The organism is Lutibacter maritimus (assembly GCF_900116115.1).
GTDB lineage: Bacteria > Bacteroidota > Bacteroidia > Flavobacteriales > Flavobacteriaceae > Lutibacter > Lutibacter maritimus.
In genome coordinates, this window is sequence record NZ_FOZP01000003.1 from 57,672 (window position 1) to 115,342 (window position 57,671).

Annotated in this window: 50 protein-coding genes and 1 tRNA gene (2 of these 51 cut by a window edge); 23 read left to right on the forward strand and 28 right to left on the reverse strand. The window is 29.2% G+C overall.

The genetic code is table 11. The features are described 5' to 3' along the window. The 5 genes in view from BM335_RS05740 to BM335_RS05760 are tightly spaced (at most 2 nt apart) and all read right to left on the reverse strand, a layout consistent with a single transcriptional unit that may run on beyond the window. Positions 1–15: the beginning of an RnfABCDGE type electron transport complex subunit G gene (locus BM335_RS05740; RefSeq protein WP_090224170.1), read on the reverse strand. It extends 582 nt beyond the left edge of the window; 15 of the gene's 597 nt are visible here — the first part of the coding sequence; its start codon is at positions 13–15; its stop codon lies off the left edge, out of view. A gap of 2 nt (positions 16–17) precedes the next feature. After that, positions 18–1,025 carry an RnfABCDGE type electron transport complex subunit D gene (locus tag BM335_RS05745; RefSeq protein ID WP_090224820.1) on the reverse strand — a complete coding sequence of 336 codons (1,008 nt, stop codon included), beginning with the start codon at positions 1,023–1,025 and terminating at the stop codon, positions 18–20. Between the two features lies 1 nt (position 1,026). Further along, positions 1,027–2,355, reverse strand: coding sequence for an electron transport complex subunit RsxC (gene rsxC / locus BM335_RS05750; protein WP_090224172.1), 1,329 nt, complete (start codon positions 2,353–2,355; stop codon positions 1,027–1,029). Beyond that, positions 2,348–3,274 (reverse strand): Fe-S cluster domain-containing protein, encoded by a 927-nt coding sequence (locus BM335_RS05755; RefSeq protein ID WP_090224174.1) that lies wholly within the window; start codon positions 3,272–3,274, stop codon positions 2,348–2,350. The genes rsxC and BM335_RS05755 overlap by 8 nt, the downstream gene beginning before the upstream one ends. 2 nt (positions 3,275–3,276) lie before the next feature. Continuing rightward, positions 3,277–3,726 carry a SoxR reducing system RseC family protein gene (locus BM335_RS05760; RefSeq protein ID WP_090224176.1) on the reverse strand — a complete coding sequence of 150 codons (450 nt, stop codon included), beginning with the start codon at positions 3,724–3,726 and terminating at the stop codon, positions 3,277–3,279. Positions 3,727–3,989: 263 nt separating this feature from the next. Here BM335_RS05760 and dnaE point away from each other — a divergent pair, with 263 nt between their 5' ends. The 4 genes from dnaE to BM335_RS05780 are packed head-to-tail and all read left to right on the forward strand — an operon-like array spanning position 3,990 to position 11,334. Then, positions 3,990–8,348, forward strand: a complete 4,359-nt coding sequence (dnaE, locus tag BM335_RS05765; protein ID WP_090224178.1) for a DNA polymerase III subunit alpha — start codon at positions 3,990–3,992, stop codon at positions 8,346–8,348. A gap of 15 nt (positions 8,349–8,363) precedes the next feature. After that, entirely contained in the window at positions 8,364–9,464 is a 1,101-nt protein-coding gene (locus BM335_RS05770) for an acyloxyacyl hydrolase (RefSeq protein ID WP_090224181.1), read from the forward strand. Between the two features lie 9 nt (positions 9,465–9,473). Then, a complete protein-coding gene (locus BM335_RS05775; RefSeq protein WP_090224183.1) occupies positions 9,474–10,580 on the forward strand; it encodes an acyloxyacyl hydrolase in 1,107 nt (368 codons plus the stop codon). Between the two features lie 10 nt (positions 10,581–10,590). Further along, on the forward strand, positions 10,591–11,334 hold the full coding sequence (locus BM335_RS05780) for a head GIN domain-containing protein (RefSeq protein ID WP_245780618.1): 744 nt from the start codon (positions 10,591–10,593) through the stop codon (positions 11,332–11,334). Here BM335_RS05780 and gldA read toward each other — a convergent pair. Continuing rightward, positions 11,327–12,220 carry a gliding motility-associated ABC transporter ATP-binding subunit GldA gene (gene gldA / locus BM335_RS05785; RefSeq protein ID WP_090224185.1) on the reverse strand — a complete coding sequence of 298 codons (894 nt, stop codon included), beginning with the start codon at positions 12,218–12,220 and terminating at the stop codon, positions 11,327–11,329. The genes BM335_RS05780 and gldA overlap by 8 nt on opposite strands. A gap of 102 nt (positions 12,221–12,322) precedes the next feature. Here gldA and BM335_RS05790 point away from each other — a divergent pair, with 102 nt between their 5' ends. Together BM335_RS05790 and lipB are read left to right on the forward strand one after the other, a co-directional pair. After that, positions 12,323–12,481 carry a YqaE/Pmp3 family membrane protein gene (locus tag BM335_RS05790; RefSeq protein WP_090224187.1) on the forward strand — a complete coding sequence of 53 codons (159 nt, stop codon included), beginning with the start codon at positions 12,323–12,325 and terminating at the stop codon, positions 12,479–12,481. Then, on the forward strand, positions 12,481–13,176 hold the full coding sequence (gene lipB / locus BM335_RS05795) for a lipoyl(octanoyl) transferase LipB (protein WP_090224190.1): 696 nt from the start codon (positions 12,481–12,483) through the stop codon (positions 13,174–13,176). The genes BM335_RS05790 and lipB overlap by 1 nt, the downstream gene beginning before the upstream one ends. Positions 13,177–13,181: 5 nt before the next feature. Here lipB and BM335_RS05800 read toward each other — a convergent pair whose 3' ends face one another. Together BM335_RS05800 and BM335_RS05805 are read right to left on the reverse strand one after the other, a co-directional pair. Continuing rightward, entirely contained in the window at positions 13,182–14,234 is a 1,053-nt protein-coding gene (locus BM335_RS05800) for a nucleoid-associated protein (RefSeq protein ID WP_090224192.1), read from the reverse strand. Between the two features lie 56 nt (positions 14,235–14,290). Then, positions 14,291–14,893: a ribonuclease HII gene (locus BM335_RS05805; protein ID WP_090224195.1), complete on the reverse strand. Its 603-nt coding sequence runs from the start codon at positions 14,891–14,893 to the stop codon at positions 14,291–14,293. A 120-nt stretch (positions 14,894–15,013) separates the two neighbouring features. On the opposite strand from BM335_RS05805, the gene BM335_RS05810 reads away from it, so the two are divergent. Further along, positions 15,014–17,191 carry a putative porin gene (locus tag BM335_RS05810; protein ID WP_090224197.1) on the forward strand — a complete coding sequence of 726 codons (2,178 nt, stop codon included), beginning with the start codon at positions 15,014–15,016 and terminating at the stop codon, positions 17,189–17,191. 4 nt (positions 17,192–17,195) lie between these two features. Here BM335_RS05810 and nhaC read toward each other — a convergent pair whose 3' ends face one another. Next, positions 17,196–18,665, reverse strand: coding sequence for a Na+/H+ antiporter NhaC (gene nhaC, locus BM335_RS05815; RefSeq protein ID WP_090224200.1), 1,470 nt, complete (start codon positions 18,663–18,665; stop codon positions 17,196–17,198). 118 nt (positions 18,666–18,783) lie between these two features. Further along, positions 18,784–19,983, reverse strand: a complete 1,200-nt coding sequence (locus BM335_RS05820) for an aminotransferase class I/II-fold pyridoxal phosphate-dependent enzyme (RefSeq protein WP_090224202.1) — start codon at positions 19,981–19,983, stop codon at positions 18,784–18,786. 154 nt (positions 19,984–20,137) lie between these two features. Between BM335_RS05820 and BM335_RS05825 the strand changes: the two genes are divergently transcribed. Continuing rightward, positions 20,138–20,605: an Lrp/AsnC family transcriptional regulator gene (locus BM335_RS05825; protein ID WP_090224204.1), complete on the forward strand. Its 468-nt coding sequence runs from the start codon at positions 20,138–20,140 to the stop codon at positions 20,603–20,605. Positions 20,606–20,663: 58 nt separating this feature from the next. Here BM335_RS05825 and BM335_RS05830 read toward each other — a convergent pair whose 3' ends face one another. The 6 genes from BM335_RS05830 to BM335_RS05855 all read right to left on the reverse strand — a co-directional run bounded on the left by BM335_RS05830 (position 20,664) and on the right by BM335_RS05855 (position 26,948). Further along, positions 20,664–21,305, reverse strand: a complete 642-nt coding sequence (locus BM335_RS05830) for a YceI family protein (protein ID WP_090224206.1) — start codon at positions 21,303–21,305, stop codon at positions 20,664–20,666. A 98-nt stretch (positions 21,306–21,403) separates the two neighbouring features. Continuing rightward, the gene (locus BM335_RS05835) at positions 21,404–23,401 is read right to left on the reverse strand and encodes a DUF3857 domain-containing protein (protein ID WP_090224209.1); all 1,998 of its coding nucleotides are present in this window, start codon (positions 23,399–23,401) and stop codon (positions 21,404–21,406) included. A 2-nt stretch (positions 23,402–23,403) separates the two neighbouring features. After that, entirely contained in the window at positions 23,404–25,314 is a 1,911-nt protein-coding gene (locus BM335_RS05840; protein ID WP_090224211.1) for a DUF3857 domain-containing protein, read from the reverse strand. A 68-nt stretch (positions 25,315–25,382) separates the two neighbouring features. After that, complete coding sequence (gene dtd / locus BM335_RS05845; protein WP_090224214.1) at positions 25,383–25,835, reverse strand: D-aminoacyl-tRNA deacylase; 453 nt, start codon at positions 25,833–25,835, stop codon at positions 25,383–25,385. Between the two features lie 5 nt (positions 25,836–25,840). Further along, the gene (gene rsgA / locus BM335_RS05850; protein WP_090224216.1) at positions 25,841–26,779 is read right to left on the reverse strand and encodes a ribosome small subunit-dependent GTPase A; all 939 of its coding nucleotides are present in this window, start codon (positions 26,777–26,779) and stop codon (positions 25,841–25,843) included. Between the two features lie 98 nt (positions 26,780–26,877). After that, a tRNA-Gln gene (locus BM335_RS05855) sits at positions 26,878–26,948 on the reverse strand. 172 nt (positions 26,949–27,120) lie between these two features. Between BM335_RS05855 and BM335_RS05860 the strand changes: the two genes are divergently transcribed. Then, a complete protein-coding gene (locus BM335_RS05860) occupies positions 27,121–30,207 on the forward strand; it encodes a glycosyltransferase family 117 protein (protein ID WP_090224219.1) in 3,087 nt (1,028 codons plus the stop codon). Further along, positions 30,207–30,836: a polysaccharide deacetylase family protein gene (locus tag BM335_RS05865; RefSeq protein WP_090224221.1), complete on the forward strand. Its 630-nt coding sequence runs from the start codon at positions 30,207–30,209 to the stop codon at positions 30,834–30,836. Before BM335_RS05860 ends, BM335_RS05865 begins: the two co-directional genes overlap by 1 nt. 4 nt (positions 30,837–30,840) lie before the next feature. Here BM335_RS05865 and BM335_RS05870 read toward each other — a convergent pair whose 3' ends face one another. The 4 genes from BM335_RS05870 to BM335_RS05885 form a co-directional block, all read right to left on the reverse strand. Further along, entirely contained in the window at positions 30,841–31,140 is a 300-nt protein-coding gene (locus BM335_RS05870) for a thioredoxin family protein (protein ID WP_090224224.1), read from the reverse strand. An 81-nt stretch (positions 31,141–31,221) separates the two neighbouring features. Further along, on the reverse strand, positions 31,222–32,436 hold the full coding sequence (locus BM335_RS05875; RefSeq protein ID WP_090224226.1) for a metallophosphoesterase: 1,215 nt from the start codon (positions 32,434–32,436) through the stop codon (positions 31,222–31,224). A gap of 74 nt (positions 32,437–32,510) precedes the next feature. Beyond that, a complete protein-coding gene (locus BM335_RS05880) occupies positions 32,511–33,581 on the reverse strand; it encodes a hypothetical protein (RefSeq protein ID WP_090224228.1) in 1,071 nt (356 codons plus the stop codon). Positions 33,582–33,586: 5 nt separating this feature from the next. Continuing rightward, positions 33,587–35,545 carry a T9SS type A sorting domain-containing protein gene (locus tag BM335_RS05885; protein WP_090224230.1) on the reverse strand — a complete coding sequence of 653 codons (1,959 nt, stop codon included), beginning with the start codon at positions 35,543–35,545 and terminating at the stop codon, positions 33,587–33,589. Between the two features lie 125 nt (positions 35,546–35,670). Here BM335_RS05885 and polA point away from each other — a divergent pair, with 125 nt between their 5' ends. From polA to BM335_RS15560, 12 genes are all read left to right on the forward strand, one after another. Further along, positions 35,671–38,502, forward strand: a complete 2,832-nt coding sequence (gene polA / locus BM335_RS05890; protein WP_090224231.1) for a DNA polymerase I — start codon at positions 35,671–35,673, stop codon at positions 38,500–38,502. A gap of 177 nt (positions 38,503–38,679) precedes the next feature. Further along, a complete protein-coding gene (gene rplM, locus BM335_RS05895) occupies positions 38,680–39,135 on the forward strand; it encodes a 50S ribosomal protein L13 (protein ID WP_090224826.1) in 456 nt (151 codons plus the stop codon). Further along, complete coding sequence (gene rpsI, locus BM335_RS05900; protein WP_090224233.1) at positions 39,135–39,521, forward strand: 30S ribosomal protein S9; 387 nt, start codon at positions 39,135–39,137, stop codon at positions 39,519–39,521. Before rplM ends, rpsI begins: the two co-directional genes overlap by 1 nt. Positions 39,522–39,696: 175 nt before the next feature. After that, on the forward strand, positions 39,697–40,425 hold the full coding sequence (gene rpsB / locus BM335_RS05905) for a 30S ribosomal protein S2 (RefSeq protein ID WP_090224235.1): 729 nt from the start codon (positions 39,697–39,699) through the stop codon (positions 40,423–40,425). Positions 40,426–40,468: 43 nt separating this feature from the next. Beyond that, the gene (gene tsf, locus BM335_RS05910) at positions 40,469–41,437 is read left to right on the forward strand and encodes a translation elongation factor Ts (RefSeq protein WP_090224237.1); all 969 of its coding nucleotides are present in this window, start codon (positions 40,469–40,471) and stop codon (positions 41,435–41,437) included. A gap of 147 nt (positions 41,438–41,584) precedes the next feature. Then, positions 41,585–42,292, forward strand: coding sequence for a UMP kinase (gene pyrH / locus BM335_RS05915; protein WP_090224240.1), 708 nt, complete (start codon positions 41,585–41,587; stop codon positions 42,290–42,292). Positions 42,293–42,317: 25 nt separating this feature from the next. Further along, positions 42,318–42,872, forward strand: coding sequence for a ribosome recycling factor (gene frr / locus BM335_RS05920; protein ID WP_090224242.1), 555 nt, complete (start codon positions 42,318–42,320; stop codon positions 42,870–42,872). A gap of 97 nt (positions 42,873–42,969) precedes the next feature. Then, positions 42,970–45,480 (forward strand): DUF5686 and carboxypeptidase-like regulatory domain-containing protein, encoded by a 2,511-nt coding sequence (locus BM335_RS05925; protein ID WP_090224244.1) that lies wholly within the window; start codon positions 42,970–42,972, stop codon positions 45,478–45,480. Between the two features lie 55 nt (positions 45,481–45,535). Continuing rightward, on the forward strand, positions 45,536–47,914 hold the full coding sequence (locus BM335_RS05930) for an efflux RND transporter permease subunit (RefSeq protein WP_090224246.1): 2,379 nt from the start codon (positions 45,536–45,538) through the stop codon (positions 47,912–47,914). 97 nt (positions 47,915–48,011) lie between these two features. Next, positions 48,012–49,445 carry an asparagine--tRNA ligase gene (gene asnS / locus BM335_RS05935; protein WP_090224248.1) on the forward strand — a complete coding sequence of 478 codons (1,434 nt, stop codon included), beginning with the start codon at positions 48,012–48,014 and terminating at the stop codon, positions 49,443–49,445. Positions 49,446–49,522: 77 nt separating this feature from the next. Next, the gene (rpoN, locus tag BM335_RS05940; protein WP_090224250.1) at positions 49,523–50,980 is read left to right on the forward strand and encodes an RNA polymerase factor sigma-54; all 1,458 of its coding nucleotides are present in this window, start codon (positions 49,523–49,525) and stop codon (positions 50,978–50,980) included. 228 nt (positions 50,981–51,208) lie between these two features. After that, a complete protein-coding gene (locus BM335_RS15560; protein ID WP_143102386.1) occupies positions 51,209–51,610 on the forward strand; it encodes a hypothetical protein in 402 nt (133 codons plus the stop codon). Here BM335_RS15560 and BM335_RS05950 read toward each other — a convergent pair. From BM335_RS05950 to BM335_RS05975, 6 genes are all read right to left on the reverse strand, one after another. Further along, a complete protein-coding gene (locus BM335_RS05950) occupies positions 51,603–52,277 on the reverse strand; it encodes a porin family protein (RefSeq protein WP_090224256.1) in 675 nt (224 codons plus the stop codon). The genes BM335_RS15560 and BM335_RS05950 overlap by 8 nt on opposite strands. A 79-nt stretch (positions 52,278–52,356) precedes the next feature. Further along, positions 52,357–52,830, reverse strand: coding sequence for an ExbD/TolR family protein (locus BM335_RS05955; protein WP_090224258.1), 474 nt, complete (start codon positions 52,828–52,830; stop codon positions 52,357–52,359). 9 nt (positions 52,831–52,839) lie between these two features. Beyond that, complete coding sequence (locus BM335_RS05960; RefSeq protein ID WP_090224261.1) at positions 52,840–53,463, reverse strand: ExbD/TolR family protein; 624 nt, start codon at positions 53,461–53,463, stop codon at positions 52,840–52,842. 7 nt (positions 53,464–53,470) lie between these two features. Continuing rightward, a complete protein-coding gene (locus tag BM335_RS05965) occupies positions 53,471–53,932 on the reverse strand; it encodes a hypothetical protein (protein WP_090224263.1) in 462 nt (153 codons plus the stop codon). 9 nt (positions 53,933–53,941) lie between these two features. Continuing rightward, a complete protein-coding gene (locus tag BM335_RS05970; RefSeq protein WP_090224265.1) occupies positions 53,942–54,688 on the reverse strand; it encodes a MotA/TolQ/ExbB proton channel family protein in 747 nt (248 codons plus the stop codon). A gap of 281 nt (positions 54,689–54,969) precedes the next feature. Further along, positions 54,970–56,007 (reverse strand): asparaginase, encoded by a 1,038-nt coding sequence (locus tag BM335_RS05975; RefSeq protein WP_090224267.1) that lies wholly within the window; start codon positions 56,005–56,007, stop codon positions 54,970–54,972. A gap of 78 nt (positions 56,008–56,085) precedes the next feature. Here BM335_RS05975 and BM335_RS05980 point away from each other — a divergent pair, with 78 nt between their 5' ends. Then, entirely contained in the window at positions 56,086–56,781 is a 696-nt protein-coding gene (locus BM335_RS05980) for a zinc metallopeptidase (protein WP_090224269.1), read from the forward strand. A 47-nt stretch (positions 56,782–56,828) separates the two neighbouring features. Here BM335_RS05980 and BM335_RS05985 read toward each other — a convergent pair whose 3' ends face one another. Next, complete coding sequence (locus BM335_RS05985) at positions 56,829–57,293, reverse strand: Lrp/AsnC ligand binding domain-containing protein (RefSeq protein WP_090224271.1); 465 nt, start codon at positions 57,291–57,293, stop codon at positions 56,829–56,831. Positions 57,294–57,369: 76 nt separating this feature from the next. After that, a protein-coding gene (accC, locus tag BM335_RS05990; protein ID WP_090224273.1) for an acetyl-CoA carboxylase biotin carboxylase subunit crosses the window boundary here: on the reverse strand, positions 57,370–57,671 show its 3' end. It continues 1,048 nt past the right edge of the window; only the last 302 of its 1,350 coding nucleotides appear in the window; the start codon falls outside the window, past its right edge — the gene reads right to left on this strand; the stop codon is at positions 57,370–57,372.

A 57,671-nucleotide genomic window follows, 5' to 3' on the forward strand; every position in this document is an offset into this window, starting at 1 on the left:
TTTCTTTTTACTCATAATTACACAATTTTAGATTTGATTTTTGCACCAAATCGGCGAGGTTTAAAATACGTGTTTATCAACGGTACAAATGCGTTCATAATTAAAATAGCAAATGAAACGCCTTCAGGATATGCTCCAAATAATCTAATTACCACAGTAATTACACCAATTCCAACAGCAAAAATTATCATTCCTTTTTTAGTCATTGGGCTGGTAACTAAATCGGTTGCCATAAAAAAGGCTCCTAATAAAGCTCCACCTGAAAGTATATGAATTAATGGACTTGCATATTGTTCTGGATTTATCACCCAAAAAATACCGGTCATAACTGCCATAGTAACCAACATTATTACTGGAATATGCCAAGAAATAACTTTTCTAACTAGTAAATAAATTCCACCAATTAACAATGCAATTGCCGACATTTCACCAATAGAACCACCAGTTATTCCTAATAACAAATCAATAGTTGAAGGAATTTTAGTTGAAATCTCGGTCATTGTTTCACCAAACATTAATCCCTCTTTTATCATTCCTAAAGTTGTAGCTCCGGTAACTCCATCTGCAATTGATAAATTATTTTCAACGGCTGTTGGCCACATTGTCATTTGAACTGGAAATGAAACCAACAAGAAAACCCTACCAACTAGCGCTGGATTAAAAATATTAAATCCTAAACCACCAAACGATAATTTTGCAATTCCAATAGCTACTAAACTACCCACAACAATCATCCAAATTGGCAAACCACTTGGCAAATTAAAGGCTAATAAAATACCTGTAATAAGTGCTGAACCATCTCCAATGGTAATTTCAGTTTTTAATAAATACTTTTGAATTAAATACTCAAATGCTAAACAAGAAATTATTGCAACCGCAGTTACAATAAATGCGTTAATACCAAAAACATATAGTGAAACTAAAAATGCCGGAATTAAAGCGATAACCACATCGTACATTATTTTTTTTGATGTTCTATCTGAATGTACGTGCGGTGAGGCCGATATAATAATAGGTTGACTCATTTTAATTTTTAGAGGTTTGTAATTTTTTAACAATGCTTTTTCCGAAACGGATATAATCTAATAACGGGCGATCTGACGGACATACATAACTGCAAGATCCACACTCAATACACGTCATAATATCTTCATTAGAAGCTCTTTCAAACAATCCTTTTTCAGATAAATTCATTAACAAATGTGGTTCTAATCCCATTGGACATACATATACACATTCTCCACAACGAATACAATTTTTAGGTTCTCCTCTACTCGCTTCATCTTCTGCAATTACCAAAATTCCTGAAGTTCCCTTTGTAACCGGAACATCGGTATTTTTTATTGCTTTTCCCATCATAGGTCCACCATTTACAATTTTTCTAGTTCCTTCTGGCAAGCCTCCAACTTCAGCAATTAAATCACTAATTGGAGTTCCTATTTTTACCCAAAAGTTTGATGCGTTTTCCATTTTTTTACCAGTAACGGTAACTACTCTTTCTATTAAAGGTTTGTTGAATTGAACAGCTTCATAAATAGCGAAAATAGTTCCAACATTATGTACAATTACACCAACATCTAACGGTAAACCGTTTTTAGGAACTTCTCTATTTAACAGAGCTCTAACCAACTGTTTTTCTCCACCTTGAGGATATTTAACCTGCAAAGCAGCTACTTGAATTTTTGAATTATTTTTGGTCGCTTTTTTAAATAAATCAATAGCATCTTTTTTATTATTTTCAATGCCAATAATAGCTTTGTTAATATTTAAAGCTTTCATTAAAATTTCAATACCAACAATTATTTCTTCCGATTTCTCGAGCATTAATCGGTGATCTGCTGTTAAATAAGGCTCACATTCTACACCATTAATTATTAAGCAATCTAACTTTGTACCTTCCTTTACATTTAATTTTACATGTGATGGAAATGTTGCTCCACCTAAACCAACAATACCAAAATCGTTAATACGCTGTAAAATTTCTTTTGATGATAATGTTATTTCTTGTAGTAAAGGATATTCTTTTTCTTCAAAATTAGATTCATCCTTAACATCTGTTCTAATTACAATACATTGTTTTTTGTAACCGCTAGAATCTATAATTTTATCTAGTTTAGTTACAGTTCCTGCAACTGGAGAATGTATATTTGAAGAAACAAAACCACCCGATTTCGCAATTACCTGACCAATTTTTACTTTATCTTTTACTGCAACGACAATTTCTGCAGGGATTCCAATATGTTGTGCAATTGGCACATTCATCATTTTTGGAACCGCTAACCTCTTAATTATTTTTGATGAAGTTAATTTATTTTCTGGAGGATGAATTCCTCCTTTAGGAAACGTCTTAAGCATCCGTTTTATCATTTACAGGTTCAACAATAGGCTCTTTTACAACTGCAACTTTTTCTTTCTTTTCAACCACAACTTTCTCTTCAACTTTCTTCACTTTTTTTGGAGGAAAATTTGTTTCAATTATAGAATGTGTTGGACAAACATCGACACATTTTCTGCATAATGTACAATACGCAGGATCTATATAAGCTAGGTTATTTACAATTGTTACAGCCTCTTTTGGGCAAATGTCTAAACATTTAGAACAACCAATACAAGCAACTGCACAAGATTTTTTTGCAATACCACCTTTATCTTCGTTTAAACAACCAACAAAAACTTTTAAATCTTTTTTGTTTCTTGGGCGCATTTCAATAATATCTCTTGGACATTCTTCAACACAAGCACCACAACTGGTACATTTATCTGTAATAATAACTGGCAATCCTGTAGTTTCATCCATATACATGGCATCAAACTTACAGACCTTTACACAATCTCCATCACCTAAACAACCATATTGGCAATCGGTTTCACCACTATAAATCATTGCAGAAATAGCACAGGTTCTTGGACCTTGAAACTCGGTAGTTTTTGGACGAACATCACAGCTTCCTTGGCAACGTAAAACTGCTACTGTTGGATCTTTTTCCGCAACTTCTTTCCCTAATTTAGCAGCAACTAATTTCATTACATCATTTCCTCCAACCGGACAAAATAAGTTTGAAATATCTTCTGTATTTACCAATTTTTCAGCAAAAGATCTACATCCTGGAGAACCACAACCTGCGCAATTTGCACCTGGTAATAATTCATCAACTTCACCAATTAATGGGTTTTCATACACATAAAATTTCTTGGAAACTAAATACAGCACAACTGCTGCAATAACTCCCAAAGAAACCAATAACAAAACGCTATATAAAACTGAATCTGTCATTCTTAATTATATTTTAAAATTGAAAGTTTAAATGCTTTTTTAAATGAATTATTAAAAACAAAAAGCATTAAATAATATGGACCAAGTACAAGCAAGGAAAGAATTCCTGCAAACCATTCGGTAAAAAATAAAGATGCAATAACCAGCGTAATCATCATTAAAATAAAAGGAAAAATATATGCCCAAAAAACAGCTTTTAACCCAAGCTCTTTTTTTAAGGATACTGTAACTGGTTCATTTAAACTAAAAACTTGATTTGATTCAAAAATCTCAATTTCTTTATCATTTGACTCCGAAACTCCACAAGCCGCTTTGGCTTTACACCCTTCACAATTAATATTTCCTTTTAAAGAAATTGTGTAACTGCTAAAATTAATTTTTGAAATAACACCTTCGTGCTTAATTGATTTTACTCTAAATTCACTTTCATTAATTTCGTCTGTATTTTCCATAATTATACGTGCATAGTAACTTGGAACGGTAAAATTATAACTTATAATAAGTTTAAAATATGACGAATATTAGGTTTTTAGCTATTTTAATATTTTTATATAGATTTAACATTTTTATTAGTTTTTGTTAAAATTTTAAATTGATCAACCAACTCAATCTCTGTAATTTTTTGATTGTTAATAAAAAAAACGCAATTACGAAACCTAAAAATATTAAAATTCATACTTTTAAAAATTCATATTTTCAAGCAACTATTTAGCACATGTTTTTAATTTTCGACACAGAAACCACTGGTTTACCAAAAAGCTGGAATGCACCAATTACCGATACTGATAATTGGCCTAGATGTGTACAAATTGCATGGCAAATACATAATGAATACGGTGAATTAATTGAAAATCAGGATTTTCTAATCAAACCTGAAGGCTTTAATATACCTTATGATGCTGAACAAATTCACGGTATTTCTACACAATTAGCAGAAGAAAAGGGTGAAGATTTAGAAAAAGTTTTATACTTATTTAATGAAGCACTTTCTAAATCTAAATTTGTAGTTGGTCAAAATGTAAATTTTGACCTTAATATTATGGGATGCGAATATGTGAGATTGGGCATAGATACTTCATTAAATAAATTACCAGTTTTAGATACTTGTACAGAAGTTACAGCAACTTTATGCCAAATACCAGGTGGTAGAGGCGGCAAATTTAAATTACCAACATTAACAGAACTACATCAACATTTATTTAATGCCCCTTTTAACGAAGCCCATAACGCAACTGCTGATGTTGAGGCAACTACACGTTGTTTTTTAGAATTAATTAGACAACGTATTTTTACAAAAGAGGAATTAGATGTTCCTGCAGATTATTTCCAAAAATTTGATGCTAAAAATCCAACTACAATCAATGTAATTGGATTAAAACATTTAAATTTAAAAAAGGAAAGTGAAAAATTAGCCAAAAAAACAGAACCAAAAACCGAAGCTCCTATAATTCATTCGGAAGAAGTTGTAGACGAATTTCAAAATGCCAGATTTGCACATTTACATTGTCATTCACAATTTTCAATACTGCAATCAACATCAAGTGTTAGCAATTTAATAAATGCTGCTATAAAAGACAATATGCCTGCGGTTGCCCTAACAGATTCTGGTAATATGATGGGTGCTTTTTATTTTATAAAAGAAATACTATCGCACAATGCAATCATCGAAAAACAAAATAAAGGTTTATCCACTGAAGAACAACCAAAAGAGTTTTTAAAACCAATTTTAGGTTGTGAATTTAATGTTTGTGAAGATCATACAAATAAAGATCAAAAAGATAATGGCTACCAAATTGTAATTTTAGCAAAAAACAAAAATGGCTATCACAATTTGGCAAAAATGTCATCACTTTCACACACTGAAGGTTTTTACTATGTACCAAGAATTGACAAGAAAATAATTTCAGAATTTAAAGAAGACTTAATTGTTCTTTCAGGAAATTTATATGGTGAAATACCCAGCAAAATTTTAAACGTTGGAGAAAATCAGGCAGAAGAAGCATTAATTTGGTGGAAAGAGGAATTTGGAGATGATTTTTATTTAGAATTAATGCGTCACAATCAAGAAAACGAAAATCACGTAAATGATGTGCTTATTGAGTTTTCAAAAAAACACAACGTAAAATTAGTTGCTACAAACAATACTTTTTATACAACTGAAGTTGAAGCCGATGCACACGATATTTTATTATGTGTTAAAGATGGTGAAAAAATAGCAACTCCAAAAGGTAGAGGACGCGGCTACAGATACGGTTTACCAAACAACGAATATTACTTTAAATCTCAAGAACAAATGAAAAGTTTGTTCAAAGATATTCCTGAAGCCATCACAAATATTCAAGAAATAGTTGATAAAATTGAAATTTATACACTAGCTAGAGATGTATTATTACCTAAATTTAATATTCCTCAAGAATTTATTCATCCACAAGACGCTATTGATGGTGGCGTAAGAGGTGAAAACGCTTATTTAAAACATTTAACTTTTGAAGGTGCAAAAAAAAGATATGGAGCTGTTTTAGACAAAGAAACTCAAGAACGATTGGATTTTGAGCTTTCAATTATTGAAAAAACAGGTTATCCAGGTTACTTTTTAATTGTTTGGGATTTTATTTTAGAAGCCCGAAAAATGGGAGTTTCTGTTGGTCCAGGTCGTGGCTCTGCAGCAGGCTCTGCGGTTGCCTATTGCTTGTGGATTACAAATATTGACCCCATTAAGTACGATTTACTTTTTGAGCGTTTCTTAAATCCAGATCGTGTGTCATTACCCGATATTGATATTGATTTTGATGATGAAGGTAGACAAAAAGTAATAGATTTTGTAATTCAAAAATATGGTGCCAGTCAGGTTGCACAAATTATTACTTATGGAACAATGGCTGCAAAGTCCTCTATTAGAGATACTGCTCGTGTATTAGATTTACCTTTAATGGATGCCGACAGAATTGCCAAGTTAATTCCAGGGGTTAAACTTCAAAATATTTTTGGTGAAGATCAAAAAAGTAAAGATAAAATAAAAGGCTTAAAAACTGAAGATTTAGAAAATGTTGAAGAATTAAGAAAAATTGCCGATGGTAATGATTTAGCTGCTCAAACAATCATTCAGGCAAGAGCTTTAGAAGGTTCAGTAAGAAATACAGGAACACATGCGTGTGGTGTAATTATTACTCCAGAAAAAATTACAAACTTAATTCCTGTTGCAACTGCAAAAGATTCTGATATGTATGTAACGCAGTTCGACAACAATGTTGTTGAAAGTGCAGGCTTACTTAAAATGGATTTTTTAGGTTTAAAAACTTTAACCTTAATAAAAGATACGGTAAAAATTGTAAAAGCCATCCACGGAAAAACTTTAATTCCTGACGATTTTCCTTTGGATGACGAAAAAACATACGAACTTTTCCAGAAAGGAGAAACCATCGGTGTTTTCCAGTACGAATCTCCTGGAATGCAAAAGCATATGAAATCGTTAAAACCAACTACTTTTGCCGATTTAATTGCTATGAATGCACTATACCGACCAGGTCCAATGGAATATATTCCGCTGTTTATTATGCGTAAACACGGAGAAGAAGCCATTGAATATGATTTGCCAGAAATGGAAGAGCATTTGAAAGAAACTTATGGCATTACAGTATATCAGGAGCAAGTAATGCTATTGTCACAAAAACTAGCTGGCTTTAGTAAAGGTGATGCAGATATGCTAAGAAAAGCAATGGGTAAAAAGATTTTTGCATTGCTAGAAACCTTAAAACCAAAATTTATAGAAGGCGGAAAAGCCAACAATCATCCTGAAGAAATATTAGAAAAAATTTGGAAAGACTGGGAAGCGTTTGCAGCCTACGCATTTAACAAATCACATTCTACTTGTTATGCTTATATTGCTTACCAAACTGCCTTTTTAAAAGCACATTATCCGGCAGAATTTATGGCTGCTGTACTTTCAAATAATATGAATGATATTAAGCAGGTTACATTTTTTATGGAAGAATGTAAACGTGCTGGAATTGCAGTTTTAGGCCCTGATATTAATGAATCTTATTACAAATTTGCAGTAAATAAAGAAGGTGCGGTTCGTTTTGGAATGGGCGCAATAAAAGGTGTTGGCGCTGGCGCTGTTGAAGCTATTGTTGAAGAACGTAAAAAAAATGGCCCTTTTACTTCTATTTTTGATGTTACAAAACGTGTAGATTTACGTGCTTGTAATAAAAAAGCTTTTGATGGTTTAGTAATGGCGGGCGGGTTAGATTCATTTAAAAATGTACACCGCGCTCAATATTATCAATTAGATGAAAAGGGCGTTACTTTTATTGAAAGAGCTATTAGGTACGGAAATAAATACCAAGAAAATAAAAATTCCGCTCAAGTATCACTTTTTGGAGAAGCTTCTGAAATTCAATTTCCTGAACCTGAAATTCCTGAAGCTGAAAAATGGGGAATGATGGAAGAATTATCAAAAGAAAAAGAATTGGTTGGAATTTACATTTCAGGTCATCCATTAGATGATTTTAAAACTGAAATCAATTATTTTTGTAATACGCCAGTATCGTCATTTCAAAATCAAGATGATTTATTAAATCGAGATGCTTCAATAGGAGGAATAGTTACAAATGTTGAGCATAGAACATCAAAAAATGGAAAAGGTTGGGCGGCTTTTACTTTTGAAGATTATTCGGGTCCTTTTGAATTTCGAATTTTTGGAGAAGAATATTTAAAATTCAAGCATTTTTTAATACCAAACTCATTTTTATACATAAAAATATATGGTAAAAAAGGTTGGAATAATGATGTGCGAATTTCATTTACCAACATTCAATTATTACATGATGTTTTAGAAGAATTTTCAAAAAAAATAACGTTGCAATTATCAATCAATGAAATTTCAAAAAATTCTATTGAAAAATTAAACAATATTTTAAACGATTTTAAAGGTAAAAAAACGCTTAATTTCTTTATTGTAGATAATGATGAAAATTTAACGCTTAATTTACCAAGCAGAAGTTACAAAATTGATATTTCTAATGAATTATTAGAAAAATTAAAAAACGAACAAATTAACTTTAAACTAAATTAGTATTTAAACTGTTTTATGAAGAAACTACTTTTTAACTTATTAATTATCATTAGTTTAAATTGCTTTGGACAATCAAATTCATCGTATTTACAAGCCGATACTTTTTATGGAAATGTGCTTCGTCAAAACCCCGATGCTCACGTTTTAATTCAAGGTCATCCAACAGGTTTCTTTTTAAGTTATAATAAAAGATCTTTTGGAGAAGAAGCTTGGCAAGACCATTATAATTATCCAGATTTTGGTTACTCAATTGGTTATCAAGATTATAAATCTGATATTGTAGGGAAATTATATTCCATTTATGGACATTACAATTTTTATTTTTTTAATAGAGAAAACAAAAATCAATTAATATTTAGAGCAGGAATTGGGTTGGCTTACAATACAAATCCTTATGATAAAGAAACGAATAATAAAAATACTGCTTTTGGAACCAGTTTAAATTCTAGTACTTATTTTAAGTTATATTATCAAAGAGAAAATATCATTGAAAATATTGGTGTGAATGCTGGATTAACTTTTATTCATGCTTCAAATTCAAATATAAAATCTCCAAATTCTGGAATGAATGTTTGGGCTGCAACAGTTGGTTTAAATTATAATTTAGATAATGAAATTGAATTAAAAACCTATATTCAATCTTCAGAATCAAGCTATTTTAAACAACCAATTAAATATAATGTTGCTTTTAGAACAGGAATAAATGAATCTGAAATTATTGGTAGTGGTGTAAAACCTTTTTTTGTTTTTTCTGCTTATGCTGATAAAAGATTGAACAGAAAATCTGCCATTCAATTTGGTGCAGATTTATATATTTCTCCCATTCTAAAAGATTATTACGAGTTAAACTTAACAATTCCACACACCCATTTAAAAGAAACCAACGATTTTTCTAGAATTGGTTTGTTTGTGGGGCACGAGTTATTTATAAATAAATTATCTATAGAAACTCAAATTGGTTATTATGTAAAATATCCTTTTGAATACCAAGGTTTGGTGTATGAAACCTTAGGATTAAAACGCTATATAAATGAAAAATGGTTTGCCTCTTTACGCTTAAAAGCACACGCCGCAGATGCTGAAACTGTTGAATTTGGTATAGGAATAAGACTTTAATTTTTATAAATGAAAAAATATTTCATCCTTTTATTTTTTACAGTTTTAGCTTCAATTCAGTTGTTTTCTCAAAACAATCAACAAATATTTAACAGTTTTCAAACAGATTTTTTTATTGGAAAACCTATTGAACACGATAAAAAACTAAACCATGCAATTCAGGGAAATTCATTCGGAATTTTAGTAAGTTGGAATAAAATAGCAACAAATTCATCAACATTTAACAAACTTTACAATTATCCAGAAAAAGGATTTTCATTTGTGTATCAAGATTTTAACTCCACTATTTTAGGAGAAGCTTTTGGTGTTTATCGACATTACACATACAATTTAATTCCTAAAAATAATCATCCACTTAAATTAACTACAGGTTTTGGTTTAGGTTATTTAACAAAAAAATACAATGCAATAACTAACCCTGAAAATTTAGCTATCGGATCAAACTTAAATGTTTCAGCATATATTAAATTGCAATATTTTCAGTTCTTAGTTCAAAATAAACTGAGTATTAACACAGGTTTAAGTTTGTTACACTTTTCTAATGTTAGTATAAAAAACCCAAATTTGGGTATAAATACCGTTTCTTTACACATTGGTGTAAATTATAAGTTTGGTGATGAAAAAAATATACCAAAAAAAGATATTGATACTATTGAAATAAACCCTAAACCAATTAATTACAACTTAGTTTTAAGAGGTGGATTTAATGAATCTTTAATTATTGATAGTGGTATTTATCCATTTTATACACTTTCATTTTATGCAAACAAACAATTAAATAATTATTCAGCTTTAACAGCTGGAGTTGATTTTTTTGATTCGAAATTTTTAAAAGATCACATTGAATATATAAATACAACGGAAAATAAGTTGTATAATAAAAATGATTATAGAAGAGCAGGTATTTTTGTTGGACATGAGTTAACTCAAAATAAATTTTCTTTTATATCACAAATTGGTTACACATTTTACACACATTACACATACGTTAGTAAGGTTTATGAACGTTTTGGATTTAAACATCAATTAAATAATCATTTATTTTCAGAAATTTCCTTAAAAGTAAATCTATTTAGAGCTGAAGCCTTAGAGTTTGGAATTGGCTATAAATTTTAATTAATTTTTTATGAAAAATGTATATTACTTACTATTTACTTTATTTATAATTAGCTGCAATAGCGAAAATGCAAGCGATTGTTTTCAAACTGCTGGAAAAATTGTGCAACATGAAGTTGAAGTTGCAAATTTTGATAAAATTGTAGTAAATAAAAAAATTGCCCTTTTTATTACTGAAGGACCTGTTCAAAAAGTTGTTATTGAATCTGGTGAAAATCTATTAAATGATATTACTGCTGAAGTTGTTGCCAATGAATTAATATTAACAAATTACAACAATTGTAACTTTTTTAGAGATTACGGAATTACAAAAGTTTACGTAACCTCACCTAATATAAACACTATTAGAAATGCTTCAGAACTTGATGTAACATCCATTGGGACTTTAACTTATCCATCACTTTATTTACGCTCTTCTGGAGAGAAAAGTACGTATTTAGCTGTGGGAGATTGGCATTTAACAATTGAAAATAACGCAGTTACTATTTGGAGTAATGGAATATCAACCTATTATTTAAAAGGAACTTCCAACAACTTAGATGTTGGATTTTCTGATGGAGATACCCGTTTTGAAGGAAAAGACTTTATTGTAAAAAATATTACCGTTAGAAATGTAAGTTCTAACGATGTTTTAATTTATCCAACCGAAAAACTTACAGGATCAATCCATTCAACCGGAAATGTAATTTCATATAACAAACCTCCAATTGTTGATGTTGATGTGCAAAGTGTAGGAAAACTAATTTTTAAGTAGTTAACTCTCTAAATAAGCTTTCTAAATTTTTATTTTTAGTAGTCAAGTTTAATGTTTTTAAGCCATTGTCATGAGCAAAATCAAACACAGCAGGTCGCATATCTTTTGTAGTTTCAAAAGTTAATTCCCAAATAGTATCGTGTACATTATTTGCGTATTTTAAGTGAGGAATTTGATCAATAAATTGTTTTTCAATTTTTAAATCGAATTCAACTTCAATAATTTGATCTTGATTCCCTTTTAAATCTGTCAACTTTTTGTCAGCAACAATTACACCTTTATTTATTAAAATTACACGATCGCAAATTGCTTCAACTTCTTGCATAATATGTGTAGAGAAAAGTACGGTTTTATCTTTACCAACTTCTTTAATTAAGTTTCTAATTTCTACTAATTGATTTGGATCTAAACCCGTTGTTGGTTCATCTAAAATTAATACTTCTGGGCTATGCAATAAAGCAGCAGCCAAACCAACCCGTTGTCTGTAACCTTTAGAAAGTTGTCCAATTTTTTTATGTGCTTCAGGCATTAAACCTACTTTATCAATACATTTTTCAACTTCAATTTTAGCAACTTTATGAATACTTGCATGAAACTGCAAATATTCTTTCACATACATATCTAAATACAGTGGATTGTGTTCTGGTAAATATCCAATATTTTTTTGAGCTTCAATTTTATGACTTTTTAAAGAAAATTCATTCACAAAAACCTCACCTTCTGTGGCAGCAATATAACCTGTTAAAATTTTCATTAACGTAGATTTTCCAGCACCATTTGGACCCAAAAACCCAACAATTTCTCCTTTAGAAATTTTAAAACTTACCGAGTTTAATGCTTTTTGAGCATCGTATAATTTTGAAACATCTTTGACTTCAATAGACATGTAAAAACAATTTTAACAAAAATACATTTTAATTATAATTTAACTAATACTAATAACGTTGTATGCTTAAATTATTTTTAAGACATTTGTTAAAAATTAAAAATGGGCTGTTTTAGAGTTTTACTTTGCATAATTTTTCCACCATTAGCAGTAATTGACAAAGGTTGTGGATCTATAATAATTGTATTTATTTTAACCTGTTTAGGTTGGATTCCTGGAGTAATTGCTGCCTTAATAATTAACAATAACCCAAACAGATAATGCATAATAAAATTGAACTAATAGATTTAGGCGAGAAAGATTATAAAGATACTTGGGATTACCAAGAAAAATTATTTCAAGGTATTGTTGATATAAAAATAGAAAATAGAAAAAATAATACTGAAATAGTTACGCCTAATTATTTTTTATTTGTTGAACATCCGCACGTTTACACATTAGGAAAAAGTGGTGATATCAGTAATTTATTGTTAAACGAAGAACAACTTGCTCAAAAAGGAGCGACTTTTTATAAAATTAATAGAGGTGGCGATATTACCTATCACGGGCCTGGACAAATTGTTGGCTACCCAATTTTAGATTTAGATAATTTTTTTACAGATATTCATAAATACTTACGTTTTTTAGAAGAAGTAATTATAAAAACGTTGGAAGAATATGGTGTAAATTCTACAAGAAGTGAAGGTGAAACTGGAGTTTGGCTAGATGTTGGAACGCCATTTGCCCGTAAAATTTGTGCATTGGGTGTTAGAACAAGTCGTTGGGTAACTATGCACGGTTTTGCATTAAATGTAAATGCTAATTTGGGTTATTTTGATAATATTATTCCTTGTGGAATAAAAGGAAAAGCCGTTACTTCTTTAGAAGCTGAACTTAATAGAAAAGTGCCTTTAGAAGAAGTAAAATCAAAAATTTTAAAACATTTCGCTAAACTTTTTGAAGCTGAATTTGTTTAATTAACTTAATCTTCTTCGTTGTAAAAAACTTTGTAAAACTTCATTTTACGATCTTCATCATAACCTTGTTCTATATATTCTGCTGAAGCATCTGGTGCATCAATATCCAATTTAATTTGAATATTAGTATCTAACTTTATTTCAGTTTTAATTTTTTGTTTTTGTTTTTTCAAAACAATATCAGAAACAGCAAATTGATTTCTAACTAATACTTCGTTTTCAGTTTCAAATTGCTTTTTATAATCATCAAAACGCGTTTTTTTAACTTCATCTTCTTCAAAAATATAATCTTTAAAATCGTGAATATTTACTTGCTCGTTTTCTTTAAAAAAGTCGACGGTTTTAGCTAAAAATTTACTTTTTTCGTGTACACCAAAATCTTCTTTTATTACTTCTTCAGAAAAATCTTTACACATTTCAATATAGTTTTGTGTGTGCTGATTGTTATCATCGGCATATTTTACACTTAAAAAGTTTTTAATCCAATATTGCGCATCGTAATTATTAGTATCAACACTTAATACAACTCTACCTTCAGCATCAGACGAGTTAATGATTAAACAACCTTTATCTAGTTTTTTGGTGCTAATTCCTTGTTGAACAACAACATCTAAACTTTCTTTTTCCATAAAAGTTTGGAAAAACTCTACTTTATTTTCAATTTTAAAAATCCCTAAAGCTTGCGTTATAACTTCCTTATATTCAATATCTTCAAACAAAGCGACAATCACATCTCCGGTTTTAATTTGTGCTGAATTAGATTGTTCAAACAAATGATTTACAATATGTTTAGAAACATCAACAAAAGTGGAAGGATCTGCAAAAACTTGTGCAGAATAATTGTTAATTTCGTTCAATTCTATATTTGAGTGATGGTTAAATCGGTAGCTTTCAACAACATTTCCAAAAGGTTTTAGCAAAAAAGGTTTCATTAATTCATAACTTTCTTCATCAAAAGTGACTACATCTTCTGAAAAAATATTGGTAGCGCTATTAAATTTATTTCCTACTTTATGAATTATAAATTTTGAAATGGCAACTCTGTTTCTTTTAATCATCTTTTACTTTTTTAACGAAAGCAAATGTAAAATTTTAAAGCAGAAAAACGATTGAATTACAAATCTAATTTTAATTGTTCTGGCAATAATCTAAATGATTTTCTGTGATATTTTGTTACGCCAAAATTTCTAATAGCATTTCTGTGCTGGATGGTTGGATATCCTTTATTTTTTTGCCATTGATAATCAGGAAATTCTACTGCAATTTTCTCCATATACGAATCTCTATATGTTTTTGCTAAAACTGATGCAGCTGCAATACTCATAAATTTAGCATCACCTTTTACAATGGTTGTATGTGGAATTTGTTTGTAGGATTTAAATTTATTTCCATCAACAATAATATGTTGTGGAACCGTTTTCAGCTTTTCTAAAGCCAAATGCATTGCTAAAATTGACGATTGTAAAATATTTATTTCATCAATAGTTTCTTCAAAAACATACGAAACGCCAAAAGAGATTGCAGATTCTTCAATTATTGGTCGTAATAAATCTCGTTGTTTTTCAGAAAGTTGTTTAGAATCATTTAATAGTGGATGCGAAAAATTATCAGGCAAAATAACTGCTGCGGCAACTACTGGCCCACATAAACAACCTCTTCCTGCCTCATCTGTTCCAGCTTCAACAATATTAGGTATGTAAAAATTTTTTAACGGCATTTGCAATTATTTTTTTCAAAAATAACTCAATTTTATGAAGTTCTATTTTAAATTTATGGATTGCAATTTACTATTATTTTTTTCGTTCAAATATTTTACCTTTGCCACTCAATTAGTTTTATGAAAAAATTTCTTATAGTTTTATTTTTAGGGTTTTGTTTCTTTTATTCAAACGCACAAATTGTTGAAAGAGATTTAGGTGGAAATATGTTTAAAAATGATAGTACCACTTTTAAAAATGAAGTTAAAATAAAACTAGATGGAAAAACTAAATATACAGACTATAAAGTGTTTACCATTTCTAATGATACCACATATATAGATACTACATTGTCCTTAAAAAAAGATGTAAAATTTAATTATTTAAGAAAAGATGATTTTGAGCTACTTCCGTTTCATAACATGGGACAAACATATTCTAAATTAGGTTATTCTTTTGAAAACACTGCTATTTTTCCATTGATTGGGATGAATGCAAAACAATATAATTATGATAAAGTAGAAGAAATAAGGTACTATTATGTTCCAACTCCTACTTCTGAAGTAATGTATAAAACTGGATTTGAGCAAGGACAAGTTTTAGAAGCTTTGGTAACAATGAATACTTCTAGAAAATTCAATATTTCATTAAAATACAAAGGATTACGATCTTTAGGAAAGTACCGATATTCTTTAGCAAGCACCGGAAATTTTATTTCTACATTTAATTATCACAATACCAATAGAACCTATGAATTAAAAGGTCATTTTGCTTCATTCGACTTTTTTAACAATGAAAACGGCGGCTTAACAGAAGATGCTATTAGCTACTTTGAAACCAACGATCCAAATTATACAGATAGAGGAAGATTAGATGTAAATTTAGCTAACGCCGAAAATATGTTTGAAGGGAAACGTTACTTTACTGAACAAACATTATCAATCTATTCCAAACAAAACGCGCAAGAAAGAAAAAACAAACAAAAATTAGAAGCACTAAAAATTAAAGCAACAAAATTAGACACATTTGCCATAAAAAACCAATTAGATTCAATTGCAATAGACTCTATTAATACTAAAAAAATACTTAAAAAAAATCCTATTGCAAAAAACATTAGAAGAGGAATAGAAACAATTGAAACCCCTACTATTACTAAAAGTGAAACCATTGTACCTAAAATAGATTCCACGTTAGCAATTACAGAAGTTTCAAAAACGATATTAGATTTAAAATTAGGACACCGTTTTATGTATGAAACGAAACATTATAGATTTAAACAAAGTTCTGATAGCGAAATTTTTGGTGATGTATTTAATACACCAATTGATGATCATACTTCTTATCAACACATGAATAATGAACTTTTTCTTCAACTTAATTCACCTATTACTGGAATTTTAAGAGCAAAAACTGGATTTTTAAATTACAATTATCACTATAATAGTATTTTATACTACAACGATCAAACTATTTCAGACAAACTAAAAGGAAATGCTTTTACCGTTGGTGCAGATTGGATTGTTAAATATGGTAAAGTACATTTAAATGCAAATGCACAAACAATTATTACTGGAGATATTACAGGACATTCTTTAAAAGCTGCTGCAAGTTTTGAATTAGACAGTATTTTTAGCTTTAAAGGATTTGCTGAAATTAACTCAAAATCACCCGATTTTAATAAATTATTATACCAAAGTGCATACATAAATTACAATTGGCAAAATAATTTTAAAAACGAAGAATTAAAATCTATAGGCGCTCAAATGATTGTTAATAAATGGGGAAACATTAAAGCTACATACTCTATTGTAGATAATTACACCTATTTTAATGAAGATTCTAAACCTACTCAGGCTAATGAAACTTTAAAATATTTTAAAGTTAAAGCACAGCAATATTTTACATTTAGAAAATTCACTATTGACAACACTGTAATGTATCAAAAAGTAGAAAATGGTGATTCTTTTTTTAGAGTTCCTGAATTAGTGACTAGAAATACGCTTTATTATTCTAATTACTTATTTAAAAACAAACCATTATTCCTACAAACAGGTGTTACATTTAAATATTTCACTTCATTTAAAGCAAATGCATACAATCCTTTATTAAGTGAATTTGCGCTTCAAAATGATACAGAAATTGGTAATTTTCCTGTATTAGACTTTTTTGCAAATGCTCAAATTAGACGTACAAGATTGTATTTAAAAGTTGAGAATTTTAGCGCAAGTTTTACTGGAAGAAATTATTATTCAGCACCTAATTATCCTTATAGAGATTTAACCGTAAGGTTTGGTTTGGTTTGGAACTTCTTTATTTAAATAATTACTTTTTTACTAATTGCTTTATCTTAATACCGAATGCAGCAAAAGTTAAAGTCATTATTGGACTTAACCAGTTAAATATAGCATAAATAAAATATTCGTGCACTCCCACACCTAAAACGCCTGATTGGTATGCTCCACAAGTATTCCAAGGAATTAATACTGAAGTAACAGTACCTGAATCTTCTAAACTTCTACTTAAATTTTCTGGCGCTAAACCTTTATCGTGGAAGGCTTTTTTAAACATTTTACCAGGAATTACTATGGCCAAATATTGGTCTGATGCAATGGCATTTAAACCAACACAACTTATAACGGTGCTTGCAAATAACCCAAAAATTGAAGTAGCAATTTTTAATAATGCATTTGTAATTCTGGCAAGCGCACCAATAGCATCCATAATTCCACCAAAAAACATAGCACAAATAATTAAATAAATTGTCCAAAGCATTCCTTTCATACCACCTGCACTAAATAATTCATTTAATTTTTCATTATCTGTAGCTATATGAGTATCTGTAAAAATTGAGTTAATTACTGTTTTATAACTATTTGACCCAGGTAACATATCTAAAATATCACCTTGAAAAATTATGGCAAAAATAGCTGCTAAAATAACCCCAATTCCTAAAGCAATTAAGGGTTTGGTTTTTAATAAAATAAGTATTATTACTATTAAAGGAACTATAAATAAGTAAATTGAAATATGAAACGTTTCGTTAATTGTATGCAATAAACCGCTAACATCAGCACTTCCTGTAGTTTCAATATTTAAACTAATAATTGTAAAAACTAATATGGTTATTAAAATTGTTGGAACAGTTGTTAAGGTCATATACCTAATATGTGTAAATATATCGGTTCCAGCCATTGCTGGTGCTAAATTTGTAGTATCACTTAACGGAGACATTTTATCGCCAAAATAGGCGCCCGAAATAACTGCACCTGCTATCATTCCTGAAGGAATTCCTAATGCGGTTCCAATACCAACCAATGCAATACCAACTGTAGCTGAAGTTGTCCAAGAGCTACCTGTTGCTACAGAAATAATAGCTGCAATTATAACTGAAGCTGGTAAAAATATTGAAGGGCTTAAAACCTGTAAACCATAATAAACCATTGCTGGTATAATTCCGCTTATTAACCAAGTTCCGGCTAAAGCACCTACTAAAAACAAAATCATTATTGGAATGAAAACACTTTTTAAGTTTTCCCAAACTTCTAACAACATTCTTTTTACATTTACCTTATTTAAAAAACCTACAATGGAAGCAACAACACCGCCCATTAACAAAATAAACTGATTAGAATATTCCCCAAGCCATTCGCCACCAGCATAAAAAATATTATACGCTAAAAGCATCATTAAAATAACTACAGGAATTAATGCTTCTAAAATGTTTAACTCTTTATTTTGAATAATTTTTTGATCTTCAATCTTAATTTCAGAAAGGTTTTTCTTGTCTTGCATTCTTTAAATTTTGGATTTGTAATGATACGCAAAAATGCAAGTTTGTGCAAATAGAAAACCTCACTCAAATAAATGAATGAGGTTTCTTAAAAAATCAATAAAATAAAAACACTTTTTTTTACAAAACGCCAACCTTAGTCATACAGCGTCTCATTGCTCTATATGTTCTTTCAATATCATTATCTAATCCTATTGAAAAACGAATTATTCCATTAGATAAACCCATTTGTTTTTGTTCTTCTATTGGAATTTCAGATGAAGTACTTGTGCCTGGTGCACTAAATAATGTTTTATAAAAACCTAAGCTAACAGCTAAATAACCCAAATTCTCATGTTGCATTAACTCCATTAATTCATTTGCTTTTTCTAAATTTCCTACATCAACAGTCATCATTCCTCCAAAACCATATTCTTCATTATATAAGGTTTTAAATAACTCGTGGTCTTTATGACTTTTTAGTCCAGGATATACAACTTTTAAGCCATCTTGTTCAAATTTTTCAGCTAAATAGTGTGCGTTTTCGCTGTGTTTTTTCATTCTAATATGCAGTGTTCTCAAGTTTTTTAAAATACTTGAAGCGCGTAAACTATCCATTACCGGCCCTAATAACATTGCGGCACCGTCATTTACACTTCTTAAGCTATCAATAAATTGTTGTGTTCCACAAACTACTCCACCAACGGTATCATTTGTTCCATTTATAAATTTTGTTAAACTATGTATGGTAACATCTGCACCTAATTTTTGAGGAGAAATTAATAATGGAGAAAATGTATTATCTACAACTAATAAAATGTTGTGTTTTTTAGCAATTTTTGATAATTCTTTTAAATTGGCAATTTCTAATAATGGATTGCTAATAGCCTCACAATAAATCATTTTTGTTGATGGTTTTATTGCTGCTTCTACCTTTTCTAATGAAGTAATATCTACAAACGAAGTTGAAATATTTAATTTAGGAGCAAAGTTTTTAAGAAATGCATAACTACCTCCATAAATTGTTCTTGCTGAAACAATATGATCTCCTGCGCCACAAACTTGTAAAAAAACGGAAGTAATTGCACCCATTCCAGATGCTGCTACATTTGCAGTTTCTGTAAATTCCATAGCTGCCAAAGCTTTACTTAAGTATAAATTACTTGGACTGGTATGACGAGAATATAAATAACATCCTTCTGCATGACCTTCAAATGTATCTAACATTGTTTTAGCATGTAAAAATGTATAGGTTGCAGAATCTGATATGGAAGGATTTACCCCTCCAAATTCACCAAAATATTGTAAATCTTGTATGTTGTTTGCTGGCTTGTTACTCATAATATCTAATTTTATTATAAAAATACTTAAAAACAATTCGTTTCGCCACTTATATTTATTTTTTCAGTATTATTTTCTTTTATTTTAAATTAATAAAGTTTTATTTACTGTGTTTTATTATTATTTTTTCTATTTTTAGAAAAAAATATTAAAAATGGATATGATTGATTCTGTGGATGAACAAATTCTTATGTTGCTTCAAGAAAATTCTAAAATGAATATAAAAGAACTAGCTTTAAAAGTTGGACTTACAGCTACGCCTACTTATGATAGAATTAAAAGATTAGAAAAAAAAGGCATTATAAAGAGATATATTGCTGAATTAGATAAGCAAAAATTAGGGTTTGAGCTTACTGTTTTTTGTCAAGTAACTTTACAAGTACACTCTAAAACACTAATTACACAGTTTGAAAATGCAGTTAATAAAATGCCTGAGGTTTTGGGTTGTTATCACGTTGCTGGTAATTTTGATTATTTACTAAAAATTATAACTCCTAATATAAAATCGTATCAATTGTTTTTAAAAAATAAATTATCGGTTTTAGAATCAGTTGCAAACGTGCAAAGTAATTTTGTAATGAGCGCAGTTAAAGACAATTTAACCTTAACTATTACAAAATAAAAAAAGGAAACGGTATAAATTTATACCGTTTCCTTTTTTAAAATTTTACAAAAATATACTATTTAGATGCGTTTACTTTAAATGAGATTTCAAATTCGTCATTAATAAATTTATCTTTTAAATCATCAAAAAACTTTTGAGATTTATACTGAATATTATATTCTGTTCTATCAATTTTAAAAGCATTTCCAACAAGTTCAACGCCATCGGTAGTTTTATTTAAACTCACAGGAAATTCAATACTTTTTGTAATTCCTTTAATAGTTAAATCTCCTTTAACCAAAGTAGTTCCTTCATGTAAAACTTCCGTAATTTTAAACATAACTGTTGGGTTATTTTCTACATCAAAAAAGTCGCTGTTTTTTAAATGTCCAACTAATTTTGCGTTGTATTCATCATCTGCAGGAATGTCTAAAACTACAATTGAGTTCATATCAAAAGTAAAATTACCTCCAGTTAATTTACCATCCGAAACCACCAAATTACCATCTTTTATAGCTACAGTTCCATTATGTGTTCCAGTTGGTTTAAACCCTTTCCAATTTAAAATTGAATTTTCATTAGTTACTGTATAGGTTCCGTCTGCAATGGCTTCACCTTTATTTTCTGAAACAGGTGTTTCTACTTCTTTGGGTTTTTCATTTTTACAAGAAACAAAAGTTACACTTACAATAAGTGCAAAAATTAAAAATTTTTTCATTTTTTAGTTTAATTTAATTAGTATTAACTACAATAGTAACTGAAATTTATAAAAAAACCCAAATTTTTCTTATTGTTTAATATTTTTTTAACGAATTATTATACTTGCTTTTTTAAAATAATTTGCTCTAAATTTTTGTTTACAAGCACTTTAAAAAACTCTTTTAGCGCTGGATAATTTTCTACTGGATAAACTGGTGTATTTATTTGCAACATAGAGTATACATTTATTTTATTTTCAGCAGTTGATATTTTTAAGTGGTAAACACCGTAATCATTTGGTAATGCAATAGCCAAACTTTCTGGAATAGACTCAACAACATAACCATCTGGTATTACTATACTTACAATTTCTTTACTTCCTATTGGTGTTCCAAAATCTACTGGATATTCTCTATTTTCTAGTTTAAAAGGATTTTTAGTTGTTGCTAAAAATAATAATGGTTTAAAGTAAATTTTATCACCAATAATATCAACAGCATTTTTTTTATTAAACTTTAAAAGTTCAGTTACAGGCAAATATAAATCTGAATAATTAGAAATACGGTGATCTATTATTTCTATATTTTCATTTTCCTCAATTTTTTCAATAATTTTTTCTTGAGAACTATTTCCGTATTTATTTCTATAATTAAGTGCACTATTATTTACAAATACAGTTCTTTTCATCCCTTCAATTTCTCCATTCTTTTTTACTGAAATATTTAAAGTAGTATTTGTTTCAGATGAAGCTTTTGGAGTTAAATTTACCCAAGTTGAAGTTCCTGATTCTCTAATAATACGGCCTTGCCAATTTAAAACACGTAAAGGAAGAAGGTCTGGCGCACTAAATTCTTCTGTAGCATCTAATAATATTACGTCATTTTCTACTTCAATACCTGCAATTACATAATTAAAACCATTAATTGTTGGAAATATAGGAATACCATTATCACGCGTACTTAAAATTATAGGATTTGCCTGAATACCTGCTTCTTTTAACATTGCAATTAAAATAAAATTAATATCGGCAGTATTTCCAACACTCGTTTTATACGCTTCTTTTACTCCATTATATGTATAAATTCCTGCAACATTATTCCATTTTACTTTTTGTTTTACAAATTCAAATATTTCTACAATTAACTTATTAGTATCGCCTCCTGATTTTGAAATTAATAATTGAAGATCATCTTTAAAATAACCAGACTTTTCTAATTCTGGACCAAAATCACCATTTTTATAAATGGTTTTAGTAACATTTTCCCACGTTTGAGAAAAATATTCAATAGGACTTTGAGGCCATTTTATAGATGCTAATTCAAAGTGTAAAGTAGATGCGTAATTTGTAATTTCATTAACATAAGGTTCTTCAATAAGTGCTGGAATATTTTCATTATCAATTTTTATAACTTTTTTAGTTAAATCGATTTTTTGAGTTGAAAAACCATTTCTATTTTCTCTATCATTATTTGATAAAATTATATTATCGTTTCTTGTTGAAATTGTTGAATTAATTCTGAAATACCCAGTTTCTTTTAAATTGAAATTATAATATTCTGGAATTTCAATATCAGCTTCAAACTTTTTAGTTGGTATACTACTTTGCAAAACAATTTTATCAATACTGCTATAAGGTGATATAATAATATATTTCCATTCAACAATACAACCGTCAACTATATTTGGCATTGTAAATTTATCTGTAGACCAATATTTATTATTCTTATCAGTAAAAATTTCATTATTTTTTAATTTATACGACTCTATTTTTCCGTTTTCTAAAACATACGTTTTTGCATTTTGTATACTTAATCTCTCTGAAGTTGAAGCGACTGGTGTGTAGTATTTAATTTCTTTGGTTGCCCAATCGTACCCTTCTTTATTGTAAATTTTTATTCGTTCTTGTACTTCGGTAATTAATTGATATCCTATATTTTGAGAATACCTGAAGTAAACGCGTTTATTTACATATAATTTTACTGCATTTGCAGTGGAATCTAATGGGTATACTTTTTCTGAAAGCTCTTCTTTTGATATTTTACCAATTCTATAATCCTGCCCTTGTAAATTGGTTAGAACAAGCATAAAAATTAATATATTCAAGATCTTTTTCATAACTATATCGTTTTTAAAATTATTTTTATATTATCGTTTATATTAATATCTTTTTTAAAATTTCTGTAATCTTCATACTCTTCTGGCTTATATTTTCCTGTTTCAATTTGTAGTTTTCGTTTGTACAAATAATTATAATCGTTAATTTTTATAAGTTCAAAAGTGTAAGTTCCAAATTTTGAAGTAATTTCTTTTTTTGTAGGCACATATTCAATTTCATATGTTTTTGGTAGTTTAATTTCAACCTCATCAATATCAACAAATCCTCTTGAAATTTCAAATGGTAACTTTCTATTTCTAATGCGTTTTGGCACAACTGTATTTTTATTAAACGCATTGACATTTATAAGCATTTTATTACCACTTATTGATGCGTAATTAGATGCAGAAAACTCAATATTTTCTTCATATTTAACATCATTTTTATTGTTTAAAACTTCAATTTTTGAAAAAACAATATTATTAATTGAATTAAAGTATGCTTTAAATTGAGCATCTAATTCGGTAGGATTTTTACCTTCGTAACTATCTAAATTGTCGTTATATTGGGTTCCTGAAGATTCAATTTTAAGTTTAGCGTTAATTGTTCCGTCATTATCTATAGCAAAATTTCCTTTTGTTAGTTGAATGTTGTTTTGGGCTGGGTAAACTGTAGTTTTTTTAAGTTCGCCTCCTTCTGGTTTTATTACTATTACATTTCTATCATCTGTAAAATTAGCAATGTATCCAAATGGTACTTTTTGACTTGTACATTCTAACCAAACATCGCCTTCTTCTAAAGGTAAATTCAAAATTACGTGATTACCTTGTATACTTGGCGAATTAAAATCCATATCTAAACGTTCAAAACCACCAAAAAGCTCTGTAAAATAAGATTTTACACCCACTGCATTTAATAATGATTTAGTGTAATTTGTTAAAGCTTTACAATCTCCATATCCTAATCTATCTACTTCACTTGCCAGCATTGGTTTTAAACCTCCAATACCAACTTGTACACTTATGTATCTTGTTTTATCTTGTACATATTGATAAATTATTTTTGCTTTTTCAAGATCACTATCAGCATCTTTTACAAGTAGGTTAATTTTAGCAACAGTTTCATCACTTAAATAACCTACATCTCTATATAAATTATCATATTCCCATTTACCAAGTTCTTTCCAGTTTGAAGCTTCTCCTGCTTCTCCCTCAACATAAAATTGATTAGATGCAATTTTTACATTTGGCAATAATTCTTTTAATGATAAACTTAAAGGCTCTTTATTTATAGGCTCTAAATTTGAAATTTTATAATTTAAAGAATTTTCATTTTCGCTTTTTTCAACCTTATAGTTTTCAAAATTAATTTCACGAATATTTAATTTCAATTCTTTATTATAATTAATTTGATATGAAGATGTTAACAATCCTGTTTCAAAATCTGACAAAGGATTCCAACTAGGAATAAAAGCCGTGTTTGATGTTTCTATTTCATATTCATAATAAATTGTATATGGATAACTTAATGGAATATATTCAAAATAAAGTAACCTATTATCCGCAAATAAAGTTCCGCCATCAACCTGGCTTACATCCTTATATTCTTTATTTTTTACTTTTTTAATTTGATTTCCAAAAGCATTATAAATAATTGTTGAAACACTTTTTATACGTCTACTTCCGTCATAAGGAACAACAACATACCTATTTCCATTTCCAAATTTATTTAACACAGTAACTGCCTTTTTCACAATGTAACTCATTGATTTTTGAGATTTTAACTCAACACTTACTTGATCAAACAAAACAACAGAATGCGCATCCTCTTTTATATTTTGAGGAATAGTTGCACTGTTAAAATTATAATCTTGTGAGTAAGAAATTTGAATAAAATATAAAGTAAAAAGGACGACTATTTTTGTTTTTTTCATAGATTGCAATTTTTTATAAAAAAACAAAAATTTGTTTTAAAAAATAATGACAAAACTCATTTTTTAAATTATTCTCTCAATTTAGAATCAATTAAAATAGTGACAGGTCCATCATTTACTAATGAAACCTTCATATCAGCTCCAAACACACCTGTGCCAACTTTTTTATTTAAATGTTGTTCAAGTGTTGCAACAAATTTTTGATATATTGGAATTGCTATTTCTGGTTTTGCTGCTTTAATATAAGATGGTCTATTTCCTTTTTTAGTACTTGCATGCAATGTAAATTGGCTAACTACAATTGCATCGCCATTTGTATCTATTAAAGATTTGTTCATTACATCATTTTCATCATTAAAAATGCGCAGATTTACAATTTTTTTAGTGAGCCAGTCAATATCTTCTTGAGAATCTTCATTCTCAATTCCAACCAAAATTAAAAGTCCATTTTTAATTTCACTTACAATTTTATTGTTAATAGTTACAGATGCTGATGTAACTCTTTGTATAACAGTTTTCATAAAATTTAACTATAAATATCCGTTCTATAATGTTCCTCTTCACCTTCAACCATTTGCAAATAACTATTGTAGCGAGAATACGCAATTTCACCACTTTCAATAGCATCTTTTATAGCGCATTTTGGCTCATTTATATGCAAACAATTATTGAATTTACATTTAGATTTTAACCTAAAAAACTCTGGAAAATAATCTGTAATTTCTTCTGGTTTAAAATCTACAACTCCAAAACCTTTAATTCCGGGAGTATCTATAATAAAACCTCCAAAATTAAGTTCAAACATTTCAGCAAAAGTTGTTGTATGCTGTCCTTGTTTATGTTGTTTTGAAATTTCTGCTGTTTTTAAATTTAATGAAGGTTCAATTGCATTTATTAAGGTAGATTTTCCAACGCCTGAATGCCCTGAAAACATAGTGGTTTTACCTATCATCAATTCTTTAACTTCCTCAATACCAATTTTTTTTGTGGCAGAAATCGCAATACATTTATACCCAATTTCAGTATAAATCGCATCAAATGTTGCCAATTTATCTAACTGATCATCATCATAGGAATCTAACTTATTAAAAAGCAATACGGCAGGAATATTATAAGCTTCGGCAGTTGCTAAAAATCGATCTATGAAACCCGCAAAGGTTGGTGGGCTGTCTATTGTCACCAATAAAAAAGCAATATCAATGTTAGAGGCAATTATGTGCGTTTGTTTTGATAGGTTTACAGATTTTCGAATGATATAGTTTTTCCTATCAAATATTCTATTAATAACACCCGTAGCTTTATCTGTTTCAAATTCAAAACTAACCTTATCTCCAACCGTAACAGGATTTGTGCTTTTTATTCCTTTAATTCTAAATTTTCCTTTTAACCTGCACTCTACTCTTTCACCTGCTTTTGTGCAAACAGTGTACCAACTACCAGTAGATTTTGTAACTATACCTTCCATTAGCACAAATATAATTTAAAAAGTTCTATAAGATAATAGTTTTTGTTGCAGAAAGTATTAAAACAAAAAAAGCTTCAATTAAATTGAAGCTTTTTTTGTTGATCCACAAGGACTCGAACCTTGACTGACGATACCAAAAACCGGAGTGCTACCATTACACCATGGATCATTTTGCGGGTGCAAATTTAAAGTAAAGTTTTAAATCAACAAATATTTTTAACTATTTTTTTTATTTTTTCTTCAATACATCATCTTTAATACTTTATTAACGCTTCTTACCGTTCTAACTGTCAATATTTAAGTTTAAATTTGTTAATTTCGCCACGATTAAAATTTTTTATATGAAGTCCTTCAATTTCACTAAATGGAATAACAGTATTGGTTGGTTCACCTTTTCTATTGCGCTTTTAACTTACGCCTTAACTTTAGAACCAACCGTAAGTTACTGGGATTGCGGAGAATACATTTCAACAGCTGTAAAATTAGAAGTTGGTCACCCTCCTGGAGCGCCACTTTTCCAAATGTTAGGTGCATTTTTTGCTATGTTTAGTACAGACGTAACGGAAATTGCCAAAATGGTAAATTTCATGTCAGCCCTTGCAAGTGCATTCACAATTTTATTTATGTTTTGGACCATTACTGGATTGGCTAAAAAAATGATTAGCAACACCAATGAACTAAGTAGCGCTACTTCAATTGCAATTTTAGGAAGCGGCATGGTTGGCGCGTTAACATACACTTTTTCAGATAGTTTTTGGTTTAGCGCTGTTGAAGGTGAAGTTTATGCCATGTCATCATTTTTAATGGCATTATTATTTTGGCTTGGTTTACGTTGGGAAGCAGAAATGGACAAACCACAAGGAAATAAATGGCTATTATTAATAAGTTTTGTTGTTGGATTATCTTTTGGAGTTCATATATTATCATTATTAGTAATCCCTTCTATTGTTTTTCTGTATATATTCAAAAAATATAAAATCATAAATTATAAGCAGTTTATAATTGCCAATATTGTATCAATTTTAGTGTTATTTTTTGTTTTTAAATTATTATTCCCATATACTTTAAAATACTTTAGTGCATTAGAATTGTTTTTTGTGAATTCAATTGGTTTACCTTTTAATTCAGGAAGTATTATTGCAAGTATCATTGTGGTTGTTTTGTTTTATGTTGGAATAAATTATACTCATAAAAAGCAATTGGTTGGAGCCAATACTTTAATTCTTTCGGTATTGTTTATCATGATAGGTTTTTCATCATGGATGATGTTACCTATTAGAGCCAACGCAAATACAACAATTAACGAAAATAACCCATCAAGTGCCAGAGAACTTTTAGCATATTATGATAGAGAGCAATATGGAGATGCGAATGTTTTTTATGATACTTACTATTCTTTAGTTTATGATAGACAAGCAGACCCAAGCAACCCAACAAGAGATGATAAACCAAAGTATGAAAAAGATGAAAAGCTTGGGAAATATGTAATTGTAAATAATTACAAAGATGCTTTACCAAACTGGAGTAGCAAACATAAAGGTTTTATACCTCGTATGGTAAGTACTGATGGCTCTGTGATAAAAAATTACAAAGCAATTGCAGGTATTCCACAAAGTAGTAAAAGACGCCCAACTTTTTTAGAAAATATAAAATTTATGGTTGATTTCCAATTTGGATATATGTATGGTCGCTATTTTATGTGGAACTTTGTTGGTAGACAAAATGATGAACAAGGCCAATTAGATTTACAAAACGGAAACTGGTTAAGTGGCATCAAATTTATTGATGAATGGCGTTTAGGTCCACAAACTAACTTACCTTCAGATGTAAAAAATAATAAAGGACGCAATACTTACTATTTCTTGCCATTTATTTTAGGACTAATAGGCTTGTTCTTCCAACTTAAAAAAGATAAAAACAATTTTTACACCTTGCTCCTATTTTTTGCATTTACAGGTTTAGCAATTATTTTTTACACAAATCCAAAACCATTTGAACCTCGTGAACGTGATTACGCCGTAGTTGGTTCATTTTATATTTTTGCAATTTGGGTTGGCTTTGGTGTACTTGCATTATATGAGTATTTAAAAAAATATGCTAATAAAAACACCATTGCAATAGCCGTTTCTGTTATATCATTGTTAGCAGTACCAGCAATAATGGCTTCTGAAAATTGGGATGACCACGATAGATCTAACAGATATACATCGCATTTAAATGCCAAAGCATATTTAGATTCTTGTGATGAAAATGCCATACTATTTACCATTGGTGATAATGATACTTTTCCGCTTTGGTATATGCAAGAAGTTGAAAATTACCGAACCGATATTAAATTAATCAACACAAGCTTGTTTCAAACAGATTGGTATATAGATCAAATGAAACGAAAAACGTATAAAGCAGATCCAATTCCATCACAATTAACTCATGACAAATACAAATGGGGAACTTTAGATGTGGCTTATTACTTTGAAGAAATATTTCCACAATTAAAAGATTCTACTGTTACCATAGATTATTTTATGAAATGGATTGAAAGTGATCAAAAAATTACTGAATACGACTTAGATGAGGATGGAATTCCAGAAAAAGTATTACCAACTAATAAAATTAGAATTCCTGTTAATAAAGAAACTGTTCTTAAAAACGGAATAGTTGCGCCAGAAGATGCCCATTTAATTGTACCGTATATTGATATTCAATTTAAAGGAGCATTATCAAAAAATAGAATTTTAATGTTAGATATTTTGGCTAATAATAATTGGGAAAAACCTATTTATTTTACAGGTGGTGCTCAAGCCGATGAGGAATATATTTGGTTAAAAGATTATTTACAGTTAGATGGTATGACATATAAATTAGTGCCAATTTTAACTCCAGATGATGGAAATTTCTTTGAAATGGGTAGAATAAATACAGACATAATGTATGAAAATGTTAAAAATTGGGATTGGAGAAACATTACTGATGATAACATTTATTTAGATCCTGAAACACGTAAAAATTCCGTTACCTACAGAAATAACATGGAACGTTTGGCTAAAGCATTAATTTTAGAGAATAAACTGGAAAAAGCAGAAGAAATTGCCGATATTTCTTTAGAAAAAATGCCTGTAAATAAATTTGGTCATTACAGTATGTTAATTTCATATTTAGATATTTATTACGCATTAAATAAAAAAGAAAAAGCCAGGAAATTAGCTTCAGAACTTAAAACTGTTTTACAAGAAAATTTAACATACTACAGTCAATACGATGAGAATAATATAGAAGATGTATTTAACGACATTGAAAGAAGTTTGTTAATGTACGATCAAATTGTAAAAACAGCCATACAATTTGATGATGAAGATTATGCAACTTCATTACGAGATGAATATGTTACCTATTTAAAACTTTTTGACTTTTTAATTGAAAAACAGTAATGAAAAAATATTTTGTAAAAACTCCATACCTACTTAAACTAATTTTTAATAATTGGCTATGGAGTTTTTCAAAAAAAGAAAAAGCAATTTATTTAACTTTTGATGATGGTCCTACTCCTGAAATTACAGAATGGACGTTAAATGAATTAAAAAAATACAACGCTAAAGCAACATTTTTTTGCATTGGTAAAAACGTAAAAGCAAATTCAGAAATATTTAAGAAAATTGTTGATGCTGGCCATTCTGTTGGAAACCACACAAACAATCACTTAAATGGCAGCAAAACAAACCTAAACTTATATATTGATAATATCTTAAAAGCTGAAAACACAATACAATCTGAGTCAAAATTATTTAGACCTCCGTATGGAAAATTAACTTTAAAACAGAGTTTTAATATCAGAAAATTAGGTTATAAAATTGTGATGTGGGATGTATTAAGTGCTGATTTTGACAATACAATTACCAATAAAAAATGTTTAGAAAATGTAATTAAAAATACGGAAAGTGGAAGTATTTTAATTTTTCATGATAGTGTAAAAGCTAGCAAAAAACTAAAATACGTTTTACCTAAAATTTTAGATTATTATACGTCCAAAAATTATAGCTTTAAAAAAATAATAGCTTAGTTACCTAAACATATTGCTGAACTAAACCAATAAGTGTATTTGCGTCTTGAATACCTGTTTGTCTCCATTTCATTTCGCCATCTTTATAAATAATGAACGTAGGGTTTCCTTTAATTCTTAAAGCATTTGCTAACGTTTCGTTTTTATCAATATCAATTTTTATCACTTTTGCACTATCCCCTAATGCAGCAGCTACATCTCGCAAAACATCTTGTAAGTCTTCAGAGTTTTCTTCTTCCCATTCCGCATAAAAATCTATTAAAACAGGAATATCTGAACTAATTAATTCTCCAAATTTTGCCATAATTTAACTATTTCTTTAATAAAACTTTAAAAAAAATGTCACTGTATATATACAAATGTAGCATTTTAATTTAAATTATCACTATTTACTTCTTTTCAAAGTAATTACAGTAATTTCAGGCCAAATACCAACTCTGCCCGGAAAAGCTAAAAATCCAAAACCTCTGTTCACATTTATAAATTTAGTTCCTTCATTATAAATTCCTGCCCATTGTTTATAAATATATTGCACTGGACTCCATTTAAAGCCTGGAATTTCAATACCAAACTGCATTCCGTGCGTATGACCACTTAAAGTTAAGTGATAATTATTTGTGTGATTTTTAACTTCGGCATCCCAATGAGAAGGATCGTGGCTTAGGAGAATTTTAAAATCTTCTTTATTTATTTTTTTTGATGCAGCACCTAAATCCCCCGCTTTTTTAAATCGTGTTCCCCAGTTTTCTACACCAACTAAAGCAATTTTATCAGTTCCTCTTTCTAAATAAACACTATCATTTAATAATAAATTAAAACCTATTTTTGGATGAATATCTTTAATTTCCTGAAAATTAGCTTCCTTTTCTTGATTTGTATCAAAACGAACATATTCACCATAATCATGATTTCCTAAAACTGAATATTTGCCTTCTTTTGCAGTTAACTTTTGAAAATGAGAAATCCAAGGAGTCATTTCATCTGCTGTGTTATTTACAATATCACCCGTAAATAAAATTACATCAGAATTTTGTTCATTAATTAACTCTATTCCGTGTGCAATTTTATCAGCATCATCAAAACTTCCACTATGTATATCAGAAATATGTGTAATTTTAAAACCATCAAAAGCGGTTGGTAAATCATCAAAAAAAAGTGTGTGATTAATTACTTGGTAATTATATTTTCCTCTCATCATACCATATAAAATCGATGTAAATGGAATTGCAGCTAAACTTAAAGCCAGCTTACTTACAAATGATCTTCTTTCCGGAAAAAAATCAGTAGTATTATTACTAAAAAAATAATTATAACCAGTTTTAAAAACTCTAAAAACATCTTCACCAAAAAGAATTATTAATGCAATTATTTTAGGCGTTATAGTTAAAATTAATAAGCCAAAAGCCAGCATTACCGTTTGGTTTAAACCTTTTGAATTGTTGAAAGTTAGTAATTGATAAATTACGTTTGCAAGAACGGCTAAAGAAATTAACCAATAAATTAAAAATACAATTTTATTTTTAGTGATGGTTTTTATGCTTTGATAAGCATAAAAATCTATAAAAAGCACAAATGCAATAAAAATTATCCAACGTATCATAAAAACAAATCTAAACGTATTTTATGATTAATAATTATTGATAACAAAAAATTAAGCTATTTTTAACAGGTAAATTATTCTTTTGTGTATTCTTGATTACTTCCATCACTATCAATTTGATAATGAAAATCTATTTCTAATAAACCAACACTTCCGGTATAAGTATCAACAGCACTATCAGAAGAGTTTCTAAAGAGTCTACATACTAACATGCTAGATAGAGTTCCGGCTGGTCCATTAGTAGTAGAAGTAATACTCGTTAAAGGTGTAATAACATGTTCACGTGCCTCAATCAAAGTCCCATTAGGAATAGCTAGGCCATTTCCATAAACTATAGAAGGTGTAGAATTAAATTGCTGCCCAACATTTACCCAGACGTATTCTAAACCCCATGAAACTCGAAGAGCGCCGACTGAAGCATCTACTGTCCAATGCACATGCGGATATATAGCTGTACCTTCTTTCCAAGAATGTGGCATTTGTAAGGTAAAAACAACATCACTTACTTTATTTGCATCGGTTTGTTCCTTAAAAAACAATAGAGAAAGACCTGATCCTGATATAAATTGTTCCCATGTAGCTCCTTCAGTTATATTCTTTATTTTAACAGAATTCACAGGTACTTTTAAATCATCCCATCTAGTAGCGTTTCCTACGTAACTTAACGAACCATCTGCGGTTATTTTAGTGTAATTTTGTGCCGAAGTTACATCTGAATCTGGAGTTGTTGAAGCTGCTCTATTCCCTAATAATATATCCCCATTTGAACCAATTTGCATATATTCAGTCCCAGCGGTTGAAAACCTTACAATATCTTCATCTGCATTTTTTTCAACTTCAACTTTAGTATCACCATCGGCATCAACAATTGAACTGCCAGAAACTAGTTCTTTCCAAGCATTCACATTATAAAACCAAAAACTTTTGGTATCTGTATCAAATATTAAAAGTCCATTTGCAGGGCCAGCTATAACGGTTCTTTGAGCTGTTGTCATTCTCGGAATTAACACTCCTTTTGTTGTTGATTGTATGTCTAACATTGATGAGTTTTCCGGAGTAGTGGTTCCTATACCTACTTGTGCAAATATGTTAAAACCTAAAAAAATTATAAATAAAATTGTTAAATTATTTTGATATTTTTTCATAATAATTAGTTTAAAATTTTTGTGCTTATTGTTCCAAAATCCGATTGTACACTAACAAAGTAAATTCCTTTTGGATAGTTAAATGGTATTGAAATTTCAGATGTTTCCATATAATTTCCAACTACTTTAAGCACATTTTGACCTAAAGTATTAAAAATACCAACAGAATTAATTTTACTATTATTGGTATTCTTAATTATAACTGAATTGTTTCCATTATAAAAAACCTGAATATTATTTTTTTCAACTTCTAAAATATCTAATGCATCCAATGCACCAAAAACAATTGAAAATCTATCTAAATAATTCCCTGGAGGAAGATTTAGATTGAAAGAGTCTTCACTTAAATTATATGTGATACTTAATAAATTATCTTTAACAAATACAGGATTAGAAAAATTTTCAACACCTTTTAATGATATTGTGTGAATTCCTGCTTCCGTAATTTTAAGACCTAAAGGAAATTCATAGCTTTCATCAAATGCACCCACACCTTGAATTACATATTTTTTTGTTAAATTATTTTCAATTATAAAAAACAATTCATCTTCTCGTTCTCCACTCATTAAAGCATCATATCCTGGATTAAAATTAAGATCTGCAGATGATTCTGGTAAAAACCCAAGCGCCAATTCTCTTTCAAAACCTTCAGGATCTCTATAAGAAATTCTTACAATACTATTTTCAACATTACTTTTTTGCGCTATGTTTTTATAGTGAATTGACTCTCCAGTATTTTCCATTTTAAACACGCGTTGAGAATTTTTAAAAACAATTACTCCATCAGCACTTGTGTCAATAAAAAAACCTTGACCAACTGCCATATATTGAGTTGGAGCCATTATATTGGCATCTCCAACACCTGCAGATGTTGGATTTATAGAGGCCGAAACTCCAGTAGTTAAATTTCTTGTTGCATAACCTCCTAAATAATCAGATAAATTATGTGATGGTGAATTTCCTTCTACCCAAAAATACAAAGTACCATCAAAATAAGATAAATTATCCAAAATAAACTTATTAGAATCTAGAGCACTTGGATACGGATTTCCAAATAAGTTTGATTCATTTGCGCCTACAACAAAACTGTATGTACCGTCATTTGGCGTTCCTATAAAAACATAATTTTGTTTAGGTGATAAAGTATTGGTTCCTTTCATTAAATAGCCTTCTCCAGGTAAAAGTTTACTATTTTTATCCAACTTAATCCAATCAGCATAGGATCCAGTTCCTCCTCTTGAAAACTTATACAACCAACTTTCATTTATAGTTAATGGCGTTGTAACATTTCCACTTTCATCAACTATTGAAGGTAACCCATCGTATGGTGACCCTGAATTAAATAAAACTTGTTGCGAAGTAAATGAATTTATTACAGCATCTGTTCCGTCAAACAAACCGCCATTTAATTGAAATGTTCCACCATTATTAACAGGAGTAGACCAATGGTTGTATCCATAAGCAGATTTATATCCTTGTTGATCTTTATGTAATTTTCCATTGATTGATGAATTTATTGAAATTCCTTCATGAGTTTGGATTAACTGAGATTCGCCAATCAACCTTAAATCACCATTTACTAAATTAACACTGTTAAAAACAAATAAACCAAATTTATCCTCAACAGATACTCCTTTTTTTTCAACACTACTTAAATTGATTTCTAAATTATAAAAATTAATTTCTTTAGTTGAACCTGAAATTGATTGAACAGAATTTGTGGTACTTGTAAAAAAAGTTGTGCCAGAATTTGAAGCTGTAGTACCGTTATTTATAAAGTTGCTATTTAAGTATAAATTACCATCATTATAATGCATAGCTGTGCTTTTATTTGTGTATTCCGCACCAAAATAAACACTTGTTGAAGGTTTTACTTGAAGAATTCCTTCATTCGCTATTTGAGAATAAAAGTTAACTACACAAATAAAAAACAAACAAAACAACATAAAATCCTTTTGTTTCATAACTTTGTGGTTTAAGCCATTTATAGTAAAAATACACAAATGGATTGTTTATTTATATGATAAACATCATACTTACAATAAATGGTGCATTTTTAAACTTTTAAATAAATTTTACAATAAATAACATGCAAAAAAAACGTCTTTTCCTTTTAGATGCATACGCATTAATATTTCGTGGCTATTACGCATTAATTAAAAATCCAAGAATTAACTCTAAAGGAATGGACACTTCAGCCATCCTAGGATTTACCAATTCTTTACTTGATGTTATCAATAGAGAAAAACCCGATCATTTAGCCGTAGCTTTTGATAAAGGTGGCTCACACAGCAGAAATGAAGCTTTTCCTGAATATAAATCTAATAGACAAGAAACACCCGAAGCCATAAAAATTGCAGTGCCTTATATTCATAAAATATTGGAAGCTATGCACATTCCAATTATCGAAAAAGAAGGTTTTGAAGCCGATGATTTAATTGGAACACTTGCAAAACAAGCCGAAAAAGCAGGTTATCAAACTTTTATGGTAACACCTGATAAAGATTTTGCGCAATTGGTTTCTGAAAATATTTTTATGTACAAACCCGCAAGAATGGGAAATGGTATTGAAATATGGGGAATTCCTGAAGTTCAAAAAAAGTTTGAAGTAGAAAGACCTGAACAAGTTATCGATTTTTTAGGGATGATGGGCGATGCCGTAGATAATATTCCTGGTTTTCCTGGAGTTGGTGAAAAAACAGCAAAAAAATTCATTAAAGAATATGGCAGTATTGAAAACCTTTTAGCAAATACCCACGAACTAAAAGGGAAAATGAAAGAAAAAGTAGAGGAAAATAGTGAATTAGGATTGCTTTCAAAACAATTAGCAACAATTATGCTAGATTGCCCTGTGGAATTTCACGAACAAGACTTTGAATTAAATCATCCTGATTTTGAAAAAGTTGGTGAAATTTTTAAAGAGTTAGAATTTAGAAGGTTGGCTGAAAATTTTAATAAAATATTTAATATTTCAACTCCAGAGGTTCAAGAGTCTAAAAAAGAAGAAGTTACAAATTCCACTTCAAAGCCAATTAACCCAACCACACAACAATTCGATTTATTTTCGTTGCCACCAGAACATTCTGTAGAAACATCATTAAACGCTAGTTACGATTCTAACGAAGGTTATAACCACATTTATCAGTTTGTAAATTCGCCGCTCTCAAGAAAGTTGCTAATTTCTAATTTATTAAAGCAGCCATCGGTAAGTTATCATTTAGAAACTACAGATGCTAATAACTGTTTTATAGCAGATTTAATAGGAATTTCATTTTGTTACGAAAAAGGAAAAGGGTATTACATTCCTTTAATTGAAAATAATACTGAAGAAATTCTCAACCAATTTAAACCATTTTTTGAAAATGAAACTATTCAAAAAATTGGTCAAGATATAAAATACGATATTAAAGTTTTAAGCAAATACAACATTCAAATAAAAGGAAAATTATTTGATGTTATGTTGGCACATTATTTAATAAATCCAGATATGCGACACGATATGAGCGTTTTAACGGAGACTTATTTAAATTATAAACCAAAAACTATAGAATCTGTAATTGGTAAAAAAGGAAAAGATCAATTAATTTTAAATCAAATAGATTTAGAAAAACAAACAGAGTATATAACAGAGTTTGCCGATTTTACGTTTCAATTAAAAGAAATTTTTGAGCAAGATTTAGAAAAATATCAATTGACTAAACTGTACAATGAAATTGAAATTCCATTGCTTCAAGTACTTGCACAAATGGAATTAGAAGGCATAAAATTAGATGCAACATTTTTAAAATCGTTGTCAGAAAAATTGAACAATGACATTTTAAAATTAGAGGAAACTATTTATGCCGAAGCAAATATTGAATTTAATTTAGCTTCGCCAAAACAATTAGGTGATGTTTTATTTGATCATTTAAAACTTTTAGACAAACCTAAAAAAACAAAAACTGGGCAATATGCTACCGGTGAAGAAATACTTTCTAAACTTGCCCCAAAACATAAAATTGTTGAAGAAATTTTAGAATGGAGAGGTTTAGTGAAATTAAAAAATACCTATGTTGATGCTTTACCAAATGAAATAAATCAACAAACTGGAAGAATACACACCACTTATAGTCAAGCAGTTGCAGCAACAGGAAGATTAAGTTCTAACAATCCAAACCTGCAAAATATTCCAATTAGAACAGAAAGAGGAAGACAAGTTAGAAAAGCCTTTGTGGCAAAAAACAATGATTTTACATTGGTTGCTGCCGATTATTCTCAAATTGAATTACGCATTATTGCGGCACTTAGTGGCGATGAAAGTATGATTGAATCGTTTAAAAATAAAGAAGACATTCACGCAGCAACAGCTGCAAAAGTTTTTGGAGTTCCGTTAAATGAAGTTACACGCACACAAAGATCTGATGCCAAAGCAGTAAATTTTGGAATTATTTATGGACAAGGTGCTTTTACTTTAGCACAACAATTAAATAAATCGAGAGCTGAAGCCAAAGAATTAATTGATAATTATTATAAAACCTTTCCAAAATTAAATCAATTTATAGCAAATCAAATACATTTGGCTAGAGAAAATGGCTATGTTGAAACTATTTTAGGAAGAAGACGGTATTTAAAAAACATTAATTCACAAAATGCTATTGTACGTTCTGCTGATGAAAGAAATGCTGTAAATGCCCCAATTCAAGGAAGCGCAGCAGATATTATAAAAATTGCAATGATTAATATTTATAAATTACTTAGTGAAGGCAATTACAAAACCAAAATGCTTTTGCAAGTACATGATGAATTGGTTTTTGACGTACACAATAGCGAATTAGCCTTGTTAAAACCTAAAATTATTTACGAAATGGAAAATGCATTTAAATTACCTGTACCATTAACCGTAGAGTTAGGTGAAGGACAAGATTGGTTACAAGCACATTAAAATTGACTAAAAAATTATGAGCTTTTGAATATGAATAAATTAACTCTTTTATCATTCAATAAAAAACAATAAAATAATCACTAAAATACAGTTTGTTATATAAATAATAGTTTGTACATTTGCACTCCCTTTTTAGGGAACAAAAACAAATGTTTAATTTTAACAAAGAATTTAATTGTGAATACATTAAGTTACAAAACAGTGTCAGCTAATAAAGCAACCGCTACAAAAGAGTGGGTTTTAGTTGATGCAGACGGTCAAACGTTGGGTCGTCTAGCTTCTAAAGTAGCTATGCTAGTTAGAGGTAAGTACAAAACTAACTACACTCCTCACGTAGATTGTGGAGACAATGTAGTAGTTATCAACGCAGATAAAATCAATTTAACTGGAAAAAAATGGAGTGACAAATCTTACATTCGTCACACAGGTTACCCAGGTGGTCAAAGATCATTAACGGCTACTGAAATGTTTCAAAAAGACCCAACTCGTCTTGTTGAAAAAGCAGTAAAAGGAATGTTACCTAAAAATAAATTAGGAAGCGCTTTGTTCAGAAATTTATATGTTTATGCTGGTGCTGAACATAATCAAACTGCACAAACTCCAAAAGTTATTAACCTTAACGACCTTAAATAATGGACACAATACACAAAATAGGTAGAAGAAAAACAGCTGTTGCTCGTGTTTATCTTTCTGACGGTACTGGAAACATTACTGTAAATAAAAAAGATTATAAAGACTACTTTACTACATCTCACTTACAATACAAAGTATTACAAGCATTAAATTTAACAGATAATGCAAGTACTTTTGATATTAAAGTAAATGTTTATGGAGGAGGAATTACAGGTCAGGCTGAAGCAATTCGTTTAGGAATTTCTAGAGCTTTAGTTTTCTTAAATGAAGAAAACAGAACTATCTTAAAACCTGAAGGACTACTTACAAGAGACCCAAGAATGGTTGAACGTAAAAAATTCGGTCAAAAGAAAGCAAGAAAAAAATTCCAATTCTCAAAACGTTAATCGTTTATTGGAGTTATATCACCAATTTATTTGGTGGTTCATTGAAATTAAAAACAAAAACAAAGTTGTCGTTGTTCAGTCAATGACTGATATAAAGTTTAGCATCCAAATAGGGAAGATCGATTATCGCTACTTCCCTATTGCTAACTCTCAACGGAACGTAAACTAAATACAAATGACAAACATAGAAGTTCAAGAATTATTAGACGCAGGTGTACACTTTGGTCACCTTACTAGAAAATGGGATCCAAACATGGCTCCTTATATATATGGAGAGCGTAACGGCGTTCATATTATAGATTTATACAAAACTGCAGCAAAAATTGATGAAGCAGCTGAAGCTTTAAAGAAAATTGCAGCATCTGGAAGAAAAATCCTTTTTGTAGCTACAAAAAAACAAGCAAAAGAAATTATTGCTGAAAAATCTGCAAGTGTTAACATGCCTTACATTACTGAAAGATGGCCAGGTGGAATGTTAACTAACTTTGTTACTATTAGAAAAGCAGTTAAAAAAATGTCATCAATTGACAGAATGAAAACTGATGGATCTTTTGATGCTCTTTCTAAAAGAGAAAAATTACAAATCAACCGTCAACGTGAAAAATTAGAAAAAAACTTAGGTTCTATTTCTGATATGACTCGTTTGCCAGGAGCAATTTTTATTGTTGATGTGAAAAAAGAACACATTGCAGTAGCTGAAGCTAAAAACTTAAACATTCCTATTTTTGCAATGGTTGATACAAACTCTGACCCAAGAGGTATTGATTATGTAGTACCTGCAAATGATGACGCTTCAAAATCTATTACAAAAGTATTAGGTTATATTACAGATGCAATTGCTGAAGGTTTAGCTGACAGAAAAGTTAACAAAGACGCTAAAGAATCTGACGATAACGATAATTAATGTATAATAGTTGAGTTTAAATTCAACAAAAAATATAAATAAAATGGCAAACATTACAGCCGCAGAAGTAAACAAATTAAGACAATCTACCGGAGCCGGTATGATGGATTGTAAAAACGCACTTGTTGAAGCTGAAGGAGATTTCGACAAAGCAATTGATATTTTACGTAAAAAAGGACAAAAAGTTGCTGCTAACAGAGCTGATAGAGATTCATCAGAAGGAGCCGTAATTGCATATGTTAATGATGACAACACTAAAGGTGCTGTAATTTCATTAAACTGTGAAACTGATTTTGTTGCTAAAAATGACGCTTTCGTTGCTTTAGCTACTGAATTTGCAAAAATAGCAGTAAACTATACTTCAAAAGAAGATTTTTTAAATGCTCCTTTTGGAAATTTAACAGTTGCTGAAAAATTAATTGAGCAAACTGGTGTTATTGGTGAAAAATTAGAAATTGGTGCTTTTGAATGTGTATCTGGTCCTTTTGTAGGTTCATATATTCATGCTGGAAATAAAATTGCTGCTGTAACTGCTTTATCAGCAAACGTAGAAGGCGCAGATGTAGTTGCAAAAGATGTTTCTATGCAAGCTGCAGCAATGGGTGCTTCAATTTTATCTTATAAAGATTTTGATCCTGCTTTTGTTGCATCTGAAACTGAAGCAAGAATTGCAGTAATTGAAAAAGAAAATGAAGAATTAAAAAGATTAGGAAAAACTTTAAAGAATGTTCCTACTTTTATTTCTAGATCTCAATTAACTCCTGAAATAATTGCTGACACTGAAGCAAAATTAAAAGAAGAATTAAAAGCTGAAGGAAAACCAGAAGCTATTTGGGATAGAATTTTACCTGGTAAATTAGAAAGATTTATTTCTGATAACACTACTTTAGATCAAGAACAATGTTTATTAGATCAAAACTTTATTAAAGACGAAAAAATTAATGTAGCTCAATACGTAAGCTCATTAGGTGACGTAGTGGTAACCGACTTTAAAAGAGTTTCGTTAGCTTAATAAAAAACACTTATATTAAAAAAACTCGCCAAATTGGCGAGTTTTTTGTTTTTTACAAATTGCGTAATTAAAAAAAATAAAAATCAACAAAAACTAACTTCTTATACTTTTAAAGTATTTATTATATTTGCATAACTTAAAAAAATTATGGCATACAAAAGAATTCTTTTAAAATTAAGTGGTGAAGCACTTATGGGAGATCGCCAATATGGTATTGACCCCACACGTTTAGCAGATTACGCTAGAGATATAAAAATAATTGTTGATAAAGGAATAGAAGTTGCCATTGTTATTGGTGGAGGAAACATTTTTAGAGGTGTTTCTGGTGCTAGTAACGGTATGGATCGAGTTCAAGGAGATTATATGGGAATGCTCGCAACTGTTATTAATGGTTTAGCATTACAAAGTGCTTTAGAAGATGAAGGTATTTTTACCCGACTTTTAACAGCAATTAAAATGGAACAAGTTGCTGAACCTTTTATTAAAAGAAGAGCCGTACGCCATTTAGAAAAAGGTAGAGTGGTTATTTTTGGAGGAGGAACTGGAAATCCGTATTTTACAACAGATACCGCAGCAGTATTAAGAGCAATTGAAATTGGAGCTGATGTTATTTTAAAAGGAACAAGAGTTGATGGAATCTACAACTCTGATCCAGAAAAAAATAGTGACGCAATTAAATTTGATTCTATTACATATAAAGATGTAATGAATAAAGGATTAAAAGTTATGGACATGACAGCCTTTGCTTTAAGCCAAGAAAACAACTTACCTATTGTTGTTTTTGATATGAACAAAAAAGGAAACCTAGAAAAAGTAGTTTCAGGTGAAAATATTGGAACAATAGTTGACAAATAAGTAGAATAATTAAAGTTTTTCAATTATGAATGAAGAATTAATTTTTATAATAGATAGTACACGCGAGTTAATGCAAAATGCCATTACTCATTTAGAAAAAGAATTTAGAAATATTAGAGCAGGTAAAGCTAGCCCTACAATGTTAGGTGGTGTTACTGTAGATTATTACGGTTCACAAACACCATTATCTCAAGTTGCAAATATTAACACCATGGATGCACACACAATTACAGTTCAGCCTTGGGAAAAAAAGATGCTGCATGAAATAGAAAAAGCAATTATGATTGCCAATTTAGGGTTTAATCCAATGAATAATGGAGAAGTTATTATTATTAATGTTCCTGTTTTAACTGAAGAACGAAGAAAGGAATTATCTAAACAAGCTAAAATGGAGGCTGAAAACGCTAAAATTGGAATTAGAAATGACAGAAGAGAAGCAATGCAAGAAATTAAAAAAGCAGATGCTTCTGAAGATATGAAAGCAAATGCTGAAATTGATATTCAAAAATTAACGGATAAATTTAGTTTAGAAGTTGATGAGCTTTATAAAGTAAAAGATCAAGAAATAATGAAAGTTTAATTTTTAAAAAAGTTAAACTTATCAAAAAACTATAAAGCACTCTATCGAGTGCTTTTTTATTCCCTTATATTTGTTTTATAATGACGATAATACACGTATGAAAAAAAGATTGTTTTTAATTTTGCTCTTTCCACTCATCGTTTTTTCACAAAATCAAATTCAAGGTTTAGTAACAGATAGTTCAACAAAAAAACCACTTCCTTTTGCATCAATAATTACAAATACAAACATTGGTACGCTAACAGATATTGATGGTAAATTTCAAATAAAAAGTAATATTGAATTTAATAAAATTAAAGTTTCGTACGTTGGTTACAAAAACATTACAATTCCTATTAACAGTTCTGATAAATACATTAAAATAGCATTGGAACCTGCAACTGAATTTTTAAATGAAATTTTAATTACTGCAACTGAAAATCCTGCATTGCAAATAATTAGAAATACCATTATAAACAAAGATAAAAACAATATAGAAACTTCATTAAACTCATTTAAATTTGATGCTTACACGAAACTTTTAGTTACAGCACATCCCGATTCTATAAACGGAAAAATTGATTCTGTGTATATTATAAAAAATGGAGATAAGCAATTTTTAAAAATAGATTCTACCAACTATAAATTTAAAAAAGAGATAGATAAACAACATTTATATATTTCTGAAAAAGTTTCACAATTTCAATTTCAAAAAGGTAAAAAAACAAAAGAAATTATAATGGCATCTAGAATGGCTGGGTTACAACAACCAATTTATGAATTATTAGCTATTACATTTCAAGATTTCTCTTTTTACAATGAATTTTATACAATTGCCGGCACAAAATATATTAATCCAATAGCCGACAATGCTTTAAAACATTACGATTATAAAATATTAGACACCGTTAAAACAGATTACAGTCAATCAATTTTAGTGTATTTTAAACCTAAAATAAAAAAAGATTTTACTGGAATTGAAGGTGTTTTATATATTGATTCTCAAAATTTTTCCATCACAAAAGGAATGGCTGAACTAAAAGCTATTGTAAATGTAAAAGCTACACAAAATTATACTTTTATAAAAGAGTGTAATTGTTGGTTTCCGTCAGATATGAATATTGTTATTAAAAAAGGTGATAATAATGAAAATGTGAATTTATTTGGCGGAATGGTTAAAGTTTCAAATTCAGAAAAAAATGATTCTATTGTAAAAACAACTACAAATGGACCTTCTGATGTTTCCTATTTTATTTCTAAAACCGAAAACAGTAACATTCAAATAAATCCTGAATTAAAAGTGAAAAACTCCGCTTCTACCATAAAGTTTAATGATGATGCTGGAAAAAAATCTGAAGAATTTTGGAATTTATACAGAACTGATTCTTTAACAGATAGAGGAAAAACAACCTACATAAACTTAGATAGCATTGCAAAGAGCGAAAATATTGAAGGAAAAATTGCTTTAGGACGCAATCTGTTAAAAGGATATTTACATACAAAATATATAAATCTAAATCTTGGGAAAATCATAAACCTCAATAATTATGAAGGTTTGCGAGTAGGATTTGGAGGCGTAACAAATCAAAATTTTTCAAGTAAATTTAAAATTGAATCCTACATTGCATACGGTACAAAAGATAAAGATTTTAAATATAGTATTGGTACTGCAACCCGACTAAACAAAGAATCTAACACTTGGTTTGGCGTTAATTTTACAAATGATTTAAAAGAAGCTGCTGCTTTAGATTTTATTGCTGAAAACACCTCATTCTCACCTATAAACCCAAGAAATTTAAATATTGATAAATTTTACAACTATAAAACTGTAAGCACATATTTTGAGCACGATATTAAACCAAATTTAGAGGCAAAACTTCAAATTAGTTCTGGTGATTATTCGCCCGTTTTTAATTATCAGTTTATAAACGCATCAAAAAATATTTCAAGATATCGGTTAACAACCGCTTCAGTAAACTTACAATACAGTCCCAAAAGTGAATTTATGAATTCACCAATTGGAAAATTAACTATAAAAAATGAATTTCCTCAGTTAACATTACAATTAACAAAAAGTATTGAAAATTTATTTCAAAGCGATTTTGATTTCACCCAAGTTAATTTAAGAATTTTACATAAAATTAAACCACTTAGAAAAGGTGTTACACATATTTTGGCTGAAGGAGGAATTGTTTTTGGAGACGCCCCCATTTCACATTTATACAATGCAACACCAAATTACACTTATAAATCTCCATGGTTTAAGCGAATAACTTTTGCCGGTAAAAATAGTTTTGAAACAATGGGATATAATGAGTTTGTTTCTGATAGATTTTTTGCAATTCATTTAAAACAAAGTTTTGAACCACTAAAACTAAGCAATAAATTTAAACCTCAAATTAGTATTGCAACACGTGCTGCCATTGGAACTATTGACCATCCAGAATATCATCAAGGATTACTATTTAAAAGTATGAATAAAGGATATATTGAAAGTGGAATGGAAATTAATTCTCTATTAAAAGGTTTTGGATTTAGTGCATTTTATAGATATGGAGCCTACGCAAACCCAACCTGGACAGATAATTTAGCTGTTAAATTAACTTATAAATTAAGGTTAGGATTTTAATACTTAACCTATTGAAAGCTAAACTAATTTGTTACCTTTGCAAAAATTTTTTTAAATGGATTTTTGGACGCAGGTTTCTAGACTTATTTTAAAAAGCAGATACATTATTTTAGTAATAATAGCTGCATTCACTTATTTTTTATCAACACAAATGCAGTATATGAGATTTTCATATACAGAAGCAAATCTATTGCCTGAAAACCATCAGGTAAATATAGATTACAATAAGTTTTTAAAAATATTTGGCGAAGAAGGAAATATCATCATTTTAGCTGTTCAAGATTCTACAATTTTCACACCTAATAAATTTAATGCTTGGAATAAATTATCAAAAAACTTAGATAGTTTAAAAGAAATTGAATTTACCATTGCTGTTGGCGATATTAAAAAATTGGTAAAAAACACTGATGAAGAAAAGTTTGTTACCGAACCTTTATATGATAAAAAGCCTGAAACAGTTGAAGAAGTTCTAGCAATAAAACACGAGCTATTTGACAACCTTCCTTTTTTCGATAACTTTTTATACAATAAAAAAACTGGAACTATTAGATCGGTTATTTATTTAGATAAAGATATTGTTAACACAGCCGCAAGAAAAGATTTCATTTTTAATGTTTTAAACCCAACAATTAAAAAATTTGAAAAAGACTATAATATAGATATTCGCGTTTCGGGAATGCCATACATTAGAACAATGAATGCCCAGAATATTATTGACGAAATTGGCATGTTTGTAGGCTTGGCATTAGGAATTACCGCCTTAATTTTCTTTTTCTTTTTCAGATCTATTAGAGCAACAGCTATTACACTTTTAGTTGTAAGTATTGGTGTTGTTTGGGCATTTGGTTTTATTGGACTTTTTAGATATGAAATTACTGTTTTAATGGCTTTAATTCCGCCTTTAATTATTGTAATTGGAGTTCCAAACGCTATATTTTTAATAAATAAATATCAGCAAGAAATTAAAAAACATGGTAATCAAGCAAAATCATTACAACGCGTTATTACAAAAGTGGGTAATGCTACATTAATGACAAACGTAACAACTGCATCGGGTTTTGCAACTTTTATATTTACAAAAAGTCAACTTTTAAAAGAATTTGGTACCATTGCTTCCATTAACATATTGGCAATTTTTGTACTGGCATTATTAATAATTCCTATTATTTATAGTTTTATGCCGCTACCAAAAGAAAAACATTTAAAACATTTAGAGCGTAAATGGATTGAAAAAATTGTTACTTGGATGGAATCTGTGGTAAGAAACAGCCGATTAGCAGTGTATTCAATAACAGTAATATTAATAATTGTAAGTATGATTGGTATTTACAAAATTAAAGTTTCTGGAAGTTTAATTGAAGATATGCCAAAAGGCAAAGAGTTTTTTAAAGACATCGAGTTTTTTGAAGAAGAATTTGGCGGAATTATGCCTTTAGAAATTATTATTGACACAAAAAAGGAAGATGGCGTTATGAGTTTAGCAACACTTAAACGTATGGAAAAGCTAGATGAAACCATTGAAGAAATTCCTCAACTATCAAAACCAATTTCTGTTTTAAACATTGTAAAATATTCTAAACAGGCATTTTATAACGGATTACCTAATTATTACGAATTGCCAAATAGTCAGGAAAAAAACTGGATTTTAAATTATACCAAAAATTCATCAGCCAATACACATTTGTTGGATAATTTTGTTGATTCTACAGGAAGATATGCACGAATAACTACCTTTATGAAAGATATTGGTACTGATAAAATGACTGTTATTGAAGACCGTCTTCAACAAAAAATTGATAAAGAATTTCCAAAAGAAAAATATGATGTTTCTATGACTGGCGGGGCGTTAGTGTTTTTAAAAGGAACAAATTATTTAATTAACAATTTAGTAATTTCACTTTCTTTAGCAATCCTACTAATTGCCATTTTTATGGCATTTATGTTTAGATCGTTCAGAATGATTTTAATTTCACTTATTCCTAATATTTTCCCTTTACTAATTACCGCAGGATTAATGGGATATCTAGGAGTTCCTATAAAACCATCTACAATTTTAGTATTTAGTATTGCATTTGGTATTTCTGTAGATGATACTATACATTTTTTAGCAAAATACCGTCAAGAGTTAATGGCTAATAACTGGCGCATAAAACAATCTGTTTACGCAGCATTAAGAGAAACTGGCGTTAGTATGTTCTATACTTCAATTGTTTTATTTTTTGGATTTTTAGTGTTTACAGTTTCAAGTTTTGGAGGAACAATTGCGCTTGGTGGTTTGGTTTCAATTACACTTTTATTTGCAATGGTTTCTAACCTAATTCTGTTACCTTCATTATTACTTTCATTAGAAAAGAAAATAGCCAGCAAAGAAATTTTAAAAGAACCTGTGCTTGATATTTTAGATCCTGATGGTGAAAATGACTTGGATGATTAATTTAATTAAATAGTTTACGTTTATAGATTATTTTTAAACATTCAAACTTTACTACTTTCATTTGTTCATGTATCTTTGTAATTCTAAATTTTAGAATATGAATAAATGTACCGTTGCTGAACTTTTAAGTTCAAATAACTTTTTACAAGAAGTAACTATAAAAGGTTGGGTAAGAACCTTTAGAGCAAATAGATTTATTGCTTTAAACGATGGCTCTACTATAAACAATATACAATGTGTTGTTGATTTTGAAAACACTAGCGAAGCTACTCTTAAAAGAATAACTACTGGAGCTGCAATTTCAATAAAAGGAACACTCACTGAAAGCCAAGGAAAAGGACAAAGTGTAGAAATTCAGGTAAACGAAATTGAAATATTAGGTGACTCAAACCCTGAGGAATATCCAATTCAACCTAAAAAACACAGCTTTGAATTTTTAAGAGAAAATGCACACTTGCGTATTAGAACTAATACATTTAGTGCAGTTATGCGTGTAAGATCGGCGCTTTCTTTTGCCATACATAAATACTTTGTTGAGAACGGATTTTATCATTTTCATGCTCCAATAATTACAGGATCTGATGCCGAAGGCGCTGGAGAAATGTTTCAAGTGAGCACTTTAAATCCCAACAAACTTCCTAAAAACGAAACTGGAACTGTTGACCACAGTAAAGATTTTTTTGGCAAACAAACAAACTTAACCGTTTCAGGACAGTTAGAAGCCGAAACCTACGCTATGGCTTTAGGAAAAGTGTATACATTTGGTCCAACTTTTAGAGCTGAAAACTCTAATACAACGCGTCATTTAGCTGAATTTTGGATGATTGAACCTGAAGTTGCATTCAACAATTTAGATGATAATATGGATTTAGCCGAAGATTTTATTAAATCGGTTATTTCTGATATTCTTAAAAATTGTAAAGATGATTTAGCTTTTTTAAATGATAGATTATTACAAGAAGAAAAAAGCAAACCACAAAACGAAAGAAGTGAATTATCGTTACTTGAAAAACTTAATTTTGTAGTTGAAAATAATTTTAAACGTGTAAGTTATACTGAAGCAATTGATATTTTAAGAAACTGTAAACCAAATAAAAATAAAAAATTCCAATATTTAATAAATGAATGGGGCGCAGATTTACAAAGTGAACACGAACGCTATTTAGTTGAAAAACACTTTAAATGTCCAGTAATTTTATTTGATTATCCTGCAAATATTAAAGCATTTTACATGCGTTTAAATGAAGATGGAAAAACAGTGAGAGCTATGGATGTTTTATTCCCTGGAATTGGAGAAATTGTTGGTGGTAGTCAACGTGAAGAGCGTTTACAAGTATTACAACAAAAAATGAAAGCGCTTAATATAGATGAACACGAATTATGGTGGTATTTAGATACCCGAAAATTTGGTACAGCCGTGCATAGCGGATTTGGGCTTGGCTTTGAGCGTTTAGTTCAATACGCTACAGGTATGGGTAACATTAGAGATGTTATTCCTTACCCAAGAACACCTCAAAATGCAGAGTTTTAAATTTAAACTTTTAAAAAACATAGTAAACAACATACTATGTTTTTTTGTATTTTTATAAAAATGGAATTTAATTTTATATGCTAAAACAAGGATTACATCAAAAATTATTACAAAAATTATCACCGCAACAAATTCAGTTGATGAAAATGATTCAATTGCCTACACAAGCTTTTGAACAAAGATTAAAACAAGAATTAGAAGAAAATCCTGCGTTAGAAAGTGGGAAAGAAAATTTGGATGATTTTGATGATACTTCAATGAATGATGAATATGATGATTCTGGAAATGAAAGTATAAATACTGACGATATAAATATTGATGAATATTTAAGCGATGACGAAATTCCGAATTATAAAACCCAAAGCAATAATTACTCGGCTGATGATGAAGAAAAAGACATTCCTTTTGCTTCAGGAACTTCATTTACCCAGCATTTAAAAAATCAAATGAGTACCTATCGCTTAACTGAAAATGAAGAGATCATTACAGATTTTTTAATTGGAAGTATTGATGAAAGCGGTTATTTAAGACGCGATTTAATTGATGTAATGGATGATTTAGCTTTCACCCAAAATATCTATACAACCATTGAAGAATTAGAACAATTAATAAAATTAGTTCAAGATTTAGATCCAGCTGGGGTTGGTGCAAGAGATTTAAAAGAATGTTTAATTATTCAACTGAAAAGAAAAGGTGAAAAACCTGCCAGAACTTTAGCCATTAACATTTTAGAACAATCATTTGATCAATTTGTAAAAAAACATTATTCAAAATTAATTCAAAAATTTCACGTTACTGAAGATGAATTAAAAGATGCAATCAAACAAATTGAAAAATTAAATCCAAAACCCGGAGGCTCTCATGTTGGAAACAATAAAATTGCAGAGCAAATTGTTCCTGATTTTTCTATTAGAATTGTTGAAGGAGAATTAGAGTTAACCCTAAACTCTAGAAATGCGCCAGAGCTGCATATATCAAAAGAATATAACGATCTTTTAAATGGCTATAAAGATTCTAAAGATAAATCTCAATCACAAAAGGATGCTGTTTTATTTATAAAACAAAAATTAGATTCTGCCAAGTGGTTTATTGACGCAATAAAACAACGTCAGCAAACCCTCTATCTTAATATGAATGCAATTATGCAGTATCAAAAAGAATATTTTTTAACAGGTGATGAACGCAAGTTAAAACCAATGATATTAAAAGATATTGCTGATATAATTAATATGGATGTTTCTACGGTTTCAAGAGTTGCAAATAGTAAATTTGTTTCTACACCCTATGGAACTAGATTAATTAAAGATTTCTTTTCTGAATCAATGAAAAACGACCAAGGTGATGATGTTTCTACCAAAGAAATTAAAGATATTTTAGCTACTGTTATTGATAAAGAAAATAAGAAAAAACCTTTGACCGATGATAAATTGGCACTAATTTTAAAAGAAAAAGGCTATCCTATAGCCAGAAGAACTGTAGCAAAATATAGAGAACAGCTTGATATTTCTGTTGCAAGGCTAAGAAAAGAAATATAAATGATTACGTTAATTATGAACTATAGATTTTCAAAATTCATTTCCTACTTTTTTCACCCAATAAATTTTTCAATACTGGGTGCTATTATATATTTTTTATTTATTCCAAAATATATATTTAAGACTCAAGAACACACAATTTTATTGGTTATTTTTTTAGGAACCTATATTTTTCCACTTATTTTATTGTATCTATTAAAAAAATTTAAACTGATACAAAGTTACCATATGAGCACTATTGAAGAGCGAAAATTTCCTACTTTATTGTTTATATCTTTAACCTACATTATCGGTAATTGGTTATTTAAATCTAATATTGTAGATATTTTAGCTTTGTTTTATTTTAGTTATGGTTTGGGTTTAGTTATTTCATATACTTTATTATATTTTAAAACTAAACTAAGCTTACATGCATTAGCAATTGGAGGGCTTATAGGGTTTTCTATATGCTTTAGTTATTTTTATAAAATAAATTTATTAATACTTTTAACTGTCCTATTTGTTTTAAGTGGTTTAATTTCTACATCAAGACTAATTTTAAAAGCCCACAAATTAAATGAAATAGTAATTGGTTATGCTGTTGGAATATTAACTCAAATAATTGTATTTTTTATTTATACTACTACATAATATAAAATTTCAAACCCACATTAATTTCTTTTAAATCAAGCTTTTTACCATCTAAATCTAAACCTTTAAAAATTGGAGTTAAACCATAATAAATATATAAATTCCAGGTACTATAACCTGCTGAAATAAAAAGACCGCTTTGCAGTTGATTGAACTCTGAAATGTTTTTAGCATTAATTACAGTTTCAGCATCTTTATAAGTGGCATTAAATGCAAAGGCATATAAAACCTTCACTCCACCATAAATTCTCCAAAACTTATATTTTGTTGGAGTAGAATTACGCCATCTAAACTCAATTGGTAATTCAATTGCATGGGTTCTAAATCTATTTACATTATAGTCGGTAGCTACAGATGCAATTGCTAAATTATTATCTGAAGTTATTTTTAAATTTTGGATATATACAGCATATGAATACCCTAAACCAACACCAAATCCAATATTTCTAGTTTCATTAATCGGTAAATCTTTAATAAAACCAAGTGCTATACCTCCAGAAAAACCATTTTGTGAAATAGTAGAAGGCTTTTCATTTAAAATATTATATACCAATGATAAATATATTTGATCTTCCAAATATTTGGTATCAATTGAATCATTTTCAACTTGTGCTTTCACACTAAAAAATGAAATGAAGAAAAGTATTATTAAAAAATTTTTAATCATAAAAACAAATGTAGTTTTTATAAATAAAAAAGACAATAGAAAATCTATTGCCTTTTTTATTTATTTGTAAAAATATTTTTTACTTATAGTTACCGCTTAAATCATTTCCTCTTGAAGTAGAGAAACTAACTTTTAGGGCATTTATATCACGTAATTGTTCTTTAATATCTAATATAGTACCTACGCTTGCTTCTTTATCAGCTTTAATAGAAGTAGTCATATATTTAACTTCTTCTTCTTTTCTTAAAGCTCTTTCAGAATAGATAAAACTAGGAACATCTTTAACATCAATAATTTTATCATTTACTTGGATTTTATCTCCAGATATTCTAGAATCTTTTGATTTCCCAACATAAATTGTACTTACTAAACTTTTTTGTTCTAATTTTTTAACTTCACTAGCTGTAGGAAGAAACGGTTTTTTAATTAATAAATCTGTTTCTCTCATTGTAGTTGAAACCATAAAAAAGAATAACAACATAAATACAATATCAGGTAAAGATGCCGTAGAAATTGCAGGCAATCCTTTTTTCTTCTTTTTAAATTTACTCATAATCTGATATTATTTTATTGGTTCAGGTTCTGAAATAATTTGAGGATATTTATCTTTCAAATTATCAATTTTAGCTTTTAAACTTTCCGTTGGATCATTGTCATAATCACTAAGTAACTGATCGTAAGATCTTCCATACAATTTATTTGACAAATTGTTTCTTAATTGATTATATGCAGCTTCTATTTCATTTTGAATAGTAACATACATTCCGTAAGTTGTACCTCTATCACTCTGTAACGAAATAATCGCTTTTGAAGGGTGATCTGATGATGCAGGATCTTTAGCTCCATTGCAATAATCACAAGGTTCTCCTGGTTTTCCATCAATAGAGTTTCCTACACCACCTCCGTTATCAATAAATTTCATTGCCAACTCTTTAATGTCAGTTACTTTAACATAATCTGTACCTTCAACCAAAATTTGGTTATTACGGTTTACTACTATGTCAAAAACATTCTTTTGTTTAACAATAACATCATTCTTTTGATCTGGTGGTGATTTTTCTGGTAGCTTACGAGCAATACCAGAATCAACGTCCATAGTGGTTGTTACTAAGAAAAATATTAAAAGCAAGAACGCAATGTCTGCCATCGAACCAGCATTTATTTCTGAATTTTCTCTTCTTGCCATAATTAATTTATTTTACAAGTCCTTTAACAAAGTCATATAAAAAGAATACTAAACCAATTGCACCTAATATAAAACTATAGTTAATTAATGTACTTACCCATCTTGATACACTTCCTGCTTCACCATTTTCTAGCACTTTGCCTAACTGATCAGTTACAGCTTCACCAGAAGCGAATGAATAAGAAAGTACTAACAATACTAACAATATACCAACTCCAATTAATGATCTTTTTAATACTTCTGGGTGCTTAAACAAATTTATCAATGAATAAATTACAGCAATTGCAGCTGTAGCCCCTAATGTAATTAAAGAAAATGTAATAAATGGAGAAAGAATACTGTTTTGTAAGTTAACATCATTCTCAATATTTGTATCACCTTCTACAACAATTCTAATGAAGAAAAAGAATCCAATTACTCCTATTAGACCTGTTGCATAAGTTAATATCTTAGAAATTTTTGTATTCATAATTTATTCTTATTTTTTGTGTCTAACCAAAAGGTCAACAAGTGAAATGGAAGCATCTTCCATACTATTTACAATACTATCAACTTTAGAAATAATATAGTTATAGAAAATTTGTAAAATAATAGCTACAACTAAACCAAATACAGTTGTTAATAATGCTACTTTAATACCCCCTGCAACTACTGTTGGAGAAATATCACCCGCTGCTTGAATAGAGTCAAACGCATCAATCATACCAATTACTGTTCCCATGAAACCTAACATTGGTGCTAATGCAATAAATAAAGATAACCAAGAAATGTTTTTCTCTAATAATCCCATTTGAACTCCACCGTAACCAACAACTGCTTTTTCAGCTGCTTCAACGCCTTCATCCATTCTATCAAGTCCTTGATAAAAAATTGAAGCAACAGGTCCTTTTGTATTTCTACAAACTTCTTTTGCAGCTTCAACACCTCCTGATGCTAAAGCATCATCAACACTGCTCACTAATTTTTTAGTATTAGTTGTTGCCATGTTTAGGTAAATAATTCTTTCAATTGCAATAGCTAATCCTAGAATTAAGGCTACTAATACAATTCCCATAAAGAAAGGTCCACCTTCAATAAAACGTTGTTTTAATTCTTGGTGAAATGTTTTTGATTCTGTTGCATCAGCAACTTGTTCAGTGTTTGCTGCATCTTGTGCAATTGCTTTAGGTGCTGCTCCAAATAACAATAATCCTGTAATCGCAAGGATAGTAAATACTCTTTTCATCGTGTAATAGTTAATTTATTAATTTTTATCCGGTTTTAAAATTTACAAAAAACATAATTAAATGTATAGAATTACAAAGTTATATCAATTCTTATACTCCAAAGCTAACGTGTCTTTTGCGAATGGCAAGTAACAAAAAAATGTTGAATTCTGAAAATTTTATAACGACTTTAAATATTTTTTTTTTCAACCATTTTTTTTAAAAAAAATTATAAAAAAAAGTTTAAATGCCTGTTTTTTTTGAAATAAATTCAATAAAACTTAAATCTATTACATAATTTTTATTCAAGTTTAGTAATTTCTCCTCTAAGGGAAGTTTCAAAAATTATATGAAATTGATTTTTAGGAATTTTTTCACCTAAAAGATACATAAGCTTAGCAATTGCAGACTCTGTTGTTATGTCGTACCCACTAATTACTCCTATTTTTTTAAGCTGTGTACTGGTTTCATAATGCCCCATAATTACACTTCCTCCTGCACATTGTGTTACATTAATAATTTGAATTCCTTTAGTAATAGCTTTTTTTAATAACGATATAAACCATTTTTCATTGGGTGCATTTCCAGCTCCATAGGTTTCTAAAATTACACCTTTCAAATTTTTAATTGAAAGCATACTTTCAACAATATTTTTGGTAATTCCTGGAAATATTTTTAGAATGACAATGTCACTAACCATTTTTTTTCTAACAATTAAATTTTCATTTAAATGTGGTTTAAAAAATAAATTTTTATGAAATTTTAAATGAACGCCACTTTCACAAAGTGGCGGATAATTAGGAGATGTAAAGGCTTCAAAATGTTCCGAATTTATTTTAGTTGTTCGGTTTGCTCTGTACAATTTATACTCAAAATATAAACAAACTTCAGAAATTATTGGCAAACCATTTTCTTGAGCTGAAGCAATTTCTATTGATGTAATTAGGTTTTCTTTGGCATCGGTACGTAAATCACCAATTGGCAATTGAGAACCTGTAAAAATTACTGGCTTTGATAGGTTTTCAAACATAAAACTAATGGCAGAAGCAGTGTATGACATTGTATCAGAACCATGTAAAACTACAAATCCATCAAAATTTTGATAATTTTTTTCAATAATTTCAGAAATTAAAATCCAAATTGATGGATTCATATTTGACGAATCAATTGGTTTTTTTAACGAAATACTTTCAATTACACAATTTAACTGATTAATTTCTGGAATATGGTTTAAAAGCTTATTAAAATTAAAAGTTTTTAACGCTCCTGTTTTATAATCTTTTACCATACCAATGGTTCCACCAGTATATATTAACAGTATATTCGATTTTTTTGTCATTTTGTCTGAACCTTTTTTTTGGAATAATTTATGATGTAAATTTACCAAATTAAAAATTCATTAACTAAAAAGAAATTTATGGGATTTTACATTATAATTGGAATTATATCTTTAGTAAGTTGGCTTGTAAGTCAAAAACTAAAAAGCAAGTTTAAATATTACTCTAATGTTCAACTAAAAAACGGATTAAGTGGAAGAGAAATTGCTGAAAAAATGTTGCATGATAATGGCATTTACGATGTTAAAATTATTTCAACACCTGGGCAATTAACTGATCACTATAATCCTGTTAACAAAACAGTTAATTTAAGTGAAGCCGTTTATGCACAGCGCAATGCAGCTTCGGCAGCAGTTGCAGCGCATGAAGTTGGTCATGCGGTTCAACATGCTAAATCTTATGAATGGCTTAATATGCGATCTAAATTAGTGCCTGCTGTAAACATTTCTTCAAAATTTTCACAATGGCTAGTAATCGGAGGTTTGCTTATAAGTGCTTTTGCTGGAAATACAGGAATTGGTTTTACAATTGCTGTTGTTGGACTTGCAATGATGGCCGTAGCTACAATATTTAGTTTTATTACCTTACCTGTTGAATACGATGCAAGCAATAGAGCTTTAGCTTGGTTAAAAACAAACAATATGCTAACTGATGCTGAGCAAGATGGTGCAAAAGATTCTTTAAAATGGGCAGCTAGAACTTATTTAGTTGCTGCTTTAGGTTCCTTGGCTATGCTGCTTTATTGGGGGCTTCAAATATTAGGATCAAGAGATTAAAGAAATAAAGATAATTCATAAAAAAAACCGGTTTAAAACCGGTTTTTTTATATTGAAATTTGTCTATTAATATGTTGATCTAAAGAAATAAATGTTTCTGTTCTTGCAACTCCTTTTATAGTTTGAATTTGTTGATTTAAAATTGTCATTAAATGCTCATTATTTTTACAAGCAATTTTCAATAACACCGACCAATTTCCAGTTGTATAATGGCTTTCTAAAATTTCAGGAATATCTTTAAATTGATTTATGACTGTAATATATCTGCTTGCAGCATCTAAATAAACACCTACAAAAGCTAGTGTTTCATAACCTAATACTTTAGGATTTACATGAAATTTAGAACCTTCAATCAGTCCTGAAGATTCTAATTTTCGAAGTCTTTGGTGAATTGCAGCTCCTGAAACACCTATTTCTCTAGCAATGCTTAAAATAGGTGTTCTTGCATCTTTCATTAAATGCTTTAAAATTACCTTGTCAATTCCATCAATTTTTAACTCGCTTTCTTTCATAACTTTTAAAATCAAGTAAATTTAAAATAAAAAAGGATATGATTTCTCATATCCTTCTTAATAAGTTCTATACTTTTTATTTTTCTTCTGGAACTAACACAAAATCTTCCATAAACTTTGTTGTATAATTTCCAGCAATATAATCTGGATGGTCCATTAATTGTCTGTGGAAAGGAATCGTGGTTTTTATTCCTTCAATTACAAATTCATCTAATGCTCTACGCATTTTTGCAATTGCTTCTTCTCTGGTTTGAGCAGTTGTAATCAACTTTGCAATCATTGAATCGTAATTTGGTGGAATAGTATAACCCGCATATACGTGAGTATCTACCCTTACGCCATGGCCTCCAGGCACATGCAATGTTTGAATCTTTCCTG

Bases quoted from the DNA above. Each gene is read 5' to 3' on its own strand.
- dnaE (WP_090224178.1), top strand. From the start codon at position 3,990: ATGTTTTTAATTTTCGACACAGAAACCACTGGTTTACCAAAAAGCTGG.
- BM335_RS05805 (WP_090224195.1), bottom strand. From the start codon at position 14,893: ATGCCGTTAAAAAATTTTTACATACCTAATATTGTTGAAGCTGGAACA.
- BM335_RS05970 (WP_090224265.1), bottom strand. From the start codon at position 54,688: ATGAAAAGAGTATTTACTATCCTTGCGATTACAGGATTATTGTTATTT.
- BM335_RS05835 (WP_090224209.1), bottom strand. From the start codon at position 23,401: ATGAAAAAGATCTTGAATATATTAATTTTTATGCTTGTTCTAACCAAT.
- BM335_RS05810 (WP_090224197.1), top strand. From the start codon at position 15,014: ATGAAAAAATTTCTTATAGTTTTATTTTTAGGGTTTTGTTTCTTTTAT.
- rpsB (WP_090224235.1), top strand. From the start codon at position 39,697: ATGACAAACATAGAAGTTCAAGAATTATTAGACGCAGGTGTACACTTT.
- pyrH (WP_090224240.1), top strand. From the start codon at position 41,585: ATGGCATACAAAAGAATTCTTTTAAAATTAAGTGGTGAAGCACTTATG.
- BM335_RS05770 (WP_090224181.1), top strand. From the start codon at position 8,364: ATGAAGAAACTACTTTTTAACTTATTAATTATCATTAGTTTAAATTGC.
- BM335_RS05755 (WP_090224174.1), bottom strand. From the start codon at position 3,274: ATGACAGATTCAGTTTTATATAGCGTTTTGTTATTGGTTTCTTTGGGA.
- BM335_RS05985 (WP_090224271.1), bottom strand. From the start codon at position 57,293: ATGAAAGAAAGCGAGTTAAAAATTGATGGAATTGACAAGGTAATTTTA.
- BM335_RS05980 (WP_090224269.1), top strand. From the start codon at position 56,086: ATGGGATTTTACATTATAATTGGAATTATATCTTTAGTAAGTTGGCTT.
- BM335_RS05820 (WP_090224202.1), bottom strand. From the start codon at position 19,983: ATGAGTAACAAGCCAGCAAACAACATACAAGATTTACAATATTTTGGT.
- BM335_RS05880 (WP_090224228.1), bottom strand. From the start codon at position 33,581: ATGAAAAAATATCAAAATAATTTAACAATTTTATTTATAATTTTTTTA.
- BM335_RS05825 (WP_090224204.1), top strand. From the start codon at position 20,138: ATGGATATGATTGATTCTGTGGATGAACAAATTCTTATGTTGCTTCAA.
- BM335_RS05960 (WP_090224261.1), bottom strand. From the start codon at position 53,463: ATGGCAAGAAGAGAAAATTCAGAAATAAATGCTGGTTCGATGGCAGAC.
- BM335_RS05885 (WP_090224230.1), bottom strand. From the start codon at position 35,545: ATGAAACAAAAGGATTTTATGTTGTTTTGTTTGTTTTTTATTTGTGTA.
- BM335_RS05955 (WP_090224258.1), bottom strand. From the start codon at position 52,830: ATGAGTAAATTTAAAAAGAAGAAAAAAGGATTGCCTGCAATTTCTACG.
- BM335_RS05925 (WP_090224244.1), top strand. From the start codon at position 42,970: ATGAAAAAAAGATTGTTTTTAATTTTGCTCTTTCCACTCATCGTTTTT.
- BM335_RS05800 (WP_090224192.1), bottom strand. From the start codon at position 14,234: ATGATTAAAAGAAACAGAGTTGCCATTTCAAAATTTATAATTCATAAA.
- tsf (WP_090224237.1), top strand. From the start codon at position 40,469: ATGGCAAACATTACAGCCGCAGAAGTAAACAAATTAAGACAATCTACC.
- frr (WP_090224242.1), top strand. From the start codon at position 42,318: ATGAATGAAGAATTAATTTTTATAATAGATAGTACACGCGAGTTAATG.
- polA (WP_090224231.1), top strand. From the start codon at position 35,671: ATGCAAAAAAAACGTCTTTTCCTTTTAGATGCATACGCATTAATATTT.
- BM335_RS05875 (WP_090224226.1), bottom strand. From the start codon at position 32,436: ATGATACGTTGGATAATTTTTATTGCATTTGTGCTTTTTATAGATTTT.
- BM335_RS05775 (WP_090224183.1), top strand. From the start codon at position 9,474: ATGAAAAAATATTTCATCCTTTTATTTTTTACAGTTTTAGCTTCAATT.
- BM335_RS05745 (WP_090224820.1), bottom strand. From the start codon at position 1,025: ATGAGTCAACCTATTATTATATCGGCCTCACCGCACGTACATTCAGAT.
- BM335_RS15560 (WP_143102386.1), top strand. From the start codon at position 51,209: ATGAGCACTATTGAAGAGCGAAAATTTCCTACTTTATTGTTTATATCT.
- dtd (WP_090224214.1), bottom strand. From the start codon at position 25,835: ATGAAAACTGTTATACAAAGAGTTACATCAGCATCTGTAACTATTAAC.
- rsxC (WP_090224172.1), bottom strand. From the start codon at position 2,355: ATGCTTAAGACGTTTCCTAAAGGAGGAATTCATCCTCCAGAAAATAAA.
- BM335_RS05830 (WP_090224206.1), bottom strand. From the start codon at position 21,305: ATGAAAAAATTTTTAATTTTTGCACTTATTGTAAGTGTAACTTTTGTT.
- BM335_RS05870 (WP_090224224.1), bottom strand. From the start codon at position 31,140: ATGGCAAAATTTGGAGAATTAATTAGTTCAGATATTCCTGTTTTAATA.
- rpsI (WP_090224233.1), top strand. From the start codon at position 39,135: ATGGACACAATACACAAAATAGGTAGAAGAAAAACAGCTGTTGCTCGT.
- BM335_RS05860 (WP_090224219.1), top strand. From the start codon at position 27,121: ATGAAGTCCTTCAATTTCACTAAATGGAATAACAGTATTGGTTGGTTC.
- nhaC (WP_090224200.1), bottom strand. From the start codon at position 18,665: ATGCAAGACAAGAAAAACCTTTCTGAAATTAAGATTGAAGATCAAAAA.
- lipB (WP_090224190.1), top strand. From the start codon at position 12,481: ATGCATAATAAAATTGAACTAATAGATTTAGGCGAGAAAGATTATAAA.
- BM335_RS05930 (WP_090224246.1), top strand. From the start codon at position 45,536: ATGGATTTTTGGACGCAGGTTTCTAGACTTATTTTAAAAAGCAGATAC.
- BM335_RS05865 (WP_090224221.1), top strand. From the start codon at position 30,207: ATGAAAAAATATTTTGTAAAAACTCCATACCTACTTAAACTAATTTTT.
- BM335_RS05790 (WP_090224187.1), top strand. From the start codon at position 12,323: ATGGGCTGTTTTAGAGTTTTACTTTGCATAATTTTTCCACCATTAGCA.
- rsgA (WP_090224216.1), bottom strand. From the start codon at position 26,779: ATGGAAGGTATAGTTACAAAATCTACTGGTAGTTGGTACACTGTTTGC.
- BM335_RS05780 (WP_245780618.1), top strand. From the start codon at position 10,591: ATGAAAAATGTATATTACTTACTATTTACTTTATTTATAATTAGCTGC.
- asnS (WP_090224248.1), top strand. From the start codon at position 48,012: ATGAATAAATGTACCGTTGCTGAACTTTTAAGTTCAAATAACTTTTTA.
- rpoN (WP_090224250.1), top strand. From the start codon at position 49,523: ATGCTAAAACAAGGATTACATCAAAAATTATTACAAAAATTATCACCG.
- gldA (WP_090224185.1), bottom strand. From the start codon at position 12,220: ATGTCTATTGAAGTCAAAGATGTTTCAAAATTATACGATGCTCAAAAA.
- BM335_RS05975 (WP_090224267.1), bottom strand. From the start codon at position 56,007: ATGACAAAAAAATCGAATATACTGTTAATATATACTGGTGGAACCATT.
- BM335_RS05965 (WP_090224263.1), bottom strand. From the start codon at position 53,932: ATGAATACAAAAATTTCTAAGATATTAACTTATGCAACAGGTCTAATA.
- BM335_RS05760 (WP_090224176.1), bottom strand. From the start codon at position 3,726: ATGGAAAATACAGACGAAATTAATGAAAGTGAATTTAGAGTAAAATCA.
- BM335_RS05950 (WP_090224256.1), bottom strand. From the start codon at position 52,277: ATGATTAAAAATTTTTTAATAATACTTTTCTTCATTTCATTTTTTAGT.
- BM335_RS05840 (WP_090224211.1), bottom strand. From the start codon at position 25,314: ATGAAAAAAACAAAAATAGTCGTCCTTTTTACTTTATATTTTATTCAA.